Source organism: Micromonospora tarapacensis, from assembly GCF_019697375.1.
Classification (GTDB): Bacteria; Actinomycetota; Actinomycetes; order Mycobacteriales; family Micromonosporaceae; genus Micromonospora; species Micromonospora tarapacensis.
In genome coordinates, this window is the sequence record NZ_JAHCDI010000004.1 from 3,989,448 (window position 1) to 4,044,587 (window position 55,140).

Below are 55,140 nucleotides of genomic sequence, written 5' to 3' on the forward strand. Positions count from 1 at the left end.
GGTGCTGCTACAGCTGGTGGCCAAGGGGCTGCTCACCGGCTACCGGGACGGCTTCGGCTCACTGGACGGCTGGGGGCGGGCCTCCTTCGTCGCCGAACAGGTCCGCGAGATGGTGCTCGAACGCACCGCCGCGCGGTCGGTCATCCAGCAGTTGGTGAGTGCCGTGCCCGGCCGCGACGACGAGGTCGCCGTCACCGACCGCGGCTGGCAACTCAAGGCGTTCGAGGACCGCGAGAACCATCTCCTCGACGGCGCGATCCGCCGCCTGCGCAACGGTGCGACGGTCAAGAAGGACCGCCCGTTCGACATCTTCAACGACGTCCAGGACCATGTCCTCACGGTCGCCACGGCGCACACCGACCGGGTCACCCTGGAGGCGTTCGTCGCCGCCATCGAGAGCACCGCGGACCCGGCCGTCCAGGCGCTGCTCTCCCGCGTCTGTGACCTCTACGCGCTCAGCGTCATCGAGGCCAACAAGGGGTGGTTCCTGGAACACGCCCGACTCACGCCGGCCCGCTCCAAGGCGATCACCGCGGTGGTGAACGACCTGCTCAAGGAGTTGCGCCCGGAGATGCGGACGCTCGTGGACGGCTTCGCCGTCCCGGACACCTGGCTGCACTGCGCCATGCTGCGCGAGGAACCCGGCCGGCAGGAGGCCATGGCGGCCGAGGACGGCGCCGCTGCTGCGCAGGCAGTCCCGGCGTAGGCGACTCCGACTCCTCGCCGGCCTTGCGGGTCACCCGTCGCACGTGCGTCCGTGTTCCGCACCGGGTTTGATGGAGACATCGAAACCTGGGATGAACACCAGCAATGCCCGCACCGAAGAAGTACAACGACGAGCTGCGTGAACGCGCTACCCGGTTGGCGGTCGAGGCCCGCCGGGATCCAGCCAGCGCGGTCGGCGCGATCCGGCGGATCGCCGGGCAGCTCGGGGTTCATCCGGAAGCGTTGCGCACGTGGGTGAAGAAGGCCGAGACCGACGCCGGTGAGCGCCACGGCATCGCCAGCAGCGACGCCGAACGCCTCGCCGCGCTGGAAGGGGAGAATCGCGAGTTGCGGCGGGCGAACCAGATCCTGCGCTCCGCGGCCTCTTTCTTCGCCGCGGAACCGGACCGTCCGTCGCGATGAAAATCGAGTTCGTCGACTCCCAGCGGGAGCACCACGGTGTCCAGTCGGTCTTGCGGGCGCTTGAAGACACGGCGGCGCAGATCGCACCGTCGACCTACTACGCCGCCAAGACCCGCCCCGCCCGCGTCCGCTCCCGACGCGATGAGGAGCTGACCGCGCTGATCGAGCGGATCCACCAAGAGAACCTATGGTGTCTACGGCGCCCGCAAGATCTGGCACGAGCTACACCGCCAAGGCGTACTGACCTGGTCGAACGGGACTTCACCGCAGCCGGCCCGAACCAGCTGTGGGTCGCCGACCTGACCCACGTGCGCACGAGTGTGGGCCGGGTCTACGCCGCGTTCGTCCTCGACGTGTACTACCGCCTGGTCGTCGGCCGGCAGGTATCCACGTCGCGGTCAGTCATCGATGTGGACCGAGTCTCCGACTGCGATATGGCCGGGTTCGACGGTTGTGCCGTAGACACCGAGGGATACCTGGCGATGCCGGGCGACCGCCCGCAAAACGGTCGGATCACGCACCGCGGTCGCGGGATTGACGTTGACGACTGCACAACGCTGGTCGCGCGCATCAACACGCATCCGCATCCGACCCACGCACAGCACACGGCCGACCCAGGCGTCCTCGGGGAAGGCCGTTCGATCAGCCGCATCGATGACCAGGTTCGGGCGGAAGCGCAGGACATCGAGTTCCGTACCGACCAACGCGCTGACGCCGGCGACGGACTGGGTCGTGATAACCGACAACGGCATGGCATCGAAGATCCCGCGGTCCTGCTTGATCACCCGGATGCCGTCGCCCAGCTCGTCCGCCAGCGCTGGATCGACCACGTCGAACGTCTCACCGGACGGCGTACGCACCAGGGTGCACGACGCGTCGGGTCGGTCCGGTTCCACGAACCACGGCTGGTACCGCACCATGTCCGGACGCCGGGAGATCGTCAGCCAGGGAGTACCGCTGCGGACCTGACCATCGCGGATGAATGCCCACCGACGGTCACCAGCCAGGCCGTGCCAGGAGGCATGAACCTCACGCAGCCCTTCCGGGCCCATGGACTTGACCGGGAAACGCCACAGCCCCGCCACCCGACCCAGCAGCCGACGGCGCTCGCCACTCGACCCATCTGGTCCTGCATCAACAACGGTCACAGCCACCTCCAGAGTCGGAGGCGCCCTTGAGGTCACACCGAAGTGGAGCGTGGCGGACACCGTCCGTCGCAGCGCCTCTCCACCCGGCCCCGCCGACAAGCGGCATGACAGCCGCGCCAGCAGGCGAGTGGGCTCACTCTCGCATGCCCGATCCCGGTCGGCAACACCCCCTGTCGCAGAGACGGCCATCCCCATCCAGAGCTGCGCGCCGCAGCGGAACGTCGTGGCCCGGTACGACTTCGCAGTATCCGCTTTAGGACGCGAACCAGCACGAGGCCGGCGACACCTGACGGTCATGCAACGAAGAGAACGAGTGCGTTGACGGAACGTCGCTCGACACTGGAGACCGGCTCACCATGAATGACGAGCCCATCGCCGCAGATCCGGATGCCGCCGCTTTCCCCCGCTCGACATGGGTGCGAGCGGACGCGGATTGGTCTTGTACTTGCGGTCACGATCGAACAGCAGTTCCTCGGCCTTGCATGGAGGATCGGGATCGGCATCGACGTCTCGCTTCTGGATGGGGACGAGGTCGTCTCTGTTACCCGCCGAACTTGTGGGCGTTGAATTGCGTGACGGAGCGCAGGTACCAGCTACGCAAACCGTTCCCGGTCGTCAGATGTCCTTTACGCCTACCAGCTCAAGTGCCCGAACTCGTCGGTGAACGTCCCGGTTGGGCCGTCCGGGTCGAGCGTGGCGAGGCGTACGACTGTCTTGGCGCTTTCCGTTACTGATCTTCCGACTCCGAAGGCGGCGGTCATGTCGGTGGCGGTGGTGCCGGGTTCTAGTGCGTTGAACTTGATCCCTGGATGGGATTTGGCGTACTGGACGCTGAGCATGGTGGCTGCCGACTTGGATGCCGCGTAGAGCGCTAGCGGCATGTTGAACTCCGGCCGGTCGGGATTGGTCACCGCCCAGAAGGAACCCATGCTGCTCGAAAGGGTGACCACCGTGGGATTTGAGGACTTTTTCAGCAGAGGCAGGGCCGCCTCCGTGACTCGGACGATTCCCACGGCATTCGTGTCGAACACGCGCAGGGCTGCAGGCCCGTCCATGGCTCCGGCACTTAGGATGCCCGCGTTGTTCACCAGTACGTCGAGTCGACCCTCGGTGGAGTCGATCGTCGCCAGCGCATCGCTCACCGACGCGTCGTCGGTAACATCCAGCTGCACGAATCGTGCACCTAGCGCCGCTGCGGCCTCCTCGCCCCGTTCGGCGTCGCGTGCGCCGACGTACACGCGGTGACCCAGTTCGTGAAGCTGTCTGGCTGTCTCGAAACCGATGCCTTTGTTCGCGCCGGTGATCAAGGTGACGGTCATGAGTCTCCTCTAGGTACGCGGACCGTCGCGAACCATCGGCAGGGCGACCGGTTACGCGAGCGCGGCACCTTTTGTACCGCTCGGTTACTCAGCCACGATAGCAGGTTTTGTACTGATCGGTCGACAAGTCGGGCCACGTACCGTACCGATCGGTAGACTCGTTCTCATGGGCATCGAGACGCCTCGCACCGGACGACCGAGAGCCTTCGACGAGGAGACGGTCCTCCACCGCGCCACCGAGGTCTTCTGGCGCTACGGCTACGAGGGCGCGTCGCTGAGCGCCCTCACCAGCGCGATGGGCATCAACCGCCCGAGCCTGTACGCCACGTTCGGCAGCAAAGAGCAGCTTTTCCGACGCGCCTTCGCCCGCTACCACGAGACGCAGGTGGCCAACGCTCGCACGGCACTCGATCAGCCCACCGCACATGCCGCCATCGAAGCTTTCCTGCGCTCCAGCGCCGACGGCCTCACCGCCGATGATCACCCCGCAGGCTGCCTCTCCATCCAGGGAGGTCTGGCCTGCTCGCCGGAGAACAACCGCATATCTGAAATCCTGGCCGCAGGCCGGGCCGCCACCGAGTCCGCCCTCGAAAAACGACTGTCCCTAGCGGCACAGGAAGAAGACCTCCCGCAGGGCATGGATGCCCGGGCCCTGGCGCGATTCGTGATGGCGCTCAGCGAGGGCCACGCCGTCCACGCCGCCGCCGGCGCGAGCCGCGAAGACCTCCACGCCTCCATCGACATCGCCCTTCGAGCCCTCGCTCCCCAGTCTCGACCGCCGCTGCAGCCCTGAGTTCCGACGCCGCAGGTACCGATGAAGAGTCGCCTTGACGTCGAGGTCAGTCATGCCGGCCAGGCTCTCACCGCTGCGCTCGCCGCGGGGGCCTGCACGACCGCATTTCGAGCCGCGTGGTGACTGCTCTTGATCGGCCACCAGCCCAGACAGCGGCAGATTCGGTAGACCGTTGGGTGATGTGCGCTGCTGGGCGTTACGGCTGACCCAGCCCGGTAGAAGGCAATCCGCACGAGACTGCCATCCGCCTGTCAAATCGGGTCTTGAACGTCCGCATTGGTCTAGACGCTTCCATGGCCAGCCGGTGGCGGTCCAGTTCGCGACGGCGGTGGCGAGCGGCACGTCGAGGTTTGCCTGTCGGCCCGTACCCAGGACTGGGCTGTCACGTCGTACTCCTCGGAGGCTGGAGGGTATAGGTAGACGCAATCGATGACGTCGTCGTCGATCGTGTCGAGGACGGTGAAGGTGAACCCTTTGCCACTGCTGAAGTCGTCAGCATGACGGCGCAGATCGGAGAGATTCTCCTCGAGCGACATGCCGCTGGGTGGTGGTCAGTCGCCGTCCGGGCAACCCGGCGTGGTGCGGATGTGCTCGATGCTCGACATCCAGGCAGCATGATCCGCCTCGTTGTGCTGCGGACCCAGCGGTTCGAGGAGACCGTCGGTCGGCAACCACGGCGGGTGAGGCCGTCGCTATGGTGGTCGCACGCCTTCCCGCCGGTTGCGGGCGCGCGTTCGCCAGGACCTCTGAGCAGCTCGCGGCGCACGAGGCTGCCGCGCCGTCGCTCTCTACGAGGTGGCCGGTCTTCACCGCCGAACTCGCCGCGGCGCTCAGGGCCGAAGGCGAGGAACCGCTGGCGGAGCAGGTTGGGCGACTGCGAGTCGTGCAGACGTGCGGTTGCAGGGACGACTTCTGCCGGAGCTTCCGCACCGCGCCGAAGCCGGATGGTGCCTACGGCGACGGCCACCGCAACGTCTGCCTCGATGCACCATGGCCGAGCCACCCCATCCTCGACGTGGTCCACGACGAGATCAGATACGTCGAAGTACTGTACTGATCACCGCTGTACTGACCGCTTCCACACCCGCGCAGTCGGCGGCATGTTCGTGCGGCAGCGAGGGGCGACGCTATGCGGCACTTGCGCGGGTTCACGACGTGCCTGGGATGCCCTCGTCACGTGGGCGTGCCGGTTCGGTTGAGAGGGCTTTCGGTGGGTGTCGGCGCGGTGTGGCGGATGTCCGGCGGCGGGCACGGGATCAGGTGGTGACGACCTGACGTAGTTCGTCCGCGCCGGGGCCGTGCAGGTGCCCGATCCGCACGGTGCGTCCGGTGAGCAGGAGGAACAGGTCGGTCATGGTGCCTGTCACCTGGGCGCCGTTTCCGGTGGACCAGGCGTGGTCGGTTGCGGTGAGCCGGAACGTCGCCAGCGGCAGCGAGCGGAAGACTTTCGCGTTCCCGCGGCCGCGGTAGGAGATCACCCTGTCGGCGGCTTCGGCCACCTCGGCGGCGGGGACGCGGATCTCGCGGCCTAGCGGGATGGCCATGTCGAAGGTGTGGCCGACGGCGTCGATGAGCGACTCGCGGCAGGTCAGGCCGGGAAACGCGCGGTGCCGTCCGACCAGCAGGTCGAGCCTGTGCAGCAGCTGCCCGGAGTCGTGGCGTCGGGCGAGGTCAATCGAGCCCTCCCGGATGAGGCGGTTGGTCCCGCCTGGATGCCGGATGGCGAGTAGTGCCAGCTGCGGCATGCTCAGCAGCGGCATCGTCAGGTGCGCCGCGACGTCTCTGACCGTCCACCCCTCGCACAGCGAGGGGGTGTCCCACTCCTCCGGTGCCAGACCCGTCAAGAGATCCACGATAGCGCGGCGTCGCCGGTCGACGGCCGACCAGACCTCGGTGTCGCCCATGGGTCCGATCCCTTCATCCGACCGAATCTAGTACGATGATGGTACTAAAAACTGGTCCTGATCGGGACTACCTGGAAGGTCTGTGATGGAACGCGAGATCTCGTCCGGCTGGCTGATGTTCATCGGCTTCCGGTCGGCCGAGGACCGCATCGTCGCCGCAGTCGCCGAGGCCGGCTACGCCGACATCACCCGGGCGCAGGCCCGGCTGCTGGCGGGCATCGACCTGGACGGCACCAGGCTGGTCGTCCTCGCCGACCGCGCCCGGATCCCGAAACAGACCGCCCTCGCCCTGGTCAACGGTCTCGAGGCGGCCGGCTACGTGGAGCGGGTGCCAGATCCCTCCGACGGGCGAGCACGACTGATCCAGCTGACAGCACGCGGCCACGGCGTGTTGCCCGTCGCCATCGCCGAGGAAGCGCGGATCGAGGCCGACTGGCAGGCTGTCCTGGGCGTTCGACGAATGCGGGCACTCCGTGGGGCACTGTGGGAGCTGGCCTCTAACGCCGACCCGCACCTATACCCGCCCGAAGCCCCGCAGCGACAAAAGCCTGAGGGCGGACCCAACGGTTGACAACCGTAGGCCAGGAAGGCGGGACGCATCGCCGGATCCCTGCTCTCGCAGCTTCCGTGATCACTTATCCGCTCATCGGCTAGATCAGTGCACCGCCCGGATGCCAGCGGCAGTGATCAGCTTCTACGGAGGAGGGACACGGCACCGCAGTTGATGGCGAGATCGCTTGTCCGTGATCCACAAAGGCACCGGTTCTGACGAACACCCGCCGTGTGTGCGAGGCCCGTTGCGGAACGCAAAGGACCGGCATTCCCGGCACCTCACCGATGACGAGCGACACCTCACCGATCCGGCAGCCCGATTCGCCGGGATCGTCGTCGGCATGGTGAACGCCGCGTCCGTGGTGATCTTCACTGTCGCACAACAACAAGGCCGGCGTTGACAGCGTCTTGCGTCGCAGCCAGTCGCAGCGCGGAGGTTGTCGCGTGCCCTCGTCCAGGTGTAGGCGTGCAGCCAGACCGGGTGCCGTAGGCCATCCGCGACAACACGGCACCTCAGCCGACGCCGCAAGTACCAGCCGGTATCTGGTCGTTTCTGGTCAGTGGGGCCAGTCGAGTTGTGCCTCGGGCACGCCGACGTCGCGGGCGTAGGTGATCGCTTCCTGTCGCCCGGTGTCGTCGCCTCGGGGATCGGTGAAGACGCGGCCGGCGAACACGACCCAGCTGGTGCTGTCCGTGGCGTAGTCGACGTACCAGCGTCCCGGGAACAGTGCGGCGGCGAACTGTCGGGCGAGTTCGTCGCCTACGTCGTCGGGGCAGGTGAAGTCGATCAGTGTCCACTGGGAGGGCTGCTCGCCGGTGGCGCTCCAGGCGGGGAGGCGGTGGATACGCCGCAACGTCAACGGCACGTCGATCGTGGCGTTCAGGGCCTGGCTCTCGACGACAAGGGCGCCCACGAGAGGCAAGAGGAGTCACCGCCTGCGTTCTGGTGGCTAGGGCAGCGGCCAGCCTAGCCGCCTCGGACGAGTGTTCCCTGCCTCGATCCGTGCGACTCGCACCCCGTCCAGCTACCTCGCCGGGCACCAAGCGGACACGCCGGCACATCGACGGCCATTTGATCTTGGCCTGTGGCCACCGATGTGACCACACCCGGTGTAGGAGGCTTCGTGCCGTCCCCACTATGGCTCAATTGGCAGGCGCAACGACAAACGAACGTCCCGAAAGAGCATCATCTAGGCTCACCTGCATGCTCACCATGCAGGAGGCATTGGCCCGCTTGACCGCCTATTGGACGGCGCAGGGCCTGCTGACCGTTCAGCCGATGAACACCGAGGTCGGGGCGGGGACGCTGAATCCCGCCACCTTCCTGCGGGTCCTTGGACCGGAGCCCTGGAAGGTGGTCTACACCGAGCCCTCGGTGCGGCCCGACGACTCCCGGTACGGTGAGAACCCCAACCGCCTGCAGACCCACACCCAGATTCAAGTGATCCTCAAGCCGGATCCGGGCAACCCGCAGGAACTCTGCATGGGCAGCCTGGCCGCGCTCGGCATCGACTTGGCCGCGCACGACCTGCGGTTCGTCGAGGACAACTGGGCGTCCCCCGCGCTCGGTGCCTGGGGCCTGGGCTGGGAGGTGTGGCTGGACGGTCTGGAGATCTGCCAGTTCACCTACATGCAGCAGGCCGGCGGTATCAACCTTGATCCGGTCGCAGTGGAGATCACCTACGGTATCGAGCGGATCATCATGGCGCTCCAGGGTGTGCGTCATTTCAAGGAGATCGAGTACGCACCAGGCCTCAGCTACGGCGAGGTGTTCGGTCAGAGGGTTTTGCTCCCCTGCCTGACCGTTTCGGCTGACCGTTTTGTCCGGCCCGAGTGGGGGTGGGACTGCCACGTGTCGCTGTGGAAGCGCGAGGTCTCCGGCCCTCGGAGGGCAGCCTTTCTGCTGGTAGGTGCGGGAGTCGGGGTCAGGTGGTCAGTGGTAGCTGGGTGAGGCGTTGCCAGCAGAGGGTGAACGCGTCGGCCCAGGGCCAGGTCTCGGGGATCGACAGGACACGGCGGCGGGCGTGGACGGCGATTTTGCCGGGCAGGTGCAGCAGCCGGTAGCGCAGGGTGTCGGGTTCGGCGTCGGCGAGATCCGGCTGGTCGTGCAGGCCGAGCAGTCTGGTCCAGGAGGCCAGGTCGGCGGCGAGGTTGGCGGTCAGGACCCAGCCGCGGTTGACCGTCCACGTTTTCGAGGGCAGGTTGCGCAGGCCCATCGCCTTTGCGCCGCGGACGTGATCTTCCACGCCGGCGTGAGAACGGTGTAGGGCGTCGAGCCATTGCGGCTGGTGCGAGCCGGGCACGCCGGCGATACGGGTGATGTTGGTGGCCACGATCTGGTAGCGCCAGCCGGTGCGTTTCTCCAGGTCGGTGAGGTTCTTGGCGTGCCGGGCCGAGGGTTTCACCCGGCGTACGAGCAGCCGTAGTGTGCCGGTCCAGGCGTGCAGGCGCGGGTTGAGGCCGGTCAGTTCCGCGACGTGCGCGTCGCTGGTGGCGGTGCCGTCCTGGTGCAGGCTGTCGCTCCAGGCGTCGGCGGGGATCTGGTTGATCGCGGTCTCGTCGGCGGTGGTGATCGTCCAGCCGACGGTGAACTTCACGCTGCGCCACGCCCGGTTCATCTGCTGAAGATGTTCCAGGAGCTCGTGGGTGGCGCCGGCACCGTCGACGCGGATCAGCAGCTTGCGCCGGTAGGCGACCGGGAGTTGCGTGATCGCGTCGCCGAGGACCCGGATGTGATCAGCAACCGTGTTCGATCCGGCGTTGCCGGGCCGCAGCAGCATGGCCAGGCATTCCGCGGTGTTGGCACACCACGCGCCGAGCGGGTGGAAGCCATAGCCTTTCTTGAAGGTGGCCGCCGCGCCCTGCTTGTCGCTGTGGGCGGTGATCAGCGTGGCATCCAGATCGATGACCACCCACCCGGTCAGGAGTTTGCCCGCGACGGTCAGCCACGGGAATCCCTGCGGGCGGCGGGCGAGCAGCGCCCACACGTGGGCGCGGACCTTCGCCCGCGCATTGCCGATCCGCTTCAACGCGGTCTCGTCGAGGCCGGCCAACGCTCGCCGGACGGTCGACTCCGACGGGGGATCACCGAAGACCAGGCCCTGATGGGCGAGCAGCGCGATGTCGGACATGCTCGTGGCGCCGAGCACGATCGCGACCGCGAGCGACACCAGGACCGTGCCGCGATCCCACCATCCAGGGCCCTTGCCGCGCGGCAGCACCTTGTTCAATCCGCTGGTCAGACCGGTCCGATCAGCGCATTTCCGCAGCAGGACCGCACCCGCATGACCGACCAGCCCTTTCCCGCCCGAGCCGACGACCAGCCGCTGATCCCACCCACTACCCTTACTCACCAGGAAGGTGCACCCGATTCTGCTGTGGACATGGACTCGACACCCACATCCTTGCAGGTCAGGTGCACCTTTCTTTCACTGACCTCGATCAGTCAAATCCCCCTCTGAACAGGGGAGGTCAGCTACGGCGAGGTGTTCGGTCAGGGCGAGTACGAGATGTCGCGGTACTACCTGGACGACGCGGACATCGCCACCAACCGACGGCTGCTTGAGCTGTACGCGCGCGAGGCGCAGCGGCTGATCGACGCGGGGCTACCGGTTCCCGCCCACACGTACGTGTTGAAGTGCTCGCAGACCTTCAACGTGCTCGACTCGCGCGGCGCCGTTTCCACGGCTGAACGGGCGACCGAGTTCGCCCGGATGCGGCGGATGGCTGCCGAGGTCGCCAAGCTGTGGGTAGCCCGTCGCGAGGAACTCGGCTTTCCGCTCGGGCAGGCTGCGCCACTGCCCACGGCCACCCCGGTCGCCGGGGGCGAAGCGCGCGTGGCGAACGACCGGGCCCGGACAGTGATCTTCGAGATCGGCACGGAGGAACTGCCGCCGTCCGAGGCCCGTGCGGCACGCGACTATCTGGCCCAGGCGCTCACCGATGGCCTTGCCGCTACTCGTCTCGCCCACGGTGAGGTGCGGCTGCTCGCCACTCCGCGCCGGCTGCTCGCCATTGTGGACCAGGTCGCCACGCGGGAGAGCGACCACGCGCACACCATCCGGGGCCCGCGCGTCTCTGCGGCCTACGACGCCGCCGGCACCCCGACCAAGGCCCTACAGGGCTTCCTACGCGGCCAGAACGTCACTCTCGACCTGGTTGAGGAGGCCGACTTCAACGGCCAACGGCACGTGGTGGTGACCAAGCAGCAGGTCGGTGGCAGCGCTCCCGACGTGCTCGCCACCGTGCTGAGTAAGGCCGTAACGGGCCTGCGCGCGTCGAAAAACATGCGGTGGAACGATCCACAGCTGTCCTTCAGCCGGCCGATCCGCTGGCTGACCGCGCTCTGGGGCGACGAGTTGGTGCCGGTCGTGGCCGGCACCATGGCCGCCGGTCGCAGCACCCGGCTCCTTCGAATCGCTGACCAGCCCGTCGTCGAGATCGCCTCGGCCGAAGAGTTTCTGTCGACGCTGGCGGACAACGGCATCGTCGCTGACCCGGAAGAACGCCGTGAACTGATCGTCGCCGGGACCGAGGAACTGGTTCGCTCGCGGGGCCGGGTCGACTTCGCCGGCGAGGCGGCGCTGATCGACCAGATCATCCACCTGGTCGAAGCGCCGACCCCGCTGTTGGGCACGTTCGATGAGAGCTACCTGACGCTGCCCGACGCCGTGCTCACCACGGTCATGCGCAAGCACCAACGCTATCTGCCGGTACGTGACGCCGACGGCGCGCTGCTGCCGATGTTCGTCACCGTTGCCAATGGCCCGGTCAGCGTGGATGTGGTCCGGGCCGGCAACGAGGCGGTGCTGCGTGCGCGCTACGAGGACGCGGCCTTCTTCTACCGGGCCGACCGCGCGCTCTTGCCGGCCGTGATGCGGGAGCGGCTCGACCGGCTGACGTTCACGGACAAGCTGGGATCGATGGCCGACCGGGCAGGTCGCATCGGCGGACTTGCCGTGGCGCTGGCCGAGGACCTCGCACTGTCGTCGCCGACCCTCGTCCGGGCTGCCGGCTTGGTGAAGTTCGACCTCGGGTCGCAGATGGTCACCGAGATGACGAGCCTGGCCGGCGTGATGGCGCATGACTACGCGCTCAACGCGGGCGAGCCCGAGGCAGTCGCACAGGCTCTCCACGAGGCGGAGCTGCCCCGGAACACCGGCGACGACCTGCCGGCCAGTCTGCCCGGTGCGCTGCTGTCGCTGGCCGACCGGCTCGATCTGTTCGTCGGCCTGGCCGCCACGGTCGGGCTGCCCACCGGCAGCAGCGACCCGTTCGCCGTACGCCGTGCCGTACTGGGACTGCTCGCGGTGCACCGGGCCCACCCGCAACTCGCCGGACTGAGCTTGACCGGTGCCCTCGCCGCGGCCGGCGACCGCCAGCCGGTAGAGGTCGGCGACGAGGTCCTACGCGCCGCCGGCGAGTTCCTGGCGAAGCGATTCGAGCAGGTGCTGCTTGAGGATGGCCACCAGGTCGACCGGGTCCGTGCCGTTCTCCCGCACTTTGCCCACCCGTCGACGGTCGACCGCCTACTCGCCCAGCTCGCCACCCTTGCGACGGACCCTGGCTTCACCGCGGTCGTGCAGGCGATTCAACGGGCCCGCCGGATCGTGCCCGAGGGCACGCCGGCCAGGTATGACCAGGAGCTACTGAAGGAGCCGGCCGAGGTCGCGTTGCACCAGGCGGTGCAGTCCGTCGTGGCTCAGCGGGGCACGGCTTACGACCCCGACCTGACCCGTTTCGCGGCGGTGACGACCGGACTGGTCACCCCGCTATCGGAGTTCTTCACCGAGGTGTTCGTCATGGCCGACGACCTGGACGTCCGCGCGGCCCGGCTGGGCCTGCTCGCCTCCGTGCGTGATCTGGGCAACGGCGTGCTCGACTGGGCGCACCTGCGTCTCTGACCAGCGGACGGCGGAACCTGCCCGGCTGACGGGGCCAGGTACCACACGGTTCTGCGCCCCACATTTTGCCCCGACAACACCCGGCAGCCGAAGCAGTAGAAAGATTCCTGGCCAGAGGCCGTTTCTGACGAATTCTCAACACCGGTCATTCAAGTGCCGTGTGGGGCGCTGGGTGACCACGGCTGTGACCACGAGATCAAGAGTAATCGGCATCAGTCGATGACTGATGCCGATTGACCTGCATAACGCTAGGTGGGCCGGAGGTACCACCATGCGAACCAACCAGCGACTATCGCCGGTGACCCGTTCCCGCTGCGGGTGCGCAGGTCAGGAGCGCGGTTCACAGGCCCGGGGCGGAATCAGGCGATCTGACGGAGATCGCTGCCATAGTCGAAAATGATCCGCATCCGGGCGCCCAGTGCTCGGGCGTACCGACTCAGAGTCGCGACCTCGTTGGCCTCCAGATCGCCGTTCTCGATTTGACTGACCCGGCCGGGGGTGACCCCCATCAGCTCGGCAACCTGCCGCTGGGTGAGCCCGAGACGCTTACGCTCCTCGGCCAGATGGAACGCGCTGATCCATGCCTCCGTGCGGGCGCGCTCCACATCGAGCGCGTCGTCGTCCCCGTCGTGCAACTCGGCACGGATGTCGTCCCAATCATGGAAGTCGCTCATCAGCCCTCCCTCCGCTTCCTCTCAAAGGCGAGCCAGCCCTCGTAGGCGACCTCGGCGACCGGGATCGCTTCCTCATACCATCGAGACCAGTCTCCGGCCTTGTTGCCAGCCACCAACAGCACCGCCTGCGACCAGGGATCAAAGACGAACAGAACCCGGATCGCGACGTCCCGCCCAGACCTCGGTCGCAGCTCCTTGAGATTGCCGATGCTCGACCCTCTGAGCGTGTCGACCAACGGACGCCCTAGGCCCGGACCGGTCTCCGCGAGCATGTCGATCGCTACGTTGACCGACCGGTACGTCGCCGGATCGGTCTGGCGGAGCGAGCGCAACCAGTCGCGGACATCGCTGGTCGTTCTGATCGCCCAGTGACGGGCGGGGCCGTGAGGCATGGGTCAACTATAGCTCGACCTATACCTTGAGGCAGCATGCGAACCGAGAAGCGCAGGTCGAGCGCCGCCCACACATTGACCGACACCGCATCCGGCATCGCCCGCATCCACAACATCATCCTCACCGGATGACACCCAGCACCGTTACCCGGCAACGCCTCCACGAGTTACGAGACATCCCTTAGACAGGACGCCTGCGTCCAGTCGTCCCACCGAGAAGATCAGCCGGCCGAGCACCGAAGTTCTCCTGACCGACGACGTGGAAGCCGCACCGCTTGAAGAACATCATCCTCGCCGCCGGATCCGATGAGACGTCGATTGTGCCCGCGACGAAGGTGCAGCCACGCTCGGCCGCTTCTGCCGCGTACGCCGCGATCAAGGCACCGCCGACACCCGCGTGCCGCACCGCCGAGTGCACATGAATCCGATCAAGGAAGGCGTGCGGTGCGACTGGCAACTCGTACGACTCGAACGCCCCGCTCTCAGCGACGTTGGAATCAAACGATCCGGTCAGCATCCCCTCGATCGCGTCACCTCGCACTGCCACGAACGTCGTGTAGAGGCTGCTCGGACGCCTGTAGCGCAACAGCACGTTGAGCGCTACATCGCCAGAGTCCTCGAGCATCCGACACATTGCCGGGCGATCGGCTTCCTCCAAGAACTCGACGCGAAGGGTCTCCACCCCTCCCATCCAACACGACGCGACGCTCGCCGCGCGGCCGCGGGTCAGGACAGTTGCGTCGCCGCCAATACCAGGCAATATAGACTTACTGTACAAATTCGGCTGCTACGCCTACCATGCGAACCGCAAACGCGCAGGTCGGCAGCATGATCGCGTTCAATGGTGGCCCTGAAGGGACCCAACTTGAACCCTGCCCTGGTGCGGTACATCCGCAAACACGCAGGTGAAGTGCAGTAGGCGATCCCGCACACCAGAGCTGTGCTTGGGGCACAAGTCCGTGACCCTCAGCTTCAAGCACCCTTTTGACCGTTTGACTCCTCGGAGTCCGGTCACGATCCCGCCCCGGCATCCCTCCACGCAGGGGTGTCGGGGCACCCTCAACACGTAACCAGAGAATCCGATCATGAAACGACCACTACACACCGGAGGTGACCACCAGGAAGGTGAGCAACCAGCCGACCTCCCCCGCAACACCATCCTCGTCGGCGACGTCCGCGACCATCTGCGAGCATTACCCGACTCGTCCGTGGACTGCATCATCACCAGTCCGCCGTACTACGCCATCCGTAACTACAACCACGAGCAGCAAATCGGCACTGAGCCCGACGTCGATAGCTGGGTCGCCACCCTGCGAGAAATCTGCCGCGACCTGGCCCGTGTCCTGCGGCCGACCGGTTCACTCTGGCTGAACCTCGGCGACGGCTACTCGCGCCGTCCGAGCGAAGGGGCCAACGCTAAGAGTCTGCTGCTTGGGCCGTCGCGTGTCGCGCTGGCGCTGGTGGCGGACGGTTGGATTCTTCGTAACCAGGTCATCTGGGCCAAGTCCAACCCCATGCCGTCGTCGGTCGGAGACCGCTTGACCACCACGCATGAGGTCATCTACTTCTTCACCCGTTCACGCTCTTACTTCTTCGACCTCGATGCCATCCGGCAACCCCTCGTCACCACACGCCGCCAATCGACCCGCGACCCGTCACGGGCGTACCCGCCCCCAGGGGCCGGCGCGGTCAGCCGCGACGGCTGGAAGCTCAACGACAACCAGGGCCTCAGCCGTATGAAGGCGTCCGGCCTGGCCGGTCATCCCCTCGGCAAGAACCCCGGCGATGTCTGGACGCTGCCGACTGCCGGATTCCGGGGCAGGCACTTCGCCGCCTTTCCGCTGGCCCTGACCGAACGGCCGCTACTCGCCACCTGCCCCGAACGGGTCTGCCCGTCATGCGGACGTGCTTGGCAGCGCGAGCTTGAACGCCAGCACGGGCGACTACTTGCCGTCGGTGAACTCCAGCCAACCTGTCAGTGCGGAGCCGAAGGTGTACCCGGCCTGGTGCTTGATCCGTTCATGGGCACGGGTACTACAGCACTCGCCGCCGAGAAGCACGGGCGAGACTGGCTCGGTATCGAGCTGAACCCGGCATACGTCGCGCTGGCCGAGGAGCGGCTTGCAGCTGCACGAGGCACACAAGAACCGCCGCCCGCTCAACCAATCGCCGCACAGATCAACTAATCGGAGAACCCATGTATGGAACGAGAACCACACCAACCCGAACGAGACGAGCAGCGCCAGGGCGTCAACAGCTACGGCACCGACAACCCTGAGAAACAAGCCGAAATCGAGCGAGCCCGCGCTGACGCCTCCCGCCAGCGCCGCCAGGACCGCACACGACTGGAGCGCTACGTCGAAGCCGGACTCGACCCGGACGACGCAGAAGCCCTCATCGAGTTCGAACACTTCGTCCGCGAACCGCAGGCGGAAGCTAACGCCGAGCGCCACGCCGCCCGTGCTGCCTTCGAGGAACTTGTCGGTGACGATCAGGAAGCGCTGGCCAAGTTCGACGAGCTGTACGTCGGCACCTACGACAGCCCCGAAGCCTGGGCCCGGGCGGTAGGCGAGGACCTCGACTGGGAAGCCCAGCTTGATCGAGTAGTGGACCCGATGCTTCGGCCGTACGTCAGGATCGACTACGCCAAATTCGCCCAGGAACAGCGGTACGCCTGGGACGTCATGCAAGGCAGCGACGGCAAGACCCACGTCTTCATGCGATGACGCTTGCCGGGGCCGCTTCTCGGTGGCCTGTGGCTACTCATCCTCTGTCCCGCGATCAACGCGGGCATGGGCAGTCACACCACACCGAGGAGGTGACTCCGCAATGACGGAGCCACGCAACAGTGGCGTGAAGACGTTGGGCATCAAGGTGCCTGACTCGCTGCACGCCCAGTTCACCCTGGTCGCTCAGCTCGATGGCATCTCCCTCGGAGATGCGGCCCTGCGAGCCGTCGAGCTGTACGTCGAGACCAAGCGCTCCGAGCCCGACTTCGCCGCTCGGGCAACGGCAGCGCTGGAGGAGATTGAGCGCGAAGCTGCCGCACGGCGCGGCGCGATCCAGGGGCTCTTTGGCGAAGCTGCACCCGCAGCCGAGCCAGCCGCCGACACGACCGAGAGGCGTGGACGGCGCAGGGGTGAGCAGAGCTAAGCGCTCCAGCTCCCCCGACCGGGAACGGAGTGGTGGCCCTTGTTGGCTGCCCTCCGTTCCCGCACTCAACTCACTTCGACGCCAGACCGGGCGCACCTCATGCGCGCGGCCTGGTGTGGAACGGACCGCCCACCAGGCACCAAGCCATACGGTCCAACGGAGTGGCGACATGATTACCGCCATCGTCTTGCCCGCCGACCTGCGGACGCCGATCCGCACAGTCGAGCTGGACAAGCACGACCTCAACGCCTACCGCGGCCTCGTCGGTGGATCACTGGAGATCATCACCTTCGAGCGGCCGGAAGCGACCCTCTACCTCAACGACGAGGGCAAGCTGGAGGGCCTGCCCCTCAACCAGCGAGCCACCCTCATGGCTGCTGTACACAACAGCGCCTTCCGGGGTCGGGACGTCATCACGGGTGACGCCTTCTTGGTCGGCCCTGCCGACCGGCACGGCGACGACCTCAGCGTGCCCAAGGAACTGGTGACGCTGCTGTTCCGCACGCAGCGCTTCCGCGTCCTGACGCAGACCGAGGGCGACCCCGAGTTCTACGGCAATCTGCTGGTCTATAACCACTGGCTCAACGCCTACGCCGGTGCCGTGGAACTGGCGCAGCGGTTGCCTCAGGTGGAGGAGGTTCGGGTCGTGGCGGCGGAGTAGCCGCCCATCGTCCGCCCCTGGCTTTCGGGCTGGGGGCGGACACAATCACAAATCCGCTCCGACAGCGCTAACGCGTGTACTTCCGCTTCGTCTCCTCAACTTCCTTTTCGAGCACCCACACAAAGGCCACACCCGAACGCGGGAATATCCAGCCATCGAAGCTGACGTTGACCGCCTGATCCGCTGCCTCTTCTGGACTAGCTTCAACGCGTGCCTGCTGGTTGCTGGCAATAAAGTCGAGTGTGTTGACGTACCGGATGCCACTGCCCGTGTAGTTGAGCTGCGCACTAATGCCCTTTGTTGGCCGAGGCAACATCTTTCAGTGCCTCAGGATCGAAGGCAAAGCTGTCAAGTACAGCGTCCCGGATCACAGGCGCTTCTTTACGAATAGCATCCCGAATACGTTGGTCAGTCCGCTCATCGCCGTGCTTGCGATCAACGTACTCGAAGAACACTGCCAACAGCCCAGTTCCGAAGAGCGTCGAGCCGATCTCTGAGAGCGGCACCGCGGCAAGCCAACTAAGAGCAGGATCAGCCGTTGACCAATGCGCCAGCATCAAGAGCCCGATCCCGCCCACGACAGCAAGCACAGCGATGAGCTGCAACTTCGTCTTGTAGAGCTGGTCAAGCGGGTTGGACATACTTCAAGATCAAGTATACCAACAAGCTTAGTCGTGTTAAATAGGCAAACGAAAGCCCCTGGGTGATGACGCCACTCAGGGGCTTTCGCGTTGCTCATGTGCGGGGGTCAGATCAGGTACCGCCGCCGCCATCCCTCGCGATCACGCGCATGTGACACCTCCCTTACCGTCCGTTATCACGCGGTGCCCGGCGGGCACGGGTCCAGACGATATCCGATTTTGGGATATTCGCAAGCGGGGCGATGCGGTAGAACGGTGGAGAAGTCGATCTACTCGGCCGAGTACCAGCGGCTATGCGCCTTACTGCGGGAGCTACGCCGCGAAGCCGGGCTGACCCAGGTCCAAGTGGCCGCCGCGCTCGACGTACCGCAGTCCTTCGTCAGCAAGTACGAGTCCGGCGAGCGGCGGCTCGACGTGATCGAGCTGCGCCACGTAGCCCAGGTGCTCGGGGTGCCGCTGCGTACTGTCCTTGAGCGACTTGGGCTACCAGAGCCCCCGACAGCTCACTAAATCACGAACCAATAGTGTTAGCCGCCGAGCAATGTGGACTATAGCACCAAGCACGATCAAGGCAATCGCTGATCCTCTACCGCGCCATCTTCGCTGGACTTCGCCTTCCGATACCAGAATATGTCCGACACGAGTAAGGCGGGTCCAAATAACAGGACAAAAACATTGGAGAGTTGGAAGACTTGAGCAAGCATCGATTTCGCTCGTCACGACTTGTGTAAAGCTACAACATCCCACCAGCACGCAAAGAAAGCGCCACCACTGCAAGTAGGACGCCGACAGCAAGCGTCGAAACAGCAATGACAGTCGCGCGTCGAGTACGCTGTTTTATCAGAAACAATCGTACCACCAAAACCAGGCCAATCGGAATGATAACCCAAGGTCCATAGATTAGGAGATAGAGATAAAAGAAGGTCCACAATAACATTGGAATATCATTGTTGCTGAAGACCGTGTCTGCAATATGTTCAATCATAATGCTCTATTTATAGCACATTTGGATACAAATGAAGAGCCCCCGAGTCGACGCTGCGCGTAGCACAGTTTTCGACCCAGGGGCGTGCTCTTCAGTCACTCAGTCAGGAACCGTTAGCTCTCCTCGATGGGGTACGGGTTCTCCAGCAGGTATTCGGTGATAACCTGACGGTATGCACCCTGGCCCTGTGGGTTTGGGTGCAGCGAGTCGTCGAGAGGCGTCACGACCCCGTTGAAGTAGCTGCCATCCATACAGAGCTCGTGGCCCTTGAATGGCGAATCCGCCTCGCCGGGGTTGACGTACTCGAACCGCACACCCGCCCCAGCAACCTCATCCTGAATTACTTGGTTGAGATCACTGATGACGCCCCGCGCCGCCACCTTCTCGTCATACGTCAGGTAGAGGCAGTTGGGGAGGGTGTTGACCGCGGGGTCCGGAATCATCTCCGGATAACCAACGACCAACACTCGTGTCTGCGGCCCGATACGAAGCCCCATGTTGTAGTACAGCGTGCTGAGTTCGGATGCGAGATGGTTGTCGAGCCTGTCCCTCGCATACGTGTACTCGGTACTTGCTGTGCAATCGAGGCTTTCAACACACTTCTTCGCCAGCGGCGCGAACCCGATATTGTTCCCACCGATGGTGATGGTCACAACGTCGGGATCGTACTCGTCGATGGCGTCGATCTGTGGGTCTTCGCCAAAGCGCCCGTTCATTACGTGGGAGGTCTCGGAACCGCCGCACGCCACGAACGCCTTGAGGTCAAGACGCATACCCGGCAAGTTGTTCAACTGGCGCGAGTAGGCCACTGAGCTCCGGTAACACTGGTTTGTGGCAGTATCAGTGCCGGCTTCATACTGCGAAGCTCCCTGCCCTGAACTGAACGAGTCGCCCATGGCCACGTAGCTCAGCCAGGGCTCGTCGTGCTTGAGGATGGCACCGCGAGGGTAGTCCATCTCCAGGCCGGGGACAGTGAAGGCGTAGAGCTTGGTGGTGCTGGCGTCGCAGTAGTTGAGCGTCGTACACTCCTTGGCTGCGACATACGCCGTGTCGTCGGCGATGAACACCGTCCCAAGACCGTCCGACCGGTAGCTCGGACCGCTCGTGTTGGTGTTGTCGCCCCGCAGCGTGAAACCGGTTCCGGCGATGGTTTCGCCAGTCCCCCCGCTCAGGAGCATGAAGCGGATCTCCGGGAACTTGTAGGTAGACCCGTTGATCTGCTTGATGACCGTTGCGTTGTGCTGCACCGCGACGTTGCCGTTGAGATCCACCGACGTAACCATGTTGCTGTACATCAGGTCGAGATCGGTATTGTTGAAGTCCGTCGTCCAGACCTGATTGCCCGCGACATCGAAGGCGATCACCTTGTGGACGACCGCATCACTCTCCGGTGGTTCGTATTCCATTTGCACGAGGACGCCGCCGGTCGGCAGCGGCCTCAGCTCGTGGATGTAGCTGCACTGACTGAAGGTCTCAGTCCAGGCAGCGCCGCTCGGATCGATCGCCGTGATACTTCCGACCGCGCTCCCCGGCCACTGGCAGCCAGTAGTGCTGACTGAGTTGGCGGCAGTGGCGACGAAAACTCGACCGGAGGTGGTCGCGTCGAACCAGTAGTCAGTCTCGCCGTAGAGCGTGTTCGCGTTCGGTGTGCTGATGGGAGTATCGGCGACACCGGTCAAGCTGACGTACTGCACACTGTCTGGCCACCGGACGACGAAACCGCCATCATGGACCGCCAGGCCGCCCCCGGAAAGGGAGCTGCCCCCGCTGAAGGAGGCATTGAGAACTACATTCGGCGAGGTGGTACCAGATTGCGGCTCTGCGGAGAGCCCGACCAGCTTGGCACCGCTGCACAAGCCGCTGCTGAGAAGAACGTAGACGTTGCCGTCAGGTCCGACTCGTGTTGCATGGGCGATGCCATACGCGCCGCACGGGAGTGTGTACTCCCACACGAGGCTTCCATCCTTCCATGCCTGCATCAGATGCACGTAGCCGTTGTTGGTGCTGGCATAGGTGAAGATGGTACCGTCCCTGCCGACTGCGGTGTTCCACGTGCAGAACTCGGCGTACGGATTGGCGTACACACGAGTCTGCGTGACCGTGCCGTCAGCCGCGAAGGACTTGAACGCGTTCGTCCCGCTGCCGTTGGGGCACCCCACGGTGACACCGTTGGTGGTGTCGGTGAGCATGTGCCTTGCGCTGGGAATGTCGCTGATCGTCACCGGCGAGTAATTCGTCGGCGGGATCGGGTCGGCCTGAGCCGGTGTTGCTGGCCCGAGCACGAGCATGGGGACCGCCAGCAACGCTCCGAAGAGCGTCGCCAGCAGTTTGCTGCGTTGGCGCATCCGCGCCTCACATCCTCTCAAAAACTCTTCGATGGGAATGAACAAGGGCCGACCGGCGCTTACGCGCCCGCCGACCCTCAGGTGACTGAAAGAGCGATACTATTTATGAACAGAATTAAGAATTAGTCAAGCATGAACGTGATCGGAATTAGCCGGGAGGGTTACTAGACGGCCCATGTTATGATCAAACTGATGCAGCGGTCAAAGTTGGCAGACAATACGCAGGAGACCTCACATGCCCAATAATCGCGAGTGGGCTCTCATTATTGGCTCGGCGCGATCCTGGTCTTCTTGCTAGTCCGGAAAGATATGCGCTCTAGCCTGGGCGACATCCTGCGCGCACTGCTAAATCCGTCCGTCATCATCGCCCTGACAGCCTTCTTCGGCTACGTCGTGCTCGAAACATGGGTTGGCTCTTGGGCTGGATTGTGGAAAAGTGATCTGATCAAAGACACGATCATCTGGACAGTCGTCACAGGCTTGGCGCTGTTCTTCAAGTTCGATCAGGCATCAAAAGAGCACCGCTTCTTCCGCAGACGTATAGCGACCGCATTCGGAATCACCGTCTTCTTGGCATTCTTTGCCAACCTATTCGTTCTGAGCTTGGTCGCAGAGATTCTACTGCAACCGTTCCTGGCTATCCTTGCTGTCATTGCCGAGCGAGACGAGCGGCACAGGAGCGTCAAGAAGATCGCCGACACTGTCCTCGCGTTGATCGGCCTGTCGCTGCTCGCCTTCGCCATCCACCAGCTAGTCACCAATTGGGGGCAGGTCGATAAGCATCTCGTCGCACTCCAAATGATCTTGCCGATCTGGTTGACCATTGGGGTACTCCCACTTATTTACCTTCTCAGCCTCTACGCCAACTATGACTGGGCGTTCAGGGGAGTAAATTGGGCAGCCCAGGATCGGTGGGCGCGCCTGCGCGCAAAGGCCGCGCTGGTTTCGAAGTTCCATTTCCGAAGCCGAGAACTCCATCGCTTTCCGTGGAACTGGGCGCAAACGTTGGCGAGCGCTGAAAGCTTCTCGGTCGCGCGGCGGGTTGTAGACGAGTTTCGGGCTTCCCGGCGACAGGCCGCGCAAGCAGTTGCTGATGAGCAGGAACGGCTCCGGCGCTACGCGGGCTCAGACGAAGTTGACGAAAATGGCCGCCGATTGGATCGTCGCGAGTTCAAGGGAACGACCGAGGCTCTTCGCTGGCTTGCGACTTGCCACATGGGTTGGTACCGCAACGAGGATCGAGGCGGCCGATACCGGGCAGACCTGCTAGAGGCTGTGCTTCAGAACGACTTCACAAGGCAAGGCCTACCTCAAGACCACGGCATCACAATGCGGGTCGCCGAAGATGGGCAGGCTTGGTATGCGTGGCGACGTACCGTCACCGGCTGGTGCTTTGCCATCGGCGCAGCGGGCCAGCCATCTGATCAGTGGGAGTATGACGGACCAGAGCCGCCCCAGGGCTTCCCGGGTGACGACGGCCGGTGGGGAGACAACCCGTTCTCCAGGGAGACGAGTCGGAACTGGTGAGTTGTACAACACCGAGCGGGCTTATTCGTCGTCCTTGGCAGGCTCGCGCTGGTGACTAAACGAGCCGAGTAGGACTAGCATCGCCGTAGCTTCGACTAGCAACCCAGAAATAGCGTGTGACAATCCCTTCCCCTCAAGGTCGAAGTGCTGAGCAGCACGCTGGTAGTCCCGGCCCTTGACATGAGCTGGCCCGCTCCGCAGGCCGTTAAGATTGCGCAGCAATGTTATGAACCGCTGCCGGTCTGGGAATCCGATAGCCTCAAGATACTTCTCAAACTTGGCAATTCCCTTTTCGTTCGGCCCGACCGTGATGTACTTGGCAACCTCACGCTCGTTCAAACGCTCAACGAGTAGCTTCGCAAGCGCCATCACCTGATCATCGAACTCTTTCTGATTCTCGCTGGCAGGCACGTGCAGCGTGCCCCAGTAGTGCTCGTCCTCAGGCTTGAGCGGCTTGAACAGATCCCATCCGTGCTTCTTGCGCCAACCATCTCGGAATCGCTCATAGTTCGCCTTGAACGAAAGCGCTGGTTCGTCGGTGTCAGCCCATTCACCCAGGATGCCCCGCCGGAACGCGACGTCGCTCACGCCGCCATCGGGGAGCACATTAAAGCTCTTCCAGTAAAGCTGCTCTTTGTGCGACAACTTCCCGAGATCGCCCAAGTAGACGATCACATAATCCCGGTGGCTGTTGTCCAACCGCAGGCTCCAGTAACCGCCACAGTAAACATGCCCGTCTTCGACACGGTACTTCGCCGGATCGTTGTAGTACTTCGCCATCACCGACTTACGAAAGAAGACAGGCGTCAGGTAGTGCGGCGATCCCGGGTTCTTGCCAAAGTAGTTGGCGAGCTGCTCTTCGTCACTGGTGTAGTGCACCTCGTTGCCATCGTCGTCGACGCCAATAATGAAGTCCTCGTATTGCTGATTCTCTCGGCCCCAGCCCATCGAAGGGCGATAGTTCTCAGTGCCCTTGATTACCTTCTTGCCGATGATCCGTGCGAACGTCTTGCGGCTGGGATTTGTGACGCCTTCCCACGGGGCGACCCACCGTGAGTATCGGTAGTCGCTCTCTTGCCTTTTCTCGTCCTGTTTCTCCATACCGAGTTCACCCAGCGACTTCTCGCTCCAGCGGTCAAACTCGAAGAACAGCAGCATGTGCATACCGCGGGCTGCCAGATAGTCCTTGAGGTACTTTGCACGCACCTGGACTCTCTTAGGTGTCGTGCGGACGACTTCGACATCGTCGCCGTTATCGTCCAGTGCGATGAAGACGCCTGCGCGTCGGTCTTCGTAAAGATTGTGGAAGTGCCTGAACTCCTCGGACAGCTCCTTGTACGACGGCTTCAGGCCGTGGAAATCCCGATCGATAATGAACGGCTCAACGCCGTCGTCATCGCCGAACCGATAGTACCGATGGGTTCCGTCCGGGTAGAAGGAGAAGCCAGGCATCCCGTGCCCGATGAGCAAATCCCACGAGGTGTTTTCGAGGCATCGTGACACAGCATCGGGAGCGACGAGCGCGCAGTAGTAGCCGATCTTCTGCCGATCACTCTCTGTGTATTCATACACGGTTATCCAGCCCTCGGACCCGAGGCGGGTTGCGACATACTCCTGAAGGTCGTCGAACTGAAGGAAAGGCTGGTCATTCATACTATTAGCTATTCTATCCTGACGACTCTTTGGGGCAAAGTGGGAAATAAACGGGCAAGCTCACCTGCAACTGTGGCGAACACCCGTCCTGAACATACTGCACCCGCCCGGGTCACGAGCGGCGTCCAGCGCTGCCACCTGACGTCGCTGCCGCGCCGCTCTCACGTGTGTCAATGGCTCCGAACAGCCCACTCCGCCGCACCGACACTCCATGTAGCCAACCAGGCAGGCTCCGCGTGCCCGCTCGGTGGGCCACATAGTGATCCTGGATGATCTTGCTCCCTTGCTCGTCCGCCCCGTTGACGCGGGCGCGCCCGCCCGTCATGATGTGCGTACAAGAAGATTTCTCCAAATTCGAGCAAGGAGAGGCTGTGCGCGCAGAATTTCTTGGCAAGGACCCCGAGTCCACCGAGGGCGACTCCCCGACACTGTTCGCCACCGACCGCACCGACCGCGTGACCTACATCGCTCAGGGCTGGAAGGTCACTGACCCGCAGGTGCTGGCTGACGTCGGCCCGGTGCCCGAGCACGAGACCTTGATCGAGATCCCCGAGGACGTGCTCAAGTTATACGTCCGCCGCTACCAGCAGAAGGAGGGGGACAACTGACGCTCATCGAGCCTGGTCCTGACTTCGCTCGGCTCTTCCGTACGTTCGAGCACACGGCCTTCCGGCTGGAGACACGCGACCAGTACAACTCGCCGCGCGAGGCCGAAGCGTTCCGCCAGTTCGTCTCGGGTGAGCCGGACGCGTCGTACCACGAGAACTGGCTCAAGATGGTCAGGGAAGCGACGGCCGAGGGTCGGCTGTTCGCCCGCGTACGGGTGGTCAGCGTCCCGCTGACCGACTACAGCCGCTTCAGCATGTGGATCGCCGGGTACACGCGGGAGGCCGGGGACGACATCCGCTACCTCACGCGCGAGCAGGCCGAGACACTCACCCTGCCGAAGCATGACTACTGGCTGTTCGACTCTCGCAAGCTGGTCATGATGCACTTCGGCGACGATGACCGGTTCGTCGGGGCTGAGGTCGTAGACGATCCAACGGCCATCGTTGAGCACAACTACTGGCGGGATGTTGCCCGGCATTACGCCATCTCAAGAGACGAGTTTGTCACCAGGCATGAACAGCAGGATCACGAGCGTTGACGAAGCCCGCAACGCCCTGGGCAAACGACTCCGCGAACTCCGAACCCAAGCCAGGCTTTCGGGTAAAGAGCTCGCGGAGTCGTTGTCATGGCCGCCTTCCAAAATCTCCAAAATCGAGAATGGTCGGCAGACGCCTACAGATGACGACATCCGGGGTTGGACCCGAGCCACAAACAGCGAGAACGAAACTGAAGCGCTGCTTGCCGCGCTCCACACCCTAGAACTTCAGCACGCCGAGTGGAGTCGGCTACTGAAGGCGGGTATGAAGTCGCATCAAGGCTCACTCGCCCAGCAGGACGAAAAGACCAAGCTGTACCGCGGCTTCGACAACACCGTCATACCGGGGCTCATCCAGACACCCGACTACGCTCGCGCCCGGTTCGCCCAGGTCGTCATGGTTCATAAGGTGCCAAACGACATCAACGATGCCGTCCGAGCCCGGATGCAGCGTCAGGAGATGCTCTACCAGCCGGACAAGCGCTTCCACTTCATCCTGACCGAAGCTGCCCTCCGCTACCGGATCGTCCCCGTTGATGTGATGCTGGCGCAGCTCGACCGGCTAATAGCCCTCACTTCCATGCGAAATGTGCGCCTCGGGGTAATCGACTTCAAAACGCAGTACGTCACCGATCCGCGTCACGGCTTCTGGCTGCTGGACAATGATCTGGTACGGATCGAAACATACTCGGCCGAACTCAACCTGCGGCAGCCGCAGGAGATCGAGCTGTACGGCCGCATTTTCGAGCAGTTGGCCTCAGTTGCCAGCTATGGCGGATCGGCTCGGGCCATCATCACGCGGGTCATACAGGACCTGGCGGAAGAGGCTGCCGATCCTGCTCGCGATTTCGAAGTCTGATCCACGTTCGACAATTTCTAGAAATACAGAGAAACTTTCTGGTCAGGCGCTTTCCTCGGCTCTACTCTGCGGGAACGGACGCGAATCACGTCCGTTCCTTTTCCAGAGTTGGGAGAGCAGGTGAGCACGTTCGTTCCGCTGCTCAGCAGAGAAGAGATCAGCCGACTACCGGAGCGCGCCCGCGAGGTTGTGGAATATCGCAAGAGCGGCCTCAGCCTGAACCACCTCCAGGGTTGCCCGCTGGACTGCGCCTACTGCATCCGGCACACCTACGGCATCTGGGACCAGCGACAGCCGCGCGCCCTGATGACTGATGCCGAAGCCGTCGAGGAGCTGGTGAGTCATCGGTACTTCCAGCCGCACGTGACGCCCGTGCAGGTGTTCAACCGGGCTACCGACCCGTTCCTGCCCAGCGTCCGCCCGCACACCCTCGCCGTGCTCGACCTCCTGGACGCTCGCGGGCTGACCAATCACGTCCTGGTCATCACCCGGCACCAGATGAAGCCCGAGGACGTCGAGCGTCTGAACCAGCTCCGCCACCTGAAGGTGACGTTGCTGTTCACGTACTCCGGCATCGACAACAAGCAGATCGAGCCGTACCCCTCGCATGTGGCGGCCGAGTCGCTGAAGCTGATGAGCGCGCCCGAGGATCGCCAGTACCGGACCATCCTGTACTGGCGCCCGCTGGTGCCCGGCCTCAACGACAGCGACGAGCACCTTGACGCCGCCTACGAGCTGTCGCAGCACGCCGACGCCACGGTGTTCACCGGCCTGTTCTACCGCGATCAGATCGCCGAGTACTACAAGGCCAACGGCCTGCCCGAGCCCTACGAGGACACCGCCCGGCGCAAGATCGTTCCCGAGACCCTAGAGCGCCGCATACTCACGGCCTTCTCCGACTCGACCAGCCTGTTCCGCAAGACCTCGTGCGCCGTGGCTTACGCGCACGGGCTACCGGACTACAACGGTCACTACGGCGTCCGCGAACTGTGCGACATCTGCCCGCTCAGTCAACTTGAGCTGTGCGCCAGCGCGCACCGCGTACCGTCATCCGACCGAATCCGGGAGGTCGCCGCGACGCTACCGGAGGCTCGTGGTCTGGTGGTCGTGGACATCACCGAGCGGGCGGCCGTGGTGTCCGGCCTGGAGACCGAGCAGCCGCGTTACTACCTGCAACACGCCCTCAGCTTCCAGGTGCATGACGAGCGGCACCCGCACCATGAGCGGCGGCACGGGCGCGCCGACATCGGATGGAAGGGCGAGCAAGATGGCTGACTGGACGGACCTCACCTACGCGGTCGTGGATGTCGAGGGCAACGGCCAGCAGCCGCCCGACCTGGTGGAGTTGGCCGTCGTGCCGATCACTGGGGGCGTCATCGGGGAGCCGGTCAGTTGGCTGGTGCGCCCTGCGGAGCCGATCAAGTATTACGCCACTCGCATCCACGGCCTGAGGAATCAAGACGTAGCCGACGCACCGGAGTTCGCAGCCATCGAGGTTGAGGTTGCCCGTGCCCTGGGAACAGCCGTGCTCGTCGCGCATAACGCGCATGTGGACCTCGATGTCCTGGGGCGCAAGTTCGGTGATGGCTGGCAGCGCCCCGAGGTGTTTGACACGCTCAAGCTGGCTCGTCGGCTGGTTCCCGGGCAGGACAGCTACCGGCTTGGTGCCCTGGTCGAGTACTTCAAGTTGACTGAGGAGCTGCCCGAGGGCTTGACGCCGCACCGGGCCACCTACGACGCCTTGGTGACGGCCCGGCTGTTCGTCGAGCTGGCCACCCGCGCCCGCTCACTCGAAGAACTGCGCGGTGATCCACCAGGAGGGGGCGAAGGTGAAACTCCGTCCCTTTTCTAGCCACGAGCGGGGCGTGTTCGTCAGCGTCGATGGCCCCAGCGGCGCGGGTAAGTCAACAATCGTGCACCACCTCGCGCAGCTCCTCGTCGCCGCTGGCGAAGACGTCCACATCACGGCGGAACCGTCCACGGGGCCGATCGGCCTCCTGTGCCGTGAGCTGACCGAGACAGTCACGGGTCATGCACTGGCCTGCCTGTACGCGGCTGACCGCTACCACCACATAGAGGCGGAAGTCCGACCGCACACCGAGGCCGGCCAGACCGTGATCTCAGACCGCTACATCCCTTCGGGCCTGGTCATGCAGCGCTTTGACGGCATCGACCCGGCCTTCCTTTGGCAGATCAACGCCGAAGCTGAGCGCCCCGATCTGGCCGTCATCCTCGAAGCCGACCCCGAGGTCATCGCGGAGCGGCTGAGCGAACGCGGGCCACATAACCGCTTCCAGCTCTCACCGGGCAGCAGTCACGCCGAAGTGCACTTCTACCGGCAGGCAACCGATCGGCTGATCCAAGCGGGCTTTGACGTATTGCGCGTGGACTGCAACCAACGACCGCCCGAGCAGTCCGCGGCTTTCATCCGTGATCGGCTCAAGAGCTTCTTCGGCCCGGCTGGAAGCAACCGACCAGCCTGACGCAACCCCGCGCACCGACGCGCCCCGAGCTGGGCCGGACCGGCGACGCCTGGACGCCTGGGTAGGTACGAACCCGTCGCCGGTCTGGCCCGTCAAGTGTACGGAGACTGACCATGAAACCGCTGATCTACGGCTATATGCGAGTGGGGGACGACGCATCCGACGACCAGATCGATCAGGCCGAGCGCACCTTGAGGGAGTACGCCGACGTTGAGGGCTTCTGCTACGCGACCACGTTCTACGACGACGATTCCGGCAGTCGCAGCGCGTTCTACGAACTGACGGCGGAACTACAGCGTGCCGAGGCCCGTCACGTGATCGTGCCGTCCCTCGATCACCTTTCGCGGCACCCCATCTTGCTCAATCACATGATCGAGCGGCTTGAACATGAGGCGAGCGCTCGGATATGGGTGGCCGAGCAGTGAGCGGCCACGACGAAACGATGGCCATTCTCAGAGAACTGAAGGACATCAGTAATGCGAGCGGCGAGTTCGTCACCGGCATTCTCGAAGACAGCCTCACCTACGACGAACAGATCAATTTCGCATTGCGACTCGTGAGGCTAGCCGAACAAATCAAAGCGCGAGCCGACCGGACACCAGTGGTCGTGGACGGGGAGGTCATCAATGGCAACAGCAGTCGCGCGCTTCCCGGTAGAACAGATGGTCAAGCCGACTATCCCGACCCAATCGGCCGTGACTAGAGCACCGCAGGCGAGGGCGATTTCTGACCTCACCCTGGCGGCAACCCACGCGGCAATTAACGTCGCCAAGCTATTCGTCGCCTACGTGCTGCGCGAGTGGGAACACCCCGAGTTGGTACGTGACGGTGAAGACGTTATGGCCGAACTGGTTAAGAACGCCGTCGAGCTGACCGGCGTACCCGAGGAAAATCCCCGCTGGAACGATCTTGAGTACCTGGCGCTTCTTCGGGTGCGCTTGGTGCTGCTGGATGAGGGTATTGTTATCGAGGTTGCAGACGGCCATAACCAGCCGCCTGTGCCCTCCGAGCAGTTCCGCTCGATCAGCCGCCGCTGGAATTCTTATCCGACGAAGGTCGGCCGTGTGGTGTGGTGCGAGCTGGAGTTTCAGCCCTACCAGCTGACATCGAACGGCTTGCCGAAGCGGAGGCCATCACCAGTAGCGGGGAATACGCGGCCTGCTCAGCACGTCACCGATCCCGACTTGTTGCGACGAGTGCGGGATGGGCTGGAAGCTCTGTAGCGTGCCGCCTTTCTCTAGTATCGCGCTCGGCAGCTATTCTCCTCTTCGCCCTTTATCTTGTAGTAGAGGTTGACGTAGTTTTGGGTATTCGCGGGGTCTCTTTGCGAGTCAGCCTGCACGCTCTGCCACGGATAACGTGAGTCTGCCTGTTGGAGGCAGGTCTCTAGAGCAGCTTGCTGGGTTTGTTCCTGTTGCCACTGGTCATAGAGCGTCTTCTGCTCAACTTCTACCGCTTGGGATTCCGCCTCTTTTCGCACTTGAGTCTCTGCCTCTTGAATCAAGAAGATTCCATAGACCATAAATGCCAATGACAAGACGACTATTGAGACGGACGTGGCGACGCTTGCCACTATCTTACTGTTAACGCTGCGCAGTTTTGCGACATCATTCTCTGATGTCGGCACTGGAAGGCGTTTGACTGTTGAATTGCTGAGTCCTGCCAACACCCACCCCACGATGGGCACGAGAATGCCAACGAAGCTCCAATTAGCTAAACTATCTGCACGCTCTAGCTCTCGGCGATCATGCTTGTCCACATACGTATCCTCATTACCTGCAATTATGATTGCGGCGCGGAGTTTGTCAACCGCGACAATGCAAAACGCCCCGACTCAGTCACCTGAGCGCGGGGCGCTTTGCAGATGATAGGCGGGGCGGAGTGCCAGTGAAGCGTCAGACCGATTCGTCGATGTACTGCAGCACGCCGTATTGACCTTCGTGCTCGAAGTAACACCTGACGGCACGTGCCTTGTTCGGCACGAATCGGACTTCATCCACCCACGCCTCAAAGTACCAGGATGGTAGACGGTGGGGGTGGCCATCGAAGAGTTCATGACGCCTGCGTAGTGCGTAGACCCGAAGGTAGAGCATGAACCTGTTAGCCCGATCATCCGACTCTGCGTTGAGGCTGACGCGGACGATCGCCTCCGGCTCGTTACCTTCGCTATCGGCAACAAGACTCGCGGCGAGTCGCCGTCCAGTCAGCCCATCGTCGACGGGCGTGAGGTCGTGAGCGTCCTTGTCGGGGGTGAACCCGAGGTCGCGCAGCGCCCTCAGATCGAGTTGGCTGTGATTCACTGGCATGGTATGCCTCCTTGCTATCGGATAGGGCACACCAGCCGCTATTAAGCGAGTGAGTGACGAGAGTGCCGCATCCGAGAAGAGGCAAGAACGGCTATCGCACTGGATAGCATGAGATTAGTTATAACACATCAAGATCGTTTAGTCAATAGTTTCCTCGTCGCTACCAAGCTTCATGTAAGGGAAGATCTCTTGCAGAAACGCGCCGGACTCGCCCGGCTTTCCTTCGGCTAGGTATGGCAGGAGAACGGACAAGTCGACTTGTCCATGTGGTGAATCGACGTAACGCTCAATGAGTCTTCTGAGACCCTGTGGGGCATCGGCCATAAAATGTGTTCGCAGTTCTTCCGGGGTCGCTTGAAGGACAGCGGGATTAGCCTGCTTGCCAAGCATCTCGCCAAATTTCATTGCCAGTTCGAAGTCTTCGCGTATGAGCCGAGGGGATCGTCGGATTGCACTGCGTGCCTCCTCGCGACCCTCCGACAGAAGCGCCCTGAGCACCAGAAAATTCTTAGCTACTAGCGTCGAATCCTCGGGTTTCACCAGTGCGAGGTGAAGCATTTCAAGTCGTATGGTCCGATCCCACGCTTGGTTGGTAAGCCTCACCCAACGTGCGCCGCCAAATTCACCTTCGAGGAATTCGCTAACTCTATTAGTGCTTCGATCTCCGACTCTTGCTTGCAGTACACGGTCACACATAATGCGCCCGGTGACTGTAAAGAGCGTCCAGCCCTCACCATAGAGCTCGTCTCTACTCGCCTTGAGGCAACGTGCCGCTTCGACCACTGGCTCAAGGCGATGACCCAAGATACTCTGCATAACAGCCTGAACCGCGAGTGGCATAATTACCATACCTGGCGCAACTACAACTAGGCAATTCTCGGCCAGCGGGCGTAGCGCAGCATCAAGCCGTATTCCCGCCATGATGGAGTCAGCAGACTTCAGGAAAGGTTTCTCCAGCAGGAAAGAGCCTAGGTACTCTTTCGGCACAAATGCAGATGAGGCGAAGATCAGCAGTTCAAGCAGCTTGAGGCTAGATGGGTGCCTAGCCTCAAGCTGCTCAATTAGCTCGCGGTAGCTGACTGTGAGTGCGTCAACAGTACGCGGGGCTATCGCATCGATTCCGGCCGCAGTATCTGCGGCGAGAACCGTAGATAGATCGGCGACAGTCAACTCGGGAGTCTTAGTCAAGAACTGACATGCGTTGGCGATGAGGTGGGGCCGATAGCCGAGGGCAATCGCCAAACCACTGGCCTCAACATCTCCCGCTTCGGGCAGCAACGATTTCACCATCGCTGTCGCTTCGCTCGGCTTCATGTCATCAACCAGCACATGCGGCTGGCTTGTGTCACTGGGCAGAAGGCGCGAGATCGCGATGACAGCGCACGGGGCACCGACTGGAACCAGCCCGTCAAGAAGGTCAGGATCGTCAAGGTTGTCAACCACGACGATCGTGTTGCCGTCTGTCCGCTCATGCAAGAGCCTTGCAAACTCATGCTTCAAGACGGCGTGATCCGATCCGATCGTCCGTATCCCGGAGGACTCAAGGATCTGCACAATGGATGAATGAAGCGCATCCTTCGTTGCTGCGTTGATCCAAATAACTCTCGGATTACGCTCTGAGTTTTGGATGACCTCTTGGACAAGCCGAGTCTTCCCTGTGCCGAAATCGCCAGCCACGAAGATTCGACGGTCTCCCTGGTCCGCTGTATTTGCAGCCGCTGCGAATGCGTTGTATATATTCGGGCGTTGGATATACGACGTGGCGGCAGGCGCAAAATTGGGTAGTGGGCGGCCGGTCAAGAGTACGTCGCCTGAACCGTCACCTTTCACCTTGTACCTTACAAGCGCTTGGACCTCGGCTGCAATTAGACGAATGACTTTTGGCTCTGTCTCGTCCTCGTAGGTATTAAGGCTGCTGTACGGATAGAGTGCACTCTTGACATCTCGACGCCAGGCTACTGAGTTTCCGTCTCCTGGATCACGATCTAGTGCATAGATACCCAGAGCCGTATCCTTCATTTTGCCACTTGGTAGGGCGGCTGCTGCCTCTCGGAGAAGAAGTTCGAGGGCCCCAGCTAGACTCTTTTCTTTCCCGGCGTACCCCATCGCCATTCCAAAGAGCGGGGACAACTCCGGCTCGACTTCGGGACTCACGACGACGCCCCATATCGACCGTCGCCTGACGAGTTTTAGGGCCTTGACAAGCTCCTCAAGCTCTTTTCGATCTTCGTCGCCCACGCGCACCTCCGTATCCCCTCGATTCTCCCTCTGTTCGCCTGCTGAATCCATCGGCCCTGGTCAAGCAACCTTTTCTCGTCGGACGCGGAGGCCAACTTCCTCCGCCCCCACGAGCGAAGGAGCCCTCATGACCCAACTCAACCCCTACGGCCACAGTCCGCCGTCCCTGCTCACCCCCGGCGGCCGGGCTCTGGCCCGCGACCTCCAGCGCACCCGCCGTGAGGCGGCCGTGGCGCTGGCTCAGGGTGACGGGCTGGCCGAGTTCACGGCGGCTGCCATGAACAACACGGCGGCGCTCGACCGGCACCGGCGGCTGCTGGCCCGGGGTGACGACTTCCTCAATGGCCTGTTGGCTGAGGAAGAAGTCGGCTTCGTGCTGGCCGCCATGACCATCCAGCGCGGCATGTACCGCCAGTACTGAGGCGGCGGACATGGACCTCATCGCGCTGCTCGTGCTCGCTCTCGTTCTCTGTGGCCTGCTCATCTGGGTGCTCGTCACCTACTGGGCCTGGATCGTGCCGCTTGTCATCCTCGGCGTCGCTGTGCGCCTCGCCTGGATGTGGCTCCGGCACTGGCTCGCCATGCGGCAAATCCGCGTGCAGACGGCCAAAGCCAAACAGCAACTCGACGCCGCCTACCGCAGGTCACAGACGCGCATGGAGCAGCTCGCCCGCGAACACCACCTCCGAAAGGGGATCACCAAATGACCGTTACCGATTACTACCTGTTGCTGGCCATCCACGGCGTGACGCTGGCGCTGCTCACCGCGGAGCCGTTCGTGGCGTTCCTGCGGGCTTGCGCTGTCGAGGGCCGCGCCATCCAGGCCGCGTTGCGGCGTGCCGAACAGCAGCCGACCAACCTCCCGGCCCTGGTGGGCGAACCACCCGACCTTGAGAGCGGTGATCCCGCATGGACGACCTGACCCAGATCACGGCCGACCAGCTCGAAACGCTGTACGCGCTCAACATCGCCATGTTGGTGATGGTCGTGCTGCGGCTCGTCGGCCGGGCGGTGCTCGCTCGCCTGGAGCGAAACAAGCCCGAGCTGACCCCCGAGGAGCGCGACGCCCGGCGCGTTGCCCGAGCCAGAGCGACGCACAAATGAGCCGCTACCACCCAGCGCGGGCTTCTCAGCGGCGGCGTTACCAGTCGCTCATGAAGAACTGGCGGCGACTGCGCCAAGCCGACCCCGAGCAGCCGCAGAAGTGCCGGCATCAGCGGCGGCGGTTGCTGGAGGAGCTGCGGGCGCTGGACATGGAAGCCACCTCCCAGGAGTGGGCGTGCCGGAGGTGAGCAACGGGCCGGGCGCTCCGATCGAGCGCCCGGCCACGCCGAACCAGTACCGCACCATCCTTGCCGATCCGCCCTGGCAGACGAACCAGGTCGGCAAGCTCGGCGCGATCCGCCATTACCCGCTCATGTCGCTGGATGAGATCTGCGCCCTGCGTGTCGATCGGCTCGCCACGGACGACGCACATCTGTGGTTGTGGGTGACCAACTCGAACTTTTTCGAGGGCATCGCGGTCATGGAGGCGTGGGACTTTGCGTACCGAAGCTGTCTGACGTGGATCAAGCCGCGGTTCGGGCTCGGCAATTACCTGCGCAGCCAGACCGAGCACCTGCTATTCGGGATTCGTGGTCGCGCGCCGATCCAATTCCGCTCACAGGGCACGTGGTTCTACGCACCCGTCCAGGAACACAGCCACAAGCCGGAAGAACAGTACGCGATTATCGAGCGCTGCTCACCAGGGCCGTATCTCGAACTGTTCGCCCGTCGTCCGCGTCCTGGCTGGGACGTGTGGGGCAACGAGGTCACCTGCGACGTGGCGCTGTAGTCAAAGGAGGTTAGTCATGGACTCGGGCATGTTCGGCAAGGCGCTCGGCAGAGTCTTCGCCGCGCTGGTGCTCGTGCTCCTGGTGGCCGGAGTGGCGCGGGCAGCGTACATGCTGCTCGCGCCACTCGTCCCGGTGCTGGTAACGCTGGTTGTTCTGGGCGTCATTTACTGGGTGGTCTTCAGGGGTATTCGCAGGTAGCAAAAGTGCTGTTGTTTCTACGGCTTGACCACAGTCGTCAACGGCTCAATAAGTAAAAGAAGGGGAGCGTATCCGTGTTTCTGGTTTCTCTAGCTCGTGCCACTGGCTTCTCGCCACGCCCGAGCGACATTACTACCTCTAGTCTTCAGAAAGGCTCCCTATGGACAAACCTCGAAAGAAAATCCGCGTCGTCGGCCAAAGACGCACTGAATTGGATATCGAGCGCTTCGCCGACGCCATCATCGCCTTTGCTCTGCATCAGATGTGTGCCGAGAGCGAGCCCGCCGACGGACCGGACGACGGCCAGGCGGCGCACGGTGAGGAGCGGTCGGCATGATGCTCACGTTCCTCATCGCCCTCGGCGGCGCGGCCGTGTTCGGCCTGATTCTCGGCTCCCGCTGGATGGAGGCGCAGACATGGCGGCGTCAGCTCGTGGCCTACAGGCTTCGCCCGGCGCAGGGCCTCACCGCCGATCAGGTCAGCGCCTGGCTGGGCATGGTGGCCTCAGCCAGCCGACGACGCCCTGTTGCCTTTGAACTGGTCGCCACCCACAAGGGCATCGGCTACTACGTGCTGCTACCGGTCGGGCAGGAAGCGGGCTTCCTCGCGCAGATACGTTCCGCGCTGCCTGGCGTTCGCGTTGAGGAAGCACCCGAGCACTTCAGCGCAAGACCGGCTGTCCGCGCGGCAAGCGAGCTGCGGCTCACCAGTACAGCACGGCCCCTCGCCCACGAACGCGCCGAGGCGGCCATTACCGCGCTGCTGTCCGGGCTCAACCCGTTTGCTCGCGGCGAAGTCGTGCGCGTGCAATGGATTCTGTCCGGCACGCGCGCCGTGCTCCCCAGTAGTGGGGATTCCGGCGACATCGCCCGCGCAATCCGCAACAAGCACGCCGCGCCGGTCTTCGCCGCAGTAGGCCGCGTCGCCGTAACCGCACCGACGATGGCTCGCGCGGTCAGCCTCCTCAACCAAGTCACCAACGCTTTCCGTGTCCTTGATACGGCTGGCGTCTCCACGGTGCGCCGGTCACTGCCCACGTCCATCGTGGCCTCGCGGGTCTATGCGCGAGCACTGCCGATCACGGTCTGGCCGGTCCGACTCAACGCCAAGGAAGCGGTGGGCGTACTGAGCTTCCCGCTCGGCAACACCCATATGCCCGGCCTGGATATCGGCCGGGCCCGCCAACTGCCACCGGCAGAGGGCATGGCGGCACGGGGCACCGCGTTGGCTGAGTCGAACTACCCCAGTAGTCAAGGCCGTCACCTTGTCCTGAAGCCCGACGACCGGCTGCGGCATCTGCACGTGCTTGGCCCGACCGGGGTCGGCAAGTCCACGCTGATCGCCAACGCCGTGCGGCAGGACATCGAGCGCGGCGACGGCCTGGTGCTCATCGACCCCAAGAGCGACCTCGTTGACGACGTACTGGCTCGCGTACCGGACGGCAGGACGAAGGACATGCTCGTCCTCGATCCGTCCTCAACCGATTTCCCGGTCGGCTTCAACGTCCTGCAAGTCGGCAAGAACGAGCACGAGCGTGAGTTGGTCGTCGATCATGTCGTACACGTCTTCTCGGAGCTGTGGCGTTCGTCCTGGGGGCCGAGGACGAGTGACGTGCTGCGTACCGCGCTGTTGACGTTGACGCACACCACGGCGCTGGACGGCTCGGCCTTCACCTTGTGTGAGGTGCCCGAGCTGCTGATGAACCCCTCGTTCCGGCGTTACATCACCGCTCAGACCAGCGTGCCGGACACCGTGCGCTCGTTCTGGAACGCCTATGAGCAGATGAGCGACGGAGAGAGAACCCAGGTCATCGGCCCGAGCCTGAACAAGCTGCGCGCCCTGACCACCCGCACCTCTTTGCGGCTGATGCTCGGCCAGAGCACCGGCATCGAAATGGCGGAGGTCTTCCGCTCCAAGCGCGTCATCCTCGTACCGCTCAGCAAGGGCACGGTCGGCACCGAGACGGCGCACCTGCTCGGCTCGCTGCTGATGGCTGCGCTCTGGCAATCCACGCTCGCCCGAGCCGCCATCCCAGCCGCCCGGCGGCGGCCGGTCTGGGCATACCTCGATGAGTTCCAGGACGTACTACGGCTCGGCAGCGGCAACGAGCTGGCTGACATGCTGGCGCAGGCCCGCGGGCTCGGTCTCGGGTTGGTGCTGGCCCACCAGTACCTTGACCAGCTCCCCAAGCAGGTTCAGGCGGCCGTGCTCGGCACGGCTCGCTCGCAGATCGTCTTCCAGTGCGAGTACGACGACGCCCGTGCGCTGGAGAAGCGCTACTCGCCCGCCCTCAGCGCGGCCGACCTGATGGGCTTGGACGCTTACGAGATCGCCATGCGACCCTGCGTCGATGGGCAGACCCGCATCCCGGTCACGGGCAAGACGCTACCGCTCCCCGATGCGCTACGTGATCCGCGCGAGCTGGCGCGCGCCAGCCGGGAGCGTTTCGGTGTGCCTCGCGCGGACGTCGAGGCTGCGCTGCGCTCGCGCGTCGAGACCGGCAACACAAGCGGTGGGCGCATCGGCCGGACCCGGCGGGGAGGCTCGTCATGATCCGTCTGACTGTTGGTCTCGCTATTGGCTTCGGCGTTGGCATCGCTCGGCACCTCGTCTCGCGTTCTCCGAAATCAGGACCCTCGTTCGGCTCGATAACGCCGACGGAATGCCTCGTCCTCATAACCCCGGAGGACTCGGCATGACTCCTCGCGCCTCCCGGCCCACTCCGGCCTTCGGCCGTCGTGCCCGGTCAGGGCTCGTCGTCGCGCTGGCCGAACAACTGACCGAACGCGAGTGGAACGTCATGGAGACGGTCAACCGGCTTCGCTTGGTGACTGGTCTCCAGCTCGAACGACTGCACTTCGCCGAACTCACCGGCAAAAGCCGATCCGTCGTCCGCTGGCGGGTGCTCAAGCGGTTGGTGGACTGGCGCGTCCTACTGCCGCTTCCCCGGCGCATCGGCGGCGGACTCCACGGTTCCGGCCAGCTCGCCTACGCCCTCGACACCGCAGGCGAACGGCTCCTGCGCCTGCGCCGCAACCTCCGCCACGACGAAGAGCGCATCCGCCGCCCCGGTGAACCGGGTCAGCGGTTCGTCCAGCACACCTTGGCTGTCTCCGAGTTGTACGTCTCGCTGGTCGAACGCTCCCGCGTCGACGGCTTCACCGTCGGCGAGTTCCTTGCCGAGCCTGCCGCCTGGTGGCCCAACGGCTCGGGCGGTTGGATGAAACCCGACGCCTACGTCGCTCTCGCCAACGCGGACGTCACCGATCACTGGTGGATCGAGGTCGATCTCGCCACCGAAGCCGTTCCGACCCTGCGCGGCAAGTTCCTGGCCTATACCGACTTCGCCCACCGGGGGCAGCTCGGCCCGGATGGCGTTCTGCCGCGCGTCCTGGTGACCGTGCCCAACGGCTACCGGCTCGACGTCATGTGCGGCCTCTTACCGAAGCTGCCGGAACCTGCCGACGAGCTGCTGACCATCACTCTCCACGAGACAGCCCCCGCTGCCCTCGTAAACGTGCTGTACGCCCCGGACGAGGGGTGAGCGCATGAGTAGGGCAGGGGCATCGCCCCGGCGTGACTGGTGGGTCATCCTCGGCATGACCGTCACGGCCATCTCGGCGGCCGTCAGCTCGTTCTCGGGGTTGCAGTCGCTGGCGGCGGCAACCGGCTGGCCCGAGGCGCTGTCGCCGCTGTTCCCGCTGACCGTGGACGCCTACGCCATGACCGCCACAAGGATCTGGCTGTCCGGCTCGACGGGTTCAGAGCGGGCGCGACGCTTCGCCCGCTGGAACGCAATCATGGCCATTGGGTTGTCGCTCATCGGCAACGCCGTCTGGCACCTGATCGCCGCCCAGGTGCTCACCATCTCGTGGGTGATCGTCGTCCTGGTCGGTGCCGTACCGCCCGCCGTACTCGGGCTGTTGTCACACCTGGCCGTCCTGCGGGGACAGGAGGAACCCGTACCAGTGTCCCCGGCTCGTCCTGGCGAGCCTGAGCAACTGCCGCCACCGGCCATCCCGGTCCCATCTGCCACTCCAGCGGCAGAACAGCCTCGTCCTGTCGAGGACGATCACCAGGACGCCGCCAAAGACGAGAGCGGGCCTACCGGCCGACCGCAGGCCGAAGCAGTACCGCCGAACGAGGAAGACCGGCAGCTCGCAGCGGCACAGGCGGCCGACAACGCGTACCGCGCCGCGCATGGCAGACCGATTACCCGCGATGAGCTGCGGAAGGTGCTACGCGTCAGTACCGAGCGGGCTACGGCGCTCCTGCGCGAACTAAAAGAAGGCACAAGCACAAACAGATGATTCCTGTTGTAAATTCTACCGTTCCCAAAAAGCGACAACTAGCTTAATAATCAAATTAGAACCAAGCAAAGAAAGGAGGGACATCGTGAGTAAATCCGAAAACAAAAACGACGCAGCCAACGCGATACCCGTGACGCTTGGCGAGACAATTCGCCAGGCACGCGAGCGACATGGCATGTCGGTGCGCAAGCTAGCCGAGCAACTACACATGCACCAGTCTTATATCTACCGAGTTGAACAAGGCCTTTTCAAGCAACCGTCGCCCGAGAAGCTGCAACGCATCGCCAAATACCTGGGCCTCGACTACAACGACCTTTGCGCCCTGGCTGGCTACCAAGCACCTGAACTGCCAGCCTACTTGCCTTATCTCCGCGCCAAGTACGACATGACCGACGAAGACGCCCGCCAGCTAAACGCACACTTCGAGCGACTCCGCCAGCAGCGCGGCATTGCTGAGAGAACGAATCAATCATAACGCGGTGGGACCTACTAAGGAGGGTAAATGCCAGAACTAGAATCAACCATAACCGACGCCGTGAGGTCGCTCATACCAACAGCAACACTGAACCTGCTCGGCCGACCGCTCAGTGAGTCCGAAGCACGCACGGTAGCCGAGCGCCAAGCAGTCAAGCTACTCGAACTCTTAGGCATAACGAAACCGAGCGTGGAAGTTGAGCTGATCGCCGAGTTGCCCGACATTGAGGTTGAGGTACTACCAGAGTTGCCGCTCTCCGGGGCAACGGATTGGGTACGTGACCACTGGCACGTCCAGATCAACGCCGACGACAGTCTCTGGCGCTGTCGCTCGACCCTGGCCCACGAGTACAAGCACATACTTGACGATCCATTCCGCGAGGAGTTATACCCAAGATGGCCCCGTGGAGCGGCAATGCCACCAGACCTAGCCGAACGCATTTGCGACTACTTCGCGGGCTGCGTTCTCGTACCCCGTCAGTGGCTATACAAAGCCTGGGATGACGGGCTGCGCGACCCGGCCAAACTCGCGAGTCACTTCGACGTATCCGAGAGCCTTATCGAGGTTCGCATGGATCAAACGAAGGTGAGTACCCGGCCGATCAAGTATCGCTGGCAACGGGCATCGCGCAAGGCATACCAGCGCAGTGCGCGGCTCGTCAGGAACGCCACGCTGCACCTCGGCACCAAGCAAACACGCACGACAACCACACGCCCAGCGGCCACGAACAAACTAACAAAAGGAGAGAAGAATGACTTCCGCAACCTATGCTCATCCAGCGCTACGGCTTAGGCCAGTCAAGCTGCCCGAGTACACACGCTTGAAACCGCGATCGGAATCCGACCAGAGCCAACAGGCTCCGATGCCCGCCGTGCTAACCATCCATGAGGCCTGTGCGATGCTGAAAATCAGCAAGTGGACGCTCTACCGCCTAATACACGCCCGTCAGCTCAAGACCATCAAAATCGGCAGTCGCCGCGTTGTACCCGTCGAGTCGGTACGTCTACTCATCGACCGCCTAAGCGAGGATAATGCGTGATGGCAGGCAGACGAGCCAACGGTGAAGGCACCATCTACCGGCGCGGTGATGGCCGCTATGAGGGTGCCGTCTACCTCCCGACAACCAGCGGGAGAACCAAGCGCGTCCGCGTGTACGCCCGCACCAGGGCAGAGGCCAGAGACAAGCTGGCCGAGACCGTAGCCAAAACGCAGAGGGGCCTTCCCATGCCCGACAAGGTTTGGCGAGTAGGCGACTATCTTGAATACTGGCTTGAGAACGTCGTGTGTGCCAATCGACGCCTCACAACCTATAGCCGATATGAGGTGACGGTTCGTCTCCATCTCAAGCCCAGCCTCGGCGCCCAGATGCTAGAACGCCTATCAGTACCCGTTGTCCAATCTTTCTTTAACCAGAAGCTAGAGCAGGGGTGCTCAGTGCGGGCTGCACATATCATGCGCGAGGTGTTGAGTGCCGCGCTTACAAACGCGCAGCGGGAAGAACTGACTAGCCGTAACGTAGCGCGACTCATCACACTGCCCACCTATGAAGCCGGGGAGATCAAACCGTGGACAGTCGATGAGGCCTCCAAGTTTCTCGAAGCAGTGACAGGCAGCGCGCATTATCCGATCTTCGCCTTCATGATGCTGTACGGCCTACGCCGAGGCGAAGCTCTTGGGCTACGCTGGCAAGACATCGATTTTGACGCCAACGAAATACGCATACGGCAACAGCTGCAACGCGTCAAAGGCTTGCTATACCAAGCACCACTAAAAACGAAGGCTGGGAAGCGGGATCTGCCGCTTCTCGGCTTCACGCGACAACTGATCGTCGCCCATCGCGCCCAGCAAGAACTCCATCGTCCAGGAATCGAAGCCCAGCTCGAACTTGTGTTCATGTCCGGGGCAGGAACACCGATCGAACCGCGAAACCTCAGCCGCTCTTTCGAACGCCTTTGCCAGCTACACGGTCTCCGCACGATCCGGCTACACGACCTTCGTCATACGACAGCGACGCTACTAAAGAACCTTGGAGTGCCAGCCCGTGACGCCCAACTCATCCTCGGCCACGCCGACATCTCAACAACGCAGAGCATCTACCAGCACGACGATATGGAGTCCCGACGCCAAAGTCTCGGGCGCATCGAAAAACTCCTGCTTTCGCAGCAGGAGTTCGTGGGTGACGGCAGTCGTAGCCGTCAGATTAGCCGTCAGCAACCACGCTACACGCGGAAGCTTGCTTCATTGACTACTGTTATTCATGGCAGGAGTGGAGGGATTCGAACCCCCGACCCTCGGTTTTGGAGCTCGAACAGCACCAGTCTTAAAGACCGGCTGACCTCTATAAATTTGGCTGTACGAGGCCGTAGACGTGCGTGGATTCTCGGCTGCGTTGCCGTCAAGTTAGCCGTCAAACCCGATGCCGACAACACAGACCCGATAGCTACCCGCGAAGGGAGCACCGGATGAGTCCGTTACGAAACCACAAGGGACGCGGTCCTCCGGCGTACTCGGTGCGCTCCCTCTCCTTCCATCAACCTGAAAAGGAGGCGTGATGACCTTCATCCGCCGTACTCGCACATTCGCACACGAAGGAAGGGGTTGCGATGCGCATACTCTTCGACGTCCTGCAAGGGCTCGACCTCGGGCAACCGCTGCCGGACGGCATGAAACTTGCCGTCAGCTATCTACGGGTGTCCACCAGAGCCCAGACCGAGACCGACTACAACGAAGACGGACTGTCCCTCGCGGCCCAACGCGAGGCCAATCAGCGGAAGGCTGACCAGCTCGGTGCAGTCATCGTGGCCGAGTTCATGGACAAAGCTGAGTCCGCCAAGGCCGCCGACCGCCCCGAACTGCAAGCCATGCTCCAGTTCGTCCGCGAACTGGGCAACATCTCCTACGTCATCGTCGACAAGGTAGACCGGCTCGCTCGTAACCGAGAAGACGACGTGCTCATCAACATTGCCGTCCGGCAAGCCGGAGCACAATTCGTCTCCTCCAAGGAGAACATCGACGAGACGCCTTCGGGCAGGCTCCTGCACGGCATCATGGCGACCATCGCCGAGTTCTATTCCGCCAACCTCGCAATGGAGGCCATGAAAGGTATGCGCCAAAAGGCCAAGTTCGGTGGCACACCAGGACTCGCCCCACTCGGTTACCGCAACGTCCGCGAACACGTCGACGGACGCGAGATCCGCACCGTAGCCATCGATCCAGACCGAGCGCCGCTCATCCAGTGGATGTTCAGCGCCTACGCAACCGGCGAGTGGACCATGAGCCAGCTCAAAGACGAGCTGGAGCGTCGGGGACTCCGCATCCCGGCTAGCCGCAAGCGACCGGCCCGCCCAGTCAGCATCCAGCACATCGACAAGATGCTCGTTAACCGCTACTACCTCGGCTATGTGAAGTTCGAGGGCATCTGGTACGAGGGCCGCCACCCGGCGCTCGTCGACACCGGAACCTTCGAGCAAGTACAAGCTGTAAGAACGGCGCGGTCAGCCGCCAGGGACAAGCCGCAACGGCACCCGCACTACCTCAAGGGGTCGATCTTCTGCGGACGATGCAGGGGTCGGCTCGGCGTCACCAACGCCAAGAACCGCTGGGGCACCGTGTATCCGTACTTCTACTGCATCGGTCGCGCCCGTCACCGTACCTGTACCCAGCCCGCGGTGCTCATCGCGGACGTGGAGGCATCGGTCGCGGACTACTGGACCCGTGTCCAGCTCTCCGACGCCCGCGTTGCCGCCATCCGCGAAGAGGTCATGGCCGAGTTGGTACGCCGCCAGCAAGGCAACCGCTCCGAACTAGAAAGACAGGAGAAGCGCAAGAAGGATCTACAGAACGAACAGCTCAAGCTGATCGAGATGCGCTACGCCGAAGCCATCCCGCTCGACCTGCTCAAGTCCGAGCAAGAACGCATCGCGCGGGAACTGGCAGGTACACAGCAGATCATCGAACGCTGCTCCACCGAGATTGACGCCGTTCTCAGGGTGATCGAGGAGGCACTGCTGCTCTGCGCCAACGCGCACCGGCTGTACCTCAGCGCCACCCCGGACGTCCGCCGACAACTCAATCAGGCCGTGTTCGTCCGCTTCTGGATCATCGACGACCAGGTGCACGGCGCGGACCTGACCGAGACGTTCGCTCAGCTCCTCGCACCCGACCTCACCGAACAACTGGCCGAGATCGACGACACGAACCAAAACACCCAGCAGGCAAGGCGTGGCCGCCAGCCACGCCGACACCCGGCGCAGAGCGCCAACCTGGCAGTGGTGCGGCCCTCGGACGCCATACAGCGCCCGAACGGCCCGCTACCTGCCGACATGCAGAACCCCGGTCACGTTGACCGTGGCCGGGGTTCGAACATCCATACTCTGGTGGAGCCGAGGGGACTCGAACCCCTAACCCCCACACTGCCAGTATCGTAACAATTCTGTCACGCCGTACCGCCGAATGCCGGAACCCGCCCTGAGCAGGCACAACTTTCAATAGCCAAATGACGCCGCCTGTCGCTGAATACCGCGCCATCACGGCTCTTTGATCTTGGTGTGTGACCACCGACGTGACCACACTCAGTGTGGGAGGCTTCGTTCCACCCCGTCCGGGCTGCCGCCCGGAATGCGGCTCGGGCGACTACCTGCCGTCGGATGAGCCCACCCCGGCACCGGCGGTGGAAGTGCTCGTCTGTGAGGTTTCGACGGGACCGCTCGCGGGTTCGACGGCGAATGCCAGAAAGCGTGAGAGAGGCCCGTTGTGGGTCAGGTGCAGCTCGTGCATGGCTCTGGTGCAGGCGATGTAGAGCATGCATCTGTCCATCTCGTTGGTGTAGTTCGTGTCGGTGACGTGCGGGACGATCACGGTGTCGAACTCCAGGCCCTTGGAGATGTGTGCGGTGGTGATGATGACGCCGCCGGCGAATTCTGTGCTGTCGTAGTCGAGGAACGTCAGCTCGACGCCGGCCTCGGACAGGGCCCGATGAAGCGCTTGCGCCTGAGCCGTGGTCTTGCAGATGATTCCGAGTGAACGGTGGTCGCTGTGTTGGTGCTGCTCGACGAGGTCCAGAATCTGTGCCTCCTGGTCCTTCTGGTCTGCGCAGGCCACGAGCTGGGGTGGTCGGCCGTGGCGCTCGATCGGGATGATCTTGTCGTTCCTTGAGATGCGCTGGGCGAATCCCGTGATCTCCGTGGTGGAACGGTAGCTCTTGCGCAGCTCCAGACGGTCGGCTGCCGGGAAGATGCTGTGGATAGTCGACGGTGTCGAGGAGCTGAACGGGTTGACCGACTGGTTGGAGTCGCCCAGGATCGTCATCCGGCAGGAGAACAGCTCGCGTACCACGGCGTACTGGATGGGCGTGTAGTCCTGCATTTCATCGATAAGCAGATGCCGGATGTGGCCGTAGCTTTCCTGGCGAGCCGTTCTGATCATGGTGTAGATCAGCGGGAACACGTCGGCGTACTCGATCTTCTTCCGACCGAGCGGCTTGAACAGGCCGCGGCGGGCAGGGTCGGCGTAGAAGGCCTTGTACATGGCGAGCGCGTCCCTGTAGGGGAACATGGACAGGATCTGCTTGCGGACACTGGCGGTGTCGCTGGCCGTCCATTTGCCACCACTGTCCAGTACCTGCTGCTTGAGCAGGTGGACAGCAGTGTTGGCCAGGAGGTCGAGCCGGGTGAAGATCGGCAGGGTCGGCGACTCTTCGAAGGTGGCCGCGACCCACCTGGCGGCGAGTCGTCGGTTCTTGTGCACGACCTCGACCGGTACGAATTCTTCGTCCGGTCGCGCGGTGATCCATGCGTCCAGAGTAGTGACGAATTCTGGCGTGGCTTTGTAGCGCATGCGCTTGACCGCCGCTTCATCGACGTGGTCGAGAAGCTTGGCCACCTGCTCGCTGAAGGTCTCGAACTCCGTGATCTTGGCTAGGAACCTCGCGGCGATCGTGTTGAAGTCGATTTCCGCGATCTGCTCCTCACCCAGCTCGGGCAGCACGTTGGCGATGTAGTCGCCGAAGACCTTGTTCGGCGAGAGGATCATCACGTTGTCGGACGACAGGGTGTCCTTGAACCGGTAGAGCAGAAACGCCACCCGGTGCAGGGCGATCGAGGTCTTCCCGGAGCCCGCCACCCCTTGCAGGATCAGCACCTGTGCTGTCTCGTTGCGAATCACCGCGTTCTGTTCCCGCTGGATCGTCGCCACGATGTTCTTCATCTTGTCGTCGGCCGAATGGCTCAGCTCCCGCTGCAGGACGTCGTCGCCGATGTTGAGCGCGCTTTCGAACATGTACTCCAGGCGCCCGTCCTGGATCTTGTACTGGCGCTTTGCGGTGATCTCGCCGTCGGTCACGCCCTGCGGAGCCTCGAAGGATGCTTTCCCCGACTCGAAGTCGTAGTAGAGGCTGGAGACAGGAGCGCGCCAGTCGTGTACCACGATCTCCCGCGTCTTCGGGTCGGAGAAGCTGTGTACGCCAATGTAGTGGGCCTTGGCGTCCGCCTCGCCGATCGCACGGAAGTCGACCCGGCCGAAGTAGGGCGAATTCAGCAGCCGTTGGATGCGCTTCTTGACTATCACCGCGTGCTCGGCCAGGGCGACCGACGTGTTGACCTCGACGCGGACGTTGGCCTTCTCGACACCGTCCATGTCACGCCAGTGCGCCCACATGTGTTCCTTGTGCCCCTGGATGGCACTGGCTGAGCTGTCGATGGTGCTGGTAACCCGTTCCAGTTCCGTCGCCAGCAGACGTACGGTTTCGGCGAGATGCTGACGCTCTGCTTCGTCTTGTGTCTGCACGTCTGTCAAGGCGCTCTCCGGTTCAGGTTCCTGGCGGTAAACCACTCTAACGTAAGATAAGAGTTGGGTGGCACCGGCGGCGAAGAGTGGCGGGATGCGGGACTACCCGGCGGCGGGTAGGGGGTCCAGGGCGAGGCCAGGTCGACTGTCACCGATGGACCGCATGCGCCAGCCACTGGTGAACAGGGCCAGCAAGGCACCGTCCCGGACCCGGGTGAGCACCTCGGCGTCGGGAACGGCGCGTAGCCGTTCCTCGCTGGCCGGGTCGGTGCGACGGGCCACCTGGTAGGGCAGGTGTTCCAGTCGGGTGGTGACACCGAACTCGGCGTCGAGGCGGGCGACGGCGACCTCGAACTGCATCGGTCCGACCGCGGCGAGCACGGGAGCCTGCTCGCCGCGGCGGTCGGAGCGGAGGACCTGGACGACGCCTTCGGCGTCGAGCTGCTCGACGCCGCGACGGAAGCGTTTGAAGGTGGAGGAATCGGCGGCGCGCAGCACGGCGAAGTGCTCGGGGACGAACGACGGCAGCGGCGGGAACGTCACGGCCGGACCGTCGTGCAGGGTATCGCCGATGCCGAGGGCGGTGGCGTTGACCAGGCCGATCACGTCGCCTGGGTACGCCTCGTCGATGGTCTCCCGGTTGGCGCCGAACATCTGCTGGGCGTACTTGGTGGCGAAGGAGCGACCGGTGGCGGCGTGGGTGACGGTCATGCCACGGGTGAACCGCCCGGAGCAGACCCGAATGAAGGCCAACTGGTCGCGGTGGGCCTTGTTCATGTTGGCTTGAATCTTGAAGACAAAGCCGGCGAAGGGTGCGTCGACGGGTCGCGGGGTGCCGGCCACGTCGGGACGAGGGCCCGGTGCGGGGGCATGGGCCGCGAGGACATCGAGCAGTTGCCGTACGCCGAAGTTGGCGACCGCGGCGCCGAACAGGACCGGGGTGCTGGTGGCGGCGGCGAAGGCCGCCTGGTCGTGGTCGGCCCCGGTAAGGGAGAGCAGATCGAGTTCCTCGACCGTGCGGCGCCAGTCGGGGCCGTACTGGCGGGCCGCCTGCTCCGGGCCGAGCTGTTCCTCGATGGCCGCGGTGGCGCCGCCGGGGGTGCGCCGGAAGGCGGTCATCTGACCGGTGCGGCGGTCAACGATGCCGTGGAACTGTCCGGCGATGCCGACCGGCCAGGTGACCGGCGTGGGTCGCAGCTTGATCCGTTGCTCGATCTCGTCGAGCAGAGCGAGGGGTTCGCGGCCGGGGCGGTCCCATTTGTTGATGAACGTGATGACGGGGATCCGGCGGGCGCGGCAGACCTCGAAAAGTTTCAGGGTTTGTGGTTCGAGGCCCTTGGCGGCGTCGAGGAGCATCACGGCACAGTCCACGGCGGTGAGGACGCGGTAGGTGTCCTCGGAGAAGTCGGCGTGGCCGGGGGTGTCGAGCAGGTTGACGACCAGGTCGCGGTAGGCGAACTGCAGGACGGCGGAGGTGATCGAGATGCCGCGCTGCTGTTCCATCGCCATCCAGTCGGAGACCACGCCCTTACGGCCGGCCTTGCCGTGGACCGCGCCGGCCTCCCCGATGACCTGGGCGTGCAGCGCGAGCGCCTCGGTGATCGTGGACTTGCCGGCATCAGGGTGCGAGATCACCGCGAAGGTGCGCCGTCGGGCCGCCTCGGCGGCGACGCCGGTGATGGTTGCCGCCGACGGCACTTACTCACCTCCTACTGCTCGATCCGATCCCGAACAATACCCTCACGTTAGGGTTGTCCGCTGGGGGTAGGTGGAAGGTCAGGTGCTGGTGGTGGCGCGGGACACGGTGGGCGATTGCAGCGTCTCCATGTGGCCGGTCAGGGTGGCAGCGAACCCCTCGGCGGTGGCGAGTTGCGACCGCAGCGCGGCGCAGCGCTCGTGGACAGCCTCGCGGTAGCCCGCGAGCGTGTCGAGCAGTCGCTCGCGTTCGGCCTTGGACAGGCGGGCGCCTGCGGAGAGTCGATCGACGATGGCCAGCAGGTCGCGCATCTGCTCCAGCGTGAACTCCAGTGGCTTCATCCGCTTGACCACCTGCAGCCGGTCCACGTCGGCGTCGGTGTAGAGGCGGAAGCCGCCCTGGCTGCGGGCGGAGGGGACGATCAGGCCCACCTCCTCGTAGTAGCGGATCGTGCGCAGGCTCAGCCCGGTCCGCTCGGCCACCTCGCCGATCTGCATCAGTGCACCGTCACCCATCGCTTCCGTCCCGCCTCCCGATCGCGCTCGCAAGCCGGTGGCGCCCACCGGTCGACTGCCGTTCAGGCTAGCCGGCACCACCGCGAGCGACAGCAACCTGCCGAGCACACGTCCTGGCCTGATGCGGGCGGGCCGCCAGCCTGAGCCACAACTCTACCCTCACGGAAGGGTCAGCAGGGGTGGGTGTCAACCGTCGTGCAGGAGACCGCCGGCCCGGCGTACCTCGCGGTCGGCCTCGTCGTGGGTCAGGCCGGTGGTGCCGAGCAGGTCCGTGGCGATCGCGCGGACCTGGGCGACCACGACGTTGCCGGAGAAACCCACGCCCTGCCGGTAGGCGGCACTCGCCTCGCGCACGGCCCGGCACAGCAGATCGACTGCCTCCTGAGGTGCCCGTCCACGACGAAGGTCACGGCGGATGACCTTGGCCGCCTCCGCCAGGGCCGCCACCGATTCCCCCAGTTGCGGCGGGCTGGGTTCCCCGTCGCGCAACAGCGTCACCGTTCGTCGGGCGAGCACCCGGGCGTTACGGATCGACCGTTCGATGTACTCGGCGGCGTCGAGGTACTGGCGCAGAGCGTTGCGCGCGTGCCAGCGCAGCGGAGTTATCGTCGCCGCCTCCTGCCCCTGCGGCAGGATCTCATGGAACGCGCCGAGCTTGTCCTCACCTTCACTGAGCAGCACCAGAGCGTCGTGGGCGGGGCCGTCGTCCTGCTCGCGCAGGCCGCGAGCGGCGCCGTGCAGACCGTCGATCAGCACGCCGAGAGCGGGCTTGGCGACCCGGGACACCACGGTCAGCGGGTTGACCGGCAGCAGCACCGCCATCACCACCAGCGCGACCCCGCCACCGATCAGCGCGTCGACGACCCGGGAGAAGTAGATGCCTTCGGTGGGCGGGGTGAGGGTGGCGATCAGCACCGCCGAGGCTGCCGCCTGGCCGACCACGGCTGCCGTGCCGCCAGCTGCCACGGCCGCGCCCATCGCCAGTGCCACCGCCACCCCGATCTGCCAGCCGCCGGTGCCGACGAACCAGATGAGTCCATCGCCCACGGCGATGCCCAACGCCACTCCGAAGACCAACTCGACGGCGCGTCGGTATCGCTGCCCGGTGGATATTCCCAGCGTGATCACTGCGGAGATAGGGGCGAAGACCGGCTCCGGATTCCCGACGACGCGGCTGGCCACCGCCCAGGACACGGCGGCGGCCACCGAGGTCTGCACCACGACGACCGCCAGGGCACGCAGCCGCTGCCACCGTTCCCGCGCGATGTCGGCCGTCCGGGCTCGGAGCCGTACGGCGCTTCCGCTCATCCGAGTTTCTCCACCGCCGGCTCTGTCACGGCTCACACGCTAGGCATCGGGAGAGCCAGGATGGCACTGGATCGTCCCAGTTCGCTCCGATGAGCACTCACTTCATTTCGTCTCTCACGTGAGGATAGGGTTGTCAGGTGACGGACCTGTGGATCTCACCTGACCGGGCCCGGCTGCGGGTGCGCGGCTGCCTGCTCGCCGCCGCCTGTGGCTACGCGCTGGGCGTGCCGTTCGCGGGACAGGACCGGCCGGACGGTGACGATTTCGATGCGGCTGCCCGCGCCGGTGGCCCCCTTTACACCGGGCAACCTGTCGCCGTGATGCTTGAACATGCCCGGCACCTGGCCGGTGCCGACGGTCGGCCGGTCGATGCGGTGACCGCGATAGCCGAGCGGTGGGTGGACCGGTGGGAGCGGGACGACGCGCTCGGCGGCCAGCTGCGGCCGCACGGCAGGCCGTGGCCGGGACCCGAAGGCATCCCGGCGGGCACGCCCGTTGCTGACATCTTGTTGGCGATGGTGCCCGTCGGGCTGCTACCGCTGTCGTCGGATCGGGTCGCCGCGATCGTCCGAACCGGGATTCCCGATGGGTACGGCCCGCTCGTCCGGGAGGCGGCGGTGGTGCTGGCGTGTGCAGTGGCAGCGGCCTACACCAGCGACACGGCCACGCCGGTGGATCGGCTCGGTTTCGGCTCGCGACTGGCGCAGCTGGCCGCCGAGATCCGACTGGCCGAGCGCGTGACGGCGGTGGCCGCCCTCGGCAGCCTCACCGCCGAGGACCTCGCACGACGGATGGCGCCCACCCAGGATCCGGTGATGCCCCTGGTGCCGGCGGCCGTGGCGGCGTTCCTGCGCCATCCCGACAACCCCGCCGCCGTCGTTCGCTACGCCGTCAGCCTCAACGCCGGCAGCGCCGCCGTCGCGGGAATGGCCGGTGCGATCGCCGGAGCCCGGTGCGGCGGCACGCTGCTGCCCGCACCGTGGCTGCGTCGTCTGCAGGGCCGCGACCCGATCACCGAGGTCGCCGACGCCCTGACGCCAGCCCGGTCCAGAAACCTGGAGCTACGCCAGCACCGCGGTCCACACGCGTATTGAGCACCAGATCACACCGTCGCGTCGCCCCACCCAGACTACACTCGCACGTTAGAGTAGGGTCGCGGAGCGCTGATCGTACGGCCGGCGCTGCGACGCCTCGGGGTGACGGGTTTTGTCCTACCTTCCCGCCTCCCCGGGGCGACGTCGCCCGCCCGGCAGGGCAGGGTGGAAGCCGATCGGCAGGCAATGGTGACCCGGCGGTCCCACCGGTGGCGCGACCGTCCGCCGCTGACATGATCGTCCTACCGCAGTGACAACCCATCCCCGCCCGACCCGTGCGACCGGGGCGGGACGCCCGCGCGTCGCGGCGCGCGCCGACCACAGTGAGGCTTGTGACCACCACCTGGCGCTCCACAACCGCACCCGAACCCACGAGCGGCTTCCACGGATGGCGGATCGTCGGCTACGCCGCAGTGGCGCTGGCGATGACCGCACCCGGCCAGACCGTGGCGGTGTCCGCCTTCGTCGACCCGCTCATCGCCGACCTCGGTATCAGCCGGTCGGCGATCTCCACCGCGTACCTCATCGGCACCCTGACCGGGGCGGCGGCCCTGCCCGCCATCGGCCGGATGATCGACCGCCACGGGGTACGTAGCTGCATGCTGATCATCGCGGCAGTGTTCGGCGCCGTGCTGATCGCACTGTCGACCGTGTCGGGAATCATCGGGCTGACCGCCGGATTCGTCGGTATCCGGATGGCCGGACAGGGCGCACTCGGTCTGGCCGCGACCACCGTCACCGCGCACTGGTTCCGGCGTCGGCGGGGTTTCGCGCTGGGGCTCGTCTCCGCCGTGGGCGCCGCAGGGATCTCACTCGCCCCGCTCCTGCTGGAACGGCTCATCGCCCATCACGGCTGGCGTACCGCCTGGTTTGTCGAAGGGCTTCTCGTGTGGGCGATCGTCATCCCGATCGCGCTGCTCGGCATCCGAAACCGTCCCGAGGACATCGGCCAACAGGTCGACGGCGCGTCGGCGGACAGCCACCCGGCAGGCAGCCACGTCGCCGACCTCGACCACCGCCAGGCGCTGCGTACGCCGTACTTCTGGGTGCTCTGCGGCAGCGTCGCGACCTCCGGCCTGCTCACCACCGCCGTGGCGTTCCACCAGATCAGCCTGCTCACCGAACGAGGACTCACCACCGCGGCCGCAGCGGCAAATTTCCTGCCGCAGACCCTCGCGGGGCTCGCGATGACTCTGCTCGTCGGCGCCATTGTCGACCGCGCCAACCCTCGCGGCGTGCTCCTTGCCGCGATGGCCGGGCTGGCCGCAGCGCTGGTCTGGGCGACCCAGGTCACGCCGGGCTGGTCGGCACTCGGGTTCGGCATGGCCATCGGTGCCGCTTCCAGCGCCATCCGCACGGCCGAGGCGGCCCTGACTCCGCGCCTGTTCGGAGTCGCGCATCTGGGAGCCATCCGCGGGACGGTCACCGCCGTCAACGTCGGCTCGACCGCGTTCGGGCCCGTGTTGTTCGCCCTCGGACACGACCTGACCGGTAGCTACAACGGGGCCTTGCTGATCGGTACGGCGCTACCCCTGGCCGTGGGCGCCGCCGCGCTCCTGGCCCCACTGCCGGCCCACGAGCGCGGCCTCCCTCAGCGACCCCAGGGGTCGGCGGCGGCTCGATGACCCCTGGCTGCCAGCCGCACCGGGGACACCTCAGCAACTCTACCCTTGCGTTAGGGTATGGTCTTCAGCGGCGGAAGGTGGTGAGCGGGATGTTGCGAGCGCGGTTGAGCTGGTCGCACCGGGTACGCGGCTCGATGGTGCTGGCAGCCTGCGGTGACGCTCTCGGCGCGCCGTTCGAGGGTCGGGAACCGGCGGACCGGGCCGAGATCGACGACTGGATAAACCAGTCGACCCAGCTCGTGCGGTTCACCGACGACACCGCCTCAACCCTCGTCGTGGCGGATCACCTGACGCGCAGGCGAGGCACGGTGAATGAGGACGAACTCGCCGACGAACTCGCCCGGGAGTGGGCGCGCGACCCTGAGCGCGGCTACGGCCATGGTGCCGCCCAGCTCTACGCCGAGCTGGCCCGCGGCGTCCCGTGGCGGCGAGCCGCCGCAGAGCTGTTCGATGGGCAGGGCTCGTTCGGCAACGGTGCGGCGATGCGTGTCGCCCCGATCGGTCTGCTGCCCGGCCTGGCCCTCGACGCGGTGGCCGGACGCGCCCGCCGGACCGCGGCAGTCACCCACCAGCACCCCCAGGCCGTGGACGGCGCGGCGGCGCAGGCGGTCGCGACCGCCCTGGCCGCACTCTCGGTTCAGGACACACCGCTGGACGCCGAATGGATGGTCGCGACGCTCTGCGAACATGTGCACACGGCCGAGTTTCGCAGCGCGCTGCGACGGGTGCCCGCGCTCGTCGCCCAAGGCGCCCACACCACCGACGTGGCCGGCGCGGTGGGCAACGGCGTCGCGGCGATTCAGGCCGTGCCCGCCGCGCTGGCTGCCTTCCTACGCCAACCCGACGACACCCCCGCTGCCGTCGGTTTCGCGATCGGCCTGGGCGGCGACACCGACACCATCGCCTCCATGACCGGCGCATTGTGCGGGGCCCGCCGCGCGGAGAAGGACCTCCCCGTCATGTGGGGTTTGAGGCTGGAGGGCGCAGCGCGGGTCTGGACGGCGGCCAGCGCCCTAGCCGAACTCGCCGCAACAGCTGCCGGGACGCGGCGGGGGTGACCCGGACGGCGCCCCGCCGCCGGCCGCCCCGTGCCGTCGGCTGCCGGTACCTGCGTCGCTAAACGACGCCGCCGAGGCCGCGCGGCGTACGGTCGTCCGCTGCGACCGACCCCAGGCATACCGTCGCCGCGGCCATGGCAGCCATGCGGGAGCCGGGCCGGGCACACCCGGCAGCGACCGATGCCACGGCCGTGAGTCATCGCCTCGCCGAGTCATGGGCTGATCCACCGTCGACGGCGCAGCAGCGGCCGTCATCGACTCTCGAACCGCTCGACCCGCTGCACGTCCTCCCACCGCAACACCGACACCTCCCGCCAGTGGGTCGCACAGGCGGAGCCGCTGCGGCGCTCGAAGGTCACGACCCTCCGGTCGTGTCGGCACCGGTCAGCCGGCACAGTCAGCAGGCTGCCGTCGGTCAGCCACACGAAGAACTGA

61 protein-coding genes and 3 pseudogenes (2 of these 64 running past the window's edge) are annotated in these 55,140 nt (G+C 64.4%); 43 read left to right on the forward strand and 21 right to left on the reverse strand.

Features of this window, described 5'->3' with window-relative positions; all coding sequences use genetic code 11:
* From KIF24_RS24025 to KIF24_RS35190, 3 genes and pseudogenes are all read left to right on the forward strand, one after another.
* Positions 1 to 706: the final stretch of an acyl-CoA dehydrogenase family protein gene (locus KIF24_RS24025; protein ID WP_221085954.1), read on the forward strand. The gene continues 1,286 nt to the left of window position 1, outside the view; 706 of the gene's 1,992 nt are visible here — the last part of the coding sequence; its start codon lies beyond the left edge, outside the window; it ends in the stop codon at positions 704 to 706.
* A gap of 104 nt (positions 707 to 810) precedes the next feature.
* Positions 811 to 1,128 (forward strand): transposase, encoded by a 318-nt coding sequence (locus tag KIF24_RS24030; protein WP_221085955.1) that lies wholly within the window; start codon positions 811 to 813, stop codon positions 1,126 to 1,128.
* 189 nt (positions 1,129 to 1,317) lie between these two features.
* A pseudogene (locus KIF24_RS35190) lies at positions 1,318 to 1,431 on the forward strand (transposase); the annotation flags it as partial.
* Between the two features lie 95 nt (positions 1,432 to 1,526).
* Here KIF24_RS35190 and KIF24_RS24035 read toward each other — a convergent pair.
* Positions 1,527 to 2,213, reverse strand: a complete 687-nt coding sequence (locus KIF24_RS24035) for an MOSC domain-containing protein (RefSeq protein ID WP_221085956.1) — start codon at positions 2,211 to 2,213, stop codon at positions 1,527 to 1,529.
* Positions 2,214 to 2,908: 695 nt separating this feature from the next.
* Positions 2,909 to 3,595, reverse strand: coding sequence for an SDR family NAD(P)-dependent oxidoreductase (locus KIF24_RS24040; protein WP_221085957.1), 687 nt, complete (start codon positions 3,593 to 3,595; stop codon positions 2,909 to 2,911).
* 166 nt (positions 3,596 to 3,761) lie between these two features.
* On the opposite strand from KIF24_RS24040, the gene KIF24_RS24045 reads away from it, so the two are divergent.
* Together KIF24_RS24045 and KIF24_RS24050 are read left to right on the forward strand one after the other, a co-directional pair.
* Positions 3,762 to 4,388 carry a TetR/AcrR family transcriptional regulator gene (locus tag KIF24_RS24045; RefSeq protein WP_221085958.1) on the forward strand — a complete coding sequence of 209 codons (627 nt, stop codon included), beginning with the start codon at positions 3,762 to 3,764 and terminating at the stop codon, positions 4,386 to 4,388.
* A gap of 694 nt (positions 4,389 to 5,082) precedes the next feature.
* Complete coding sequence (locus tag KIF24_RS24050) at positions 5,083 to 5,445, forward strand: hypothetical protein (protein WP_221085959.1); 363 nt, start codon at positions 5,083 to 5,085, stop codon at positions 5,443 to 5,445.
* Between the two features lie 199 nt (positions 5,446 to 5,644).
* Here the strand turns inward: KIF24_RS24050 and KIF24_RS24055 are convergent, their stop codons facing one another.
* The gene (locus KIF24_RS24055) at positions 5,645 to 6,292 is read right to left on the reverse strand and encodes a maleylpyruvate isomerase family mycothiol-dependent enzyme (RefSeq protein WP_221085960.1); all 648 of its coding nucleotides are present in this window, start codon (positions 6,290 to 6,292) and stop codon (positions 5,645 to 5,647) included.
* An 85-nt stretch (positions 6,293 to 6,377) separates the two neighbouring features.
* Here KIF24_RS24055 and KIF24_RS24060 point away from each other — a divergent pair, with 85 nt between their 5' ends.
* A complete protein-coding gene (locus KIF24_RS24060) occupies positions 6,378 to 6,863 on the forward strand; it encodes a MarR family winged helix-turn-helix transcriptional regulator (RefSeq protein WP_221085961.1) in 486 nt (161 codons plus the stop codon).
* 538 nt (positions 6,864 to 7,401) lie between these two features.
* Here KIF24_RS24060 and KIF24_RS24065 read toward each other — a convergent pair.
* A complete protein-coding gene (locus tag KIF24_RS24065) occupies positions 7,402 to 7,758 on the reverse strand; it encodes a hypothetical protein (protein WP_221085962.1) in 357 nt (118 codons plus the stop codon).
* A gap of 290 nt (positions 7,759 to 8,048) precedes the next feature.
* On the opposite strand from KIF24_RS24065, the pseudogene KIF24_RS24070 reads away from it, so the two are divergent.
* Positions 8,049 to 8,624 (forward strand): annotated as a pseudogene (locus KIF24_RS24070) (glycine--tRNA ligase subunit alpha); the annotation flags it as partial.
* Positions 8,625 to 8,769: 145 nt separating this feature from the next.
* On the opposite strand, the gene KIF24_RS24075 reads toward KIF24_RS24070, so the two are convergent.
* Positions 8,770 to 10,197, reverse strand: a complete 1,428-nt coding sequence (locus tag KIF24_RS24075) for an IS1380 family transposase (RefSeq protein WP_221085963.1) — start codon at positions 10,195 to 10,197, stop codon at positions 8,770 to 8,772.
* A 126-nt stretch (positions 10,198 to 10,323) separates the two neighbouring features.
* On the opposite strand from KIF24_RS24075, the pseudogene KIF24_RS34165 reads away from it, so the two are divergent.
* Positions 10,324 to 10,596, forward strand: a pseudogene (locus tag KIF24_RS34165) (glycine--tRNA ligase subunit alpha); the annotation flags it as partial.
* Between the two features lie 108 nt (positions 10,597 to 10,704).
* Entirely contained in the window at positions 10,705 to 12,747 is a 2,043-nt protein-coding gene (glyS, locus tag KIF24_RS24080; protein WP_331461394.1) for a glycine--tRNA ligase subunit beta, read from the forward strand.
* A gap of 359 nt (positions 12,748 to 13,106) precedes the next feature.
* On the opposite strand, the gene KIF24_RS24085 is transcribed toward glyS, so the two are convergent.
* From KIF24_RS24085 to KIF24_RS24095, 3 genes are all read right to left on the reverse strand, one after another.
* Complete coding sequence (locus KIF24_RS24085) at positions 13,107 to 13,421, reverse strand: transcriptional regulator (RefSeq protein WP_093401373.1); 315 nt, start codon at positions 13,419 to 13,421, stop codon at positions 13,107 to 13,109.
* Positions 13,421 to 13,813 (reverse strand): type II toxin-antitoxin system RelE/ParE family toxin, encoded by a 393-nt coding sequence (locus tag KIF24_RS24090; protein ID WP_221085964.1) that lies wholly within the window; start codon positions 13,811 to 13,813, stop codon positions 13,421 to 13,423. The genes KIF24_RS24085 and KIF24_RS24090 overlap by 1 nt, the downstream gene beginning before the upstream one ends.
* A 181-nt stretch (positions 13,814 to 13,994) precedes the next feature.
* Positions 13,995 to 14,495 carry a GNAT family N-acetyltransferase gene (locus KIF24_RS24095; RefSeq protein WP_221085965.1) on the reverse strand — a complete coding sequence of 167 codons (501 nt, stop codon included), beginning with the start codon at positions 14,493 to 14,495 and terminating at the stop codon, positions 13,995 to 13,997.
* 403 nt (positions 14,496 to 14,898) lie between these two features.
* On the opposite strand from KIF24_RS24095, the gene KIF24_RS24100 reads away from it, so the two are divergent.
* From KIF24_RS24100 to KIF24_RS24115, 4 genes are all read left to right on the forward strand, one after another.
* Positions 14,899 to 15,999: a DNA-methyltransferase gene (locus KIF24_RS24100; RefSeq protein WP_221085966.1), complete on the forward strand. Its 1,101-nt coding sequence runs from the start codon at positions 14,899 to 14,901 to the stop codon at positions 15,997 to 15,999.
* A gap of 15 nt (positions 16,000 to 16,014) precedes the next feature.
* Positions 16,015 to 16,539 (forward strand): antirestriction protein ArdA, encoded by a 525-nt coding sequence (locus tag KIF24_RS24105; RefSeq protein WP_221085967.1) that lies wholly within the window; start codon positions 16,015 to 16,017, stop codon positions 16,537 to 16,539.
* Positions 16,540 to 16,642: 103 nt separating this feature from the next.
* Entirely contained in the window at positions 16,643 to 16,966 is a 324-nt protein-coding gene (locus KIF24_RS24110) for a hypothetical protein (protein WP_221085968.1), read from the forward strand.
* A 169-nt stretch (positions 16,967 to 17,135) separates the two neighbouring features.
* A complete protein-coding gene (locus tag KIF24_RS24115; protein ID WP_221085969.1) occupies positions 17,136 to 17,627 on the forward strand; it encodes a DUF3846 domain-containing protein in 492 nt (163 codons plus the stop codon).
* Positions 17,628 to 17,694: 67 nt separating this feature from the next.
* On the opposite strand, the gene KIF24_RS24120 is transcribed toward KIF24_RS24115, so the two are convergent.
* On the reverse strand, positions 17,695 to 17,943 hold the full coding sequence (locus KIF24_RS24120) for a hypothetical protein (RefSeq protein WP_221085970.1): 249 nt from the start codon (positions 17,941 to 17,943) through the stop codon (positions 17,695 to 17,697).
* Positions 17,915 to 18,268 carry a hypothetical protein gene (locus KIF24_RS24125; RefSeq protein ID WP_221085971.1) on the reverse strand — a complete coding sequence of 118 codons (354 nt, stop codon included), beginning with the start codon at positions 18,266 to 18,268 and terminating at the stop codon, positions 17,915 to 17,917. Before KIF24_RS24125 ends, KIF24_RS24120 begins: the two co-directional genes overlap by 29 nt.
* A gap of 255 nt (positions 18,269 to 18,523) precedes the next feature.
* Here KIF24_RS24125 and KIF24_RS33405 point away from each other — a divergent pair, with 255 nt between their 5' ends.
* Positions 18,524 to 18,778, forward strand: coding sequence for a helix-turn-helix domain-containing protein (locus tag KIF24_RS33405; protein ID WP_331461265.1), 255 nt, complete (start codon positions 18,524 to 18,526; stop codon positions 18,776 to 18,778).
* A gap of 223 nt (positions 18,779 to 19,001) precedes the next feature.
* Here the strand turns inward: KIF24_RS33405 and KIF24_RS24135 are convergent, their stop codons facing one another.
* Together KIF24_RS24135 and KIF24_RS24140 are read right to left on the reverse strand one after the other, a co-directional pair.
* On the reverse strand, positions 19,002 to 19,253 hold the full coding sequence (locus KIF24_RS24135) for a hypothetical protein (protein ID WP_221085973.1): 252 nt from the start codon (positions 19,251 to 19,253) through the stop codon (positions 19,002 to 19,004).
* A 113-nt stretch (positions 19,254 to 19,366) separates the two neighbouring features.
* Entirely contained in the window at positions 19,367 to 21,643 is a 2,277-nt protein-coding gene (locus KIF24_RS24140; protein WP_221085974.1) for an SGNH/GDSL hydrolase family protein, read from the reverse strand.
* Between the two features lie 207 nt (positions 21,644 to 21,850).
* On the opposite strand from KIF24_RS24140, the gene KIF24_RS24145 reads away from it, so the two are divergent.
* Positions 21,851 to 23,125 (forward strand): hypothetical protein, encoded by a 1,275-nt coding sequence (locus KIF24_RS24145; protein WP_221085975.1) that lies wholly within the window; start codon positions 21,851 to 21,853, stop codon positions 23,123 to 23,125.
* Between the two features lie 21 nt (positions 23,126 to 23,146).
* Here the strand turns inward: KIF24_RS24145 and KIF24_RS24150 are convergent, their stop codons facing one another.
* Positions 23,147 to 24,778 (reverse strand): hypothetical protein, encoded by a 1,632-nt coding sequence (locus KIF24_RS24150; RefSeq protein ID WP_221085976.1) that lies wholly within the window; start codon positions 24,776 to 24,778, stop codon positions 23,147 to 23,149.
* A 371-nt stretch (positions 24,779 to 25,149) separates the two neighbouring features.
* Here KIF24_RS24150 and KIF24_RS24155 point away from each other — a divergent pair, with 371 nt between their 5' ends.
* The 9 genes from KIF24_RS24155 (at position 25,150) to KIF24_RS24195 (ending at position 30,487) form a co-directional block, all read left to right on the forward strand.
* On the forward strand, positions 25,150 to 25,386 hold the full coding sequence (locus tag KIF24_RS24155) for a hypothetical protein (RefSeq protein ID WP_221085977.1): 237 nt from the start codon (positions 25,150 to 25,152) through the stop codon (positions 25,384 to 25,386).
* 5 nt (positions 25,387 to 25,391) lie between these two features.
* A complete protein-coding gene (locus tag KIF24_RS24160) occupies positions 25,392 to 25,925 on the forward strand; it encodes a DUF6879 family protein (RefSeq protein WP_331461395.1) in 534 nt (177 codons plus the stop codon).
* The gene (locus KIF24_RS24165; protein WP_221085979.1) at positions 25,900 to 26,781 is read left to right on the forward strand and encodes a helix-turn-helix domain-containing protein; all 882 of its coding nucleotides are present in this window, start codon (positions 25,900 to 25,902) and stop codon (positions 26,779 to 26,781) included. The genes KIF24_RS24160 and KIF24_RS24165 overlap by 26 nt, the downstream gene beginning before the upstream one ends.
* 120 nt (positions 26,782 to 26,901) lie before the next feature.
* Complete coding sequence (locus tag KIF24_RS24170) at positions 26,902 to 28,056, forward strand: hypothetical protein (protein WP_221085980.1); 1,155 nt, start codon at positions 26,902 to 26,904, stop codon at positions 28,054 to 28,056.
* The gene (locus tag KIF24_RS24175; protein ID WP_221085981.1) at positions 28,049 to 28,633 is read left to right on the forward strand and encodes a 3'-5' exonuclease; all 585 of its coding nucleotides are present in this window, start codon (positions 28,049 to 28,051) and stop codon (positions 28,631 to 28,633) included. Before KIF24_RS24170 ends, KIF24_RS24175 begins: the two co-directional genes overlap by 8 nt.
* Positions 28,634 to 28,646: 13 nt before the next feature.
* On the forward strand, positions 28,647 to 29,264 hold the full coding sequence (tmk, locus tag KIF24_RS24180) for a dTMP kinase (protein ID WP_221085982.1): 618 nt from the start codon (positions 28,647 to 28,649) through the stop codon (positions 29,262 to 29,264).
* Positions 29,265 to 29,377: 113 nt separating this feature from the next.
* Positions 29,378 to 29,689: a recombinase family protein gene (locus tag KIF24_RS24185; protein WP_221085983.1), complete on the forward strand. Its 312-nt coding sequence runs from the start codon at positions 29,378 to 29,380 to the stop codon at positions 29,687 to 29,689.
* Positions 29,686 to 29,967, forward strand: coding sequence for a hypothetical protein (locus KIF24_RS24190; RefSeq protein WP_221085984.1), 282 nt, complete (start codon positions 29,686 to 29,688; stop codon positions 29,965 to 29,967). The genes KIF24_RS24185 and KIF24_RS24190 overlap by 4 nt, the downstream gene beginning before the upstream one ends.
* Positions 29,960 to 30,487, forward strand: a complete 528-nt coding sequence (locus tag KIF24_RS24195) for a hypothetical protein (RefSeq protein ID WP_221085985.1) — start codon at positions 29,960 to 29,962, stop codon at positions 30,485 to 30,487. The genes KIF24_RS24190 and KIF24_RS24195 overlap by 8 nt, the downstream gene beginning before the upstream one ends.
* Positions 30,488 to 30,501: 14 nt before the next feature.
* Here KIF24_RS24195 and KIF24_RS24200 read toward each other — a convergent pair whose 3' ends face one another.
* The 3 genes from KIF24_RS24200 to KIF24_RS24210 all read right to left on the reverse strand — a co-directional run bounded on the left by KIF24_RS24200 (position 30,502) and on the right by KIF24_RS24210 (position 33,808).
* Positions 30,502 to 31,023: a hypothetical protein gene (locus KIF24_RS24200; protein WP_221085986.1), complete on the reverse strand. Its 522-nt coding sequence runs from the start codon at positions 31,021 to 31,023 to the stop codon at positions 30,502 to 30,504.
* Positions 31,024 to 31,159: 136 nt separating this feature from the next.
* Positions 31,160 to 31,570, reverse strand: coding sequence for a hypothetical protein (locus tag KIF24_RS24205; protein WP_221085987.1), 411 nt, complete (start codon positions 31,568 to 31,570; stop codon positions 31,160 to 31,162).
* A gap of 138 nt (positions 31,571 to 31,708) precedes the next feature.
* On the reverse strand, positions 31,709 to 33,808 hold the full coding sequence (locus KIF24_RS24210; RefSeq protein ID WP_221085988.1) for an ATP-binding protein: 2,100 nt from the start codon (positions 33,806 to 33,808) through the stop codon (positions 31,709 to 31,711).
* A gap of 127 nt (positions 33,809 to 33,935) precedes the next feature.
* On the opposite strand from KIF24_RS24210, the gene KIF24_RS24215 reads away from it, so the two are divergent.
* From KIF24_RS24215 to KIF24_RS24290, 16 genes are all read left to right on the forward strand, one after another.
* Positions 33,936 to 34,229, forward strand: coding sequence for a hypothetical protein (locus KIF24_RS24215; RefSeq protein ID WP_221085989.1), 294 nt, complete (start codon positions 33,936 to 33,938; stop codon positions 34,227 to 34,229).
* Positions 34,230 to 34,239: 10 nt separating this feature from the next.
* Positions 34,240 to 34,515, forward strand: a complete 276-nt coding sequence (locus KIF24_RS24220) for a hypothetical protein (RefSeq protein ID WP_221085990.1) — start codon at positions 34,240 to 34,242, stop codon at positions 34,513 to 34,515.
* Entirely contained in the window at positions 34,512 to 34,730 is a 219-nt protein-coding gene (locus tag KIF24_RS24225) for a hypothetical protein (protein WP_221085991.1), read from the forward strand. Before KIF24_RS24220 ends, KIF24_RS24225 begins: the two co-directional genes overlap by 4 nt.
* Positions 34,718 to 34,912, forward strand: a complete 195-nt coding sequence (locus KIF24_RS24230) for a hypothetical protein (protein WP_221085992.1) — start codon at positions 34,718 to 34,720, stop codon at positions 34,910 to 34,912. Before KIF24_RS24225 ends, KIF24_RS24230 begins: the two co-directional genes overlap by 13 nt.
* Positions 34,913 to 34,962: 50 nt before the next feature.
* Positions 34,963 to 35,100 carry a hypothetical protein gene (locus KIF24_RS24235; protein ID WP_221085993.1) on the forward strand — a complete coding sequence of 46 codons (138 nt, stop codon included), beginning with the start codon at positions 34,963 to 34,965 and terminating at the stop codon, positions 35,098 to 35,100.
* Positions 35,088 to 35,642 (forward strand): MT-A70 family methyltransferase, encoded by a 555-nt coding sequence (locus KIF24_RS24240; protein WP_221085994.1) that lies wholly within the window; start codon positions 35,088 to 35,090, stop codon positions 35,640 to 35,642. The genes KIF24_RS24235 and KIF24_RS24240 overlap by 13 nt, the downstream gene beginning before the upstream one ends.
* A 16-nt stretch (positions 35,643 to 35,658) precedes the next feature.
* Positions 35,659 to 35,841: a hypothetical protein gene (locus tag KIF24_RS24245; RefSeq protein WP_221085995.1), complete on the forward strand. Its 183-nt coding sequence runs from the start codon at positions 35,659 to 35,661 to the stop codon at positions 35,839 to 35,841.
* 160 nt (positions 35,842 to 36,001) lie between these two features.
* Positions 36,002 to 36,178, forward strand: a complete 177-nt coding sequence (locus tag KIF24_RS24250) for a hypothetical protein (RefSeq protein WP_221085996.1) — start codon at positions 36,002 to 36,004, stop codon at positions 36,176 to 36,178.
* Positions 36,175 to 38,394, forward strand: coding sequence for a type IV secretory system conjugative DNA transfer family protein (locus KIF24_RS24255; protein ID WP_221085997.1), 2,220 nt, complete (start codon positions 36,175 to 36,177; stop codon positions 38,392 to 38,394). The genes KIF24_RS24250 and KIF24_RS24255 overlap by 4 nt, the downstream gene beginning before the upstream one ends.
* 142 nt (positions 38,395 to 38,536) lie before the next feature.
* On the forward strand, positions 38,537 to 39,385 hold the full coding sequence (locus KIF24_RS24260) for a replication-relaxation family protein (protein ID WP_221085998.1): 849 nt from the start codon (positions 38,537 to 38,539) through the stop codon (positions 39,383 to 39,385).
* A gap of 55 nt (positions 39,386 to 39,440) precedes the next feature.
* Positions 39,441 to 40,151 (forward strand): DUF2637 domain-containing protein, encoded by a 711-nt coding sequence (locus tag KIF24_RS24265; protein ID WP_221085999.1) that lies wholly within the window; start codon positions 39,441 to 39,443, stop codon positions 40,149 to 40,151.
* A gap of 85 nt (positions 40,152 to 40,236) precedes the next feature.
* The gene (locus KIF24_RS24270; RefSeq protein WP_221086000.1) at positions 40,237 to 40,626 is read left to right on the forward strand and encodes a helix-turn-helix domain-containing protein; all 390 of its coding nucleotides are present in this window, start codon (positions 40,237 to 40,239) and stop codon (positions 40,624 to 40,626) included.
* 189 nt (positions 40,627 to 40,815) lie between these two features.
* On the forward strand, positions 40,816 to 41,418 hold the full coding sequence (locus tag KIF24_RS24275; protein WP_221086001.1) for an ImmA/IrrE family metallo-endopeptidase: 603 nt from the start codon (positions 40,816 to 40,818) through the stop codon (positions 41,416 to 41,418).
* Positions 41,419 to 41,488: 70 nt separating this feature from the next.
* Positions 41,489 to 41,665, forward strand: a complete 177-nt coding sequence (locus KIF24_RS35195; protein WP_221086002.1) for a helix-turn-helix domain-containing protein — start codon at positions 41,489 to 41,491, stop codon at positions 41,663 to 41,665.
* Entirely contained in the window at positions 41,665 to 43,092 is a 1,428-nt protein-coding gene (locus tag KIF24_RS24285; protein ID WP_221086003.1) for a tyrosine-type recombinase/integrase, read from the forward strand. Before KIF24_RS35195 ends, KIF24_RS24285 begins: the two co-directional genes overlap by 1 nt.
* A 137-nt stretch (positions 43,093 to 43,229) precedes the next feature.
* Positions 43,230 to 45,053 (forward strand): recombinase family protein, encoded by a 1,824-nt coding sequence (locus KIF24_RS24290; RefSeq protein WP_221086004.1) that lies wholly within the window; start codon positions 43,230 to 43,232, stop codon positions 45,051 to 45,053.
* A 205-nt stretch (positions 45,054 to 45,258) separates the two neighbouring features.
* On the opposite strand, the gene KIF24_RS24295 is transcribed toward KIF24_RS24290, so the two are convergent.
* The 4 genes from KIF24_RS24295 to KIF24_RS24310 all read right to left on the reverse strand — a co-directional run bounded on the left by KIF24_RS24295 (position 45,259) and on the right by KIF24_RS24310 (position 50,928).
* The gene (locus KIF24_RS24295; protein ID WP_331461396.1) at positions 45,259 to 47,409 is read right to left on the reverse strand and encodes a HelD family protein; all 2,151 of its coding nucleotides are present in this window, start codon (positions 47,407 to 47,409) and stop codon (positions 45,259 to 45,261) included.
* Between the two features lie 102 nt (positions 47,410 to 47,511).
* Positions 47,512 to 49,107, reverse strand: a complete 1,596-nt coding sequence (locus tag KIF24_RS24300) for a peptide chain release factor 3 (protein WP_221086006.1) — start codon at positions 49,105 to 49,107, stop codon at positions 47,512 to 47,514.
* A 78-nt stretch (positions 49,108 to 49,185) separates the two neighbouring features.
* Positions 49,186 to 49,686, reverse strand: a complete 501-nt coding sequence (locus KIF24_RS24305) for a MerR family transcriptional regulator (protein ID WP_407940009.1) — start codon at positions 49,684 to 49,686, stop codon at positions 49,186 to 49,188.
* A 120-nt stretch (positions 49,687 to 49,806) separates the two neighbouring features.
* Complete coding sequence (locus tag KIF24_RS24310) at positions 49,807 to 50,928, reverse strand: FUSC family protein (RefSeq protein WP_221086007.1); 1,122 nt, start codon at positions 50,926 to 50,928, stop codon at positions 49,807 to 49,809.
* 137 nt (positions 50,929 to 51,065) lie between these two features.
* On the opposite strand from KIF24_RS24310, the gene KIF24_RS24315 reads away from it, so the two are divergent.
* The 3 genes from KIF24_RS24315 to KIF24_RS24325 all read left to right on the forward strand — a co-directional run bounded on the left by KIF24_RS24315 (position 51,066) and on the right by KIF24_RS24325 (position 54,705).
* Positions 51,066 to 52,022: an ADP-ribosylglycohydrolase family protein gene (locus KIF24_RS24315; RefSeq protein ID WP_221086008.1), complete on the forward strand. Its 957-nt coding sequence runs from the start codon at positions 51,066 to 51,068 to the stop codon at positions 52,020 to 52,022.
* Between the two features lie 332 nt (positions 52,023 to 52,354).
* Entirely contained in the window at positions 52,355 to 53,647 is a 1,293-nt protein-coding gene (locus KIF24_RS24320; RefSeq protein WP_221086009.1) for an MFS transporter, read from the forward strand.
* An 89-nt stretch (positions 53,648 to 53,736) separates the two neighbouring features.
* Positions 53,737 to 54,705 carry an ADP-ribosylglycohydrolase family protein gene (locus tag KIF24_RS24325; RefSeq protein WP_221086010.1) on the forward strand — a complete coding sequence of 323 codons (969 nt, stop codon included), beginning with the start codon at positions 53,737 to 53,739 and terminating at the stop codon, positions 54,703 to 54,705.
* Between the two features lie 251 nt (positions 54,706 to 54,956).
* On the opposite strand, the gene KIF24_RS24330 is transcribed toward KIF24_RS24325, so the two are convergent.
* On the reverse strand, positions 54,957 to 55,140 hold the 3' portion of the coding sequence (locus tag KIF24_RS24330) for a hypothetical protein (protein WP_221086011.1). It continues 5 nt past the right edge of the window; 184 of the gene's 189 nt are visible here — the last part of the coding sequence; its start codon lies beyond the right edge, outside the window — the gene reads right to left on this strand; it ends in the stop codon at positions 54,957 to 54,959.

Bases quoted from the DNA above. Each gene is read 5' to 3' on its own strand.
- KIF24_RS24030 (WP_221085955.1), top strand. From the start codon at position 811: ATGCCCGCACCGAAGAAGTACAACGACGAGCTGCGTGAACGCGCTACC.
- KIF24_RS24040 (WP_221085957.1), bottom strand. From the start codon at position 3,595: ATGACCGTCACCTTGATCACCGGCGCGAACAAAGGCATCGGTTTCGAG.
- KIF24_RS24045 (WP_221085958.1), top strand. From the start codon at position 3,762: ATGGGCATCGAGACGCCTCGCACCGGACGACCGAGAGCCTTCGACGAG.
- KIF24_RS24050 (WP_221085959.1), top strand. From the start codon at position 5,083: ATGGTGGTCGCACGCCTTCCCGCCGGTTGCGGGCGCGCGTTCGCCAGG.
- KIF24_RS24055 (WP_221085960.1), bottom strand. From the start codon at position 6,292: ATGGGCGACACCGAGGTCTGGTCGGCCGTCGACCGGCGACGCCGCGCT.
- KIF24_RS24060 (WP_221085961.1), top strand. From the start codon at position 6,378: ATGGAACGCGAGATCTCGTCCGGCTGGCTGATGTTCATCGGCTTCCGG.
- KIF24_RS24085 (WP_093401373.1), bottom strand. From the start codon at position 13,421: ATGAGCGACTTCCATGATTGGGACGACATCCGTGCCGAGTTGCACGAC.
- KIF24_RS24090 (WP_221085964.1), bottom strand. From the start codon at position 13,813: ATGCCTCACGGCCCCGCCCGTCACTGGGCGATCAGAACGACCAGCGAT.
- KIF24_RS24100 (WP_221085966.1), top strand. From the start codon at position 14,899: ATGAAACGACCACTACACACCGGAGGTGACCACCAGGAAGGTGAGCAA.
- KIF24_RS24105 (WP_221085967.1), top strand. From the start codon at position 16,015: ATGGAACGAGAACCACACCAACCCGAACGAGACGAGCAGCGCCAGGGC.
- KIF24_RS24110 (WP_221085968.1), top strand. From the start codon at position 16,643: ATGACGGAGCCACGCAACAGTGGCGTGAAGACGTTGGGCATCAAGGTG.
- KIF24_RS24115 (WP_221085969.1), top strand. From the start codon at position 17,136: ATGATTACCGCCATCGTCTTGCCCGCCGACCTGCGGACGCCGATCCGC.
- KIF24_RS24120 (WP_221085970.1), bottom strand. From the start codon at position 17,943: ATGTTGCCTCGGCCAACAAAGGGCATTAGTGCGCAGCTCAACTACACG.
- KIF24_RS24125 (WP_221085971.1), bottom strand. From the start codon at position 18,268: ATGTCCAACCCGCTTGACCAGCTCTACAAGACGAAGTTGCAGCTCATC.
- KIF24_RS24135 (WP_221085973.1), bottom strand. From the start codon at position 19,253: ATGATTGAACATATTGCAGACACGGTCTTCAGCAACAATGATATTCCA.
- KIF24_RS24150 (WP_221085976.1), bottom strand. From the start codon at position 24,778: ATGAATGACCAGCCTTTCCTTCAGTTCGACGACCTTCAGGAGTATGTC.
- KIF24_RS24165 (WP_221085979.1), top strand. From the start codon at position 25,900: ATGAACAGCAGGATCACGAGCGTTGACGAAGCCCGCAACGCCCTGGGC.
- KIF24_RS24175 (WP_221085981.1), top strand. From the start codon at position 28,049: ATGGCTGACTGGACGGACCTCACCTACGCGGTCGTGGATGTCGAGGGC.
- KIF24_RS24185 (WP_221085983.1), top strand. From the start codon at position 29,378: ATGAAACCGCTGATCTACGGCTATATGCGAGTGGGGGACGACGCATCC.
- KIF24_RS24205 (WP_221085987.1), bottom strand. From the start codon at position 31,570: ATGCCAGTGAATCACAGCCAACTCGATCTGAGGGCGCTGCGCGACCTC.
- KIF24_RS24215 (WP_221085989.1), top strand. From the start codon at position 33,936: ATGACCCAACTCAACCCCTACGGCCACAGTCCGCCGTCCCTGCTCACC.
- KIF24_RS24220 (WP_221085990.1), top strand. From the start codon at position 34,240: ATGGACCTCATCGCGCTGCTCGTGCTCGCTCTCGTTCTCTGTGGCCTG.
- KIF24_RS24225 (WP_221085991.1), top strand. From the start codon at position 34,512: ATGACCGTTACCGATTACTACCTGTTGCTGGCCATCCACGGCGTGACG.
- KIF24_RS24230 (WP_221085992.1), top strand. From the start codon at position 34,718: ATGGACGACCTGACCCAGATCACGGCCGACCAGCTCGAAACGCTGTAC.
- KIF24_RS24235 (WP_221085993.1), top strand. From the start codon at position 34,963: ATGAAGAACTGGCGGCGACTGCGCCAAGCCGACCCCGAGCAGCCGCAG.
- KIF24_RS24245 (WP_221085995.1), top strand. From the start codon at position 35,659: ATGGACTCGGGCATGTTCGGCAAGGCGCTCGGCAGAGTCTTCGCCGCG.
- KIF24_RS24250 (WP_221085996.1), top strand. From the start codon at position 36,002: ATGGACAAACCTCGAAAGAAAATCCGCGTCGTCGGCCAAAGACGCACT.
- KIF24_RS24255 (WP_221085997.1), top strand. From the start codon at position 36,175: ATGATGCTCACGTTCCTCATCGCCCTCGGCGGCGCGGCCGTGTTCGGC.
- KIF24_RS24260 (WP_221085998.1), top strand. From the start codon at position 38,537: ATGACTCCTCGCGCCTCCCGGCCCACTCCGGCCTTCGGCCGTCGTGCC.
- KIF24_RS24265 (WP_221085999.1), top strand. From the start codon at position 39,441: ATGACCGTCACGGCCATCTCGGCGGCCGTCAGCTCGTTCTCGGGGTTG.
- KIF24_RS35195 (WP_221086002.1), top strand. From the start codon at position 41,489: ATGCCCGCCGTGCTAACCATCCATGAGGCCTGTGCGATGCTGAAAATC.
- KIF24_RS24285 (WP_221086003.1), top strand. From the start codon at position 41,665: ATGGCAGGCAGACGAGCCAACGGTGAAGGCACCATCTACCGGCGCGGT.
- KIF24_RS24290 (WP_221086004.1), top strand. From the start codon at position 43,230: ATGCGCATACTCTTCGACGTCCTGCAAGGGCTCGACCTCGGGCAACCG.
- KIF24_RS24310 (WP_221086007.1), bottom strand. From the start codon at position 50,928: ATGAGCGGAAGCGCCGTACGGCTCCGAGCCCGGACGGCCGACATCGCG.
- KIF24_RS24325 (WP_221086010.1), top strand. From the start codon at position 53,737: ATGTTGCGAGCGCGGTTGAGCTGGTCGCACCGGGTACGCGGCTCGATG.